At 46.0% G+C, this 57,671-nt stretch carries 51 protein-coding genes and 1 tRNA gene (2 of these 52 cut by a window edge); 26 read left to right on the forward strand and 26 right to left on the reverse strand.

What is annotated here, in order from left to right; translation table 11 throughout:
• Both BUB19_RS13955 and BUB19_RS13960 read right to left on the reverse strand, forming a co-directional pair.
• Window positions 1-173, reverse strand: the beginning of a protein-coding gene (locus BUB19_RS13955) for an aconitate hydratase (protein WP_073095187.1). It extends 2,092 nt beyond the left edge of the window; 173 of the gene's 2,265 nt are visible here — the first part of the coding sequence; it begins with the start codon at window positions 171-173; its stop codon lies beyond the left edge, outside the window.
• A gap of 121 nt (window positions 174-294) precedes the next feature.
• Window positions 295-1,356: an aldehyde dehydrogenase family protein gene (locus tag BUB19_RS13960; RefSeq protein WP_073095188.1), complete on the reverse strand. Its 1,062-nt coding sequence runs from the start codon at window positions 1,354-1,356 to the stop codon at window positions 295-297.
• A 42-nt stretch (window positions 1,357-1,398) separates the two neighbouring features.
• On the opposite strand from BUB19_RS13960, the gene BUB19_RS13965 reads away from it, so the two are divergent.
• The 6 genes from BUB19_RS13965 to cas6 all read left to right on the forward strand — a co-directional run bounded on the left by BUB19_RS13965 (window position 1,399) and on the right by cas6 (window position 5,766).
• Window positions 1,399-1,578 carry a hypothetical protein gene (locus BUB19_RS13965; protein ID WP_143156042.1) on the forward strand — a complete coding sequence of 60 codons (180 nt, stop codon included), beginning with the start codon at window positions 1,399-1,401 and terminating at the stop codon, window positions 1,576-1,578.
• Entirely contained in the window at window positions 1,566-1,913 is a 348-nt protein-coding gene (locus BUB19_RS13970; protein WP_073095190.1) for a 4Fe-4S binding protein, read from the forward strand. Before BUB19_RS13965 ends, BUB19_RS13970 begins: the two co-directional genes overlap by 13 nt.
• Before the next feature lie 172 nt (window positions 1,914-2,085).
• Complete coding sequence (locus tag BUB19_RS13975) at window positions 2,086-2,436, forward strand: DUF3276 family protein (protein ID WP_073095191.1); 351 nt, start codon at window positions 2,086-2,088, stop codon at window positions 2,434-2,436.
• A gap of 132 nt (window positions 2,437-2,568) precedes the next feature.
• Complete coding sequence (locus tag BUB19_RS13980) at window positions 2,569-3,660, forward strand: AI-2E family transporter (RefSeq protein ID WP_073095192.1); 1,092 nt, start codon at window positions 2,569-2,571, stop codon at window positions 3,658-3,660.
• A 5-nt stretch (window positions 3,661-3,665) separates the two neighbouring features.
• Complete coding sequence (ychF, locus tag BUB19_RS13985) at window positions 3,666-4,763, forward strand: redox-regulated ATPase YchF (protein ID WP_073095193.1); 1,098 nt, start codon at window positions 3,666-3,668, stop codon at window positions 4,761-4,763.
• Between the two features lie 109 nt (window positions 4,764-4,872).
• Window positions 4,873-5,766 (forward strand): CRISPR-associated endoribonuclease Cas6, encoded by an 894-nt coding sequence (gene cas6, locus BUB19_RS13990; RefSeq protein ID WP_073095194.1) that lies wholly within the window; start codon window positions 4,873-4,875, stop codon window positions 5,764-5,766.
• 45 nt (window positions 5,767-5,811) lie between these two features.
• On the opposite strand, the gene BUB19_RS13995 is transcribed toward cas6, so the two are convergent.
• From BUB19_RS13995 to BUB19_RS14035, 9 genes are all read right to left on the reverse strand, one after another.
• Window positions 5,812-7,101, reverse strand: a complete 1,290-nt coding sequence (locus tag BUB19_RS13995; RefSeq protein ID WP_245802854.1) for a type IX secretion system plug protein — start codon at window positions 7,099-7,101, stop codon at window positions 5,812-5,814.
• A 3-nt stretch (window positions 7,102-7,104) separates the two neighbouring features.
• Entirely contained in the window at window positions 7,105-9,033 is a 1,929-nt protein-coding gene (gene abc-f / locus BUB19_RS14000; RefSeq protein WP_073095196.1) for a ribosomal protection-like ABC-F family protein, read from the reverse strand.
• A 78-nt stretch (window positions 9,034-9,111) separates the two neighbouring features.
• A complete protein-coding gene (locus BUB19_RS14005; RefSeq protein ID WP_073095197.1) occupies window positions 9,112-10,005 on the reverse strand; it encodes an aldose 1-epimerase family protein in 894 nt (297 codons plus the stop codon).
• 93 nt (window positions 10,006-10,098) lie between these two features.
• Window positions 10,099-10,180, reverse strand: a tRNA-Leu gene (locus BUB19_RS14010).
• Between the two features lie 61 nt (window positions 10,181-10,241).
• The gene (locus BUB19_RS14015) at window positions 10,242-10,706 is read right to left on the reverse strand and encodes a GNAT family N-acetyltransferase (RefSeq protein ID WP_073095198.1); all 465 of its coding nucleotides are present in this window, start codon (window positions 10,704-10,706) and stop codon (window positions 10,242-10,244) included.
• Between the two features lie 52 nt (window positions 10,707-10,758).
• On the reverse strand, window positions 10,759-11,244 hold the full coding sequence (locus BUB19_RS14020) for a methylated-DNA--[protein]-cysteine S-methyltransferase (protein ID WP_073095199.1): 486 nt from the start codon (window positions 11,242-11,244) through the stop codon (window positions 10,759-10,761).
• A 573-nt stretch (window positions 11,245-11,817) separates the two neighbouring features.
• Window positions 11,818-12,870 (reverse strand): 2-oxoacid:ferredoxin oxidoreductase subunit beta, encoded by a 1,053-nt coding sequence (locus BUB19_RS14025; RefSeq protein ID WP_073095200.1) that lies wholly within the window; start codon window positions 12,868-12,870, stop codon window positions 11,818-11,820.
• Window positions 12,845-14,710: a 2-oxoacid:acceptor oxidoreductase subunit alpha gene (locus BUB19_RS14030; RefSeq protein ID WP_073095201.1), complete on the reverse strand. Its 1,866-nt coding sequence runs from the start codon at window positions 14,708-14,710 to the stop codon at window positions 12,845-12,847. Before BUB19_RS14030 ends, BUB19_RS14025 begins: the two co-directional genes overlap by 26 nt.
• Window positions 14,707-16,488, reverse strand: coding sequence for an FAD-dependent oxidoreductase (locus BUB19_RS14035; RefSeq protein ID WP_073095309.1), 1,782 nt, complete (start codon window positions 16,486-16,488; stop codon window positions 14,707-14,709). Before BUB19_RS14035 ends, BUB19_RS14030 begins: the two co-directional genes overlap by 4 nt.
• A gap of 287 nt (window positions 16,489-16,775) precedes the next feature.
• Between BUB19_RS14035 and BUB19_RS14040 the strand changes: the two genes are divergently transcribed.
• Entirely contained in the window at window positions 16,776-17,420 is a 645-nt protein-coding gene (locus BUB19_RS14040) for a SprT family zinc-dependent metalloprotease (protein WP_073095202.1), read from the forward strand.
• Here the strand turns inward: BUB19_RS14040 and rmuC are convergent.
• Genes rmuC through BUB19_RS14055 form a run of 3 tightly spaced genes read right to left on the reverse strand, consistent with a single transcriptional unit; the run spans window position 17,417 to window position 20,764 of the window.
• The gene (rmuC, locus tag BUB19_RS14045) at window positions 17,417-18,766 is read right to left on the reverse strand and encodes a DNA recombination protein RmuC (protein WP_073095203.1); all 1,350 of its coding nucleotides are present in this window, start codon (window positions 18,764-18,766) and stop codon (window positions 17,417-17,419) included. The two genes, BUB19_RS14040 and rmuC, sit on opposite strands and share 4 nt — an antisense overlap.
• 19 nt (window positions 18,767-18,785) lie before the next feature.
• A complete protein-coding gene (gene rlmB / locus BUB19_RS14050; RefSeq protein ID WP_073095204.1) occupies window positions 18,786-19,568 on the reverse strand; it encodes a 23S rRNA (guanosine(2251)-2'-O)-methyltransferase RlmB in 783 nt (260 codons plus the stop codon).
• Window positions 19,541-20,764, reverse strand: coding sequence for a GWxTD domain-containing protein (locus tag BUB19_RS14055; RefSeq protein ID WP_245802855.1), 1,224 nt, complete (start codon window positions 20,762-20,764; stop codon window positions 19,541-19,543). The genes rlmB and BUB19_RS14055 overlap by 28 nt, the downstream gene beginning before the upstream one ends.
• A 75-nt stretch (window positions 20,765-20,839) precedes the next feature.
• Here BUB19_RS14055 and BUB19_RS14060 point away from each other — a divergent pair, with 75 nt between their 5' ends.
• Window positions 20,840-21,619, forward strand: coding sequence for a class I SAM-dependent methyltransferase (locus BUB19_RS14060; protein ID WP_073095206.1), 780 nt, complete (start codon window positions 20,840-20,842; stop codon window positions 21,617-21,619).
• Between the two features lie 130 nt (window positions 21,620-21,749).
• On the opposite strand, the gene BUB19_RS14065 is transcribed toward BUB19_RS14060, so the two are convergent.
• A complete protein-coding gene (locus BUB19_RS14065; protein ID WP_073095207.1) occupies window positions 21,750-24,716 on the reverse strand; it encodes a glycosyltransferase family 117 protein in 2,967 nt (988 codons plus the stop codon).
• Window positions 24,717-25,097: 381 nt separating this feature from the next.
• On the opposite strand from BUB19_RS14065, the gene BUB19_RS14070 reads away from it, so the two are divergent.
• The 6 genes from BUB19_RS14070 to BUB19_RS14095 all read left to right on the forward strand — a co-directional run bounded on the left by BUB19_RS14070 (window position 25,098) and on the right by BUB19_RS14095 (window position 31,364).
• The gene (locus tag BUB19_RS14070; protein WP_073095208.1) at window positions 25,098-26,279 is read left to right on the forward strand and encodes an NAD(P)-dependent oxidoreductase; all 1,182 of its coding nucleotides are present in this window, start codon (window positions 25,098-25,100) and stop codon (window positions 26,277-26,279) included.
• 245 nt (window positions 26,280-26,524) lie between these two features.
• Complete coding sequence (locus BUB19_RS14075; protein WP_394333882.1) at window positions 26,525-27,685, forward strand: tetratricopeptide repeat protein; 1,161 nt, start codon at window positions 26,525-26,527, stop codon at window positions 27,683-27,685.
• 209 nt (window positions 27,686-27,894) lie between these two features.
• The gene (locus BUB19_RS14080; protein WP_073095209.1) at window positions 27,895-28,377 is read left to right on the forward strand and encodes an Lrp/AsnC family transcriptional regulator; all 483 of its coding nucleotides are present in this window, start codon (window positions 27,895-27,897) and stop codon (window positions 28,375-28,377) included.
• A 310-nt stretch (window positions 28,378-28,687) separates the two neighbouring features.
• Window positions 28,688-29,236, forward strand: a complete 549-nt coding sequence (locus tag BUB19_RS14085; RefSeq protein WP_073095210.1) for an NUDIX domain-containing protein — start codon at window positions 28,688-28,690, stop codon at window positions 29,234-29,236.
• A gap of 3 nt (window positions 29,237-29,239) precedes the next feature.
• Window positions 29,240-30,592: an MATE family efflux transporter gene (locus BUB19_RS14090; protein WP_073095211.1), complete on the forward strand. Its 1,353-nt coding sequence runs from the start codon at window positions 29,240-29,242 to the stop codon at window positions 30,590-30,592.
• Window positions 30,593-30,632: 40 nt separating this feature from the next.
• Window positions 30,633-31,364 (forward strand): SDR family NAD(P)-dependent oxidoreductase, encoded by a 732-nt coding sequence (locus BUB19_RS14095; protein WP_073095212.1) that lies wholly within the window; start codon window positions 30,633-30,635, stop codon window positions 31,362-31,364.
• Here BUB19_RS14095 and BUB19_RS14100 read toward each other — a convergent pair.
• The 6 genes from BUB19_RS14100 to sucD form a co-directional block, all read right to left on the reverse strand.
• Window positions 31,351-31,854: a SixA phosphatase family protein gene (locus tag BUB19_RS14100; protein ID WP_073095213.1), complete on the reverse strand. Its 504-nt coding sequence runs from the start codon at window positions 31,852-31,854 to the stop codon at window positions 31,351-31,353. The genes BUB19_RS14095 and BUB19_RS14100 overlap by 14 nt on opposite strands.
• Window positions 31,855-31,891: 37 nt before the next feature.
• Entirely contained in the window at window positions 31,892-33,355 is a 1,464-nt protein-coding gene (locus tag BUB19_RS14105; RefSeq protein ID WP_073095214.1) for a PhoPQ-activated pathogenicity-related family protein, read from the reverse strand.
• Window positions 33,356-33,403: 48 nt separating this feature from the next.
• Complete coding sequence (locus BUB19_RS14110) at window positions 33,404-34,897, reverse strand: c-type cytochrome domain-containing protein (RefSeq protein ID WP_143156043.1); 1,494 nt, start codon at window positions 34,895-34,897, stop codon at window positions 33,404-33,406.
• Window positions 34,898-34,969: 72 nt separating this feature from the next.
• Window positions 34,970-36,355, reverse strand: coding sequence for a DUF1552 domain-containing protein (locus BUB19_RS14115; RefSeq protein WP_073095215.1), 1,386 nt, complete (start codon window positions 36,353-36,355; stop codon window positions 34,970-34,972).
• Window positions 36,356-36,436: 81 nt separating this feature from the next.
• A complete protein-coding gene (locus tag BUB19_RS14120) occupies window positions 36,437-38,395 on the reverse strand; it encodes a DUF1592 domain-containing protein (protein ID WP_073095312.1) in 1,959 nt (652 codons plus the stop codon).
• 201 nt (window positions 38,396-38,596) lie between these two features.
• Window positions 38,597-39,478 carry a succinate--CoA ligase subunit alpha gene (gene sucD, locus BUB19_RS14125; RefSeq protein WP_073095216.1) on the reverse strand — a complete coding sequence of 294 codons (882 nt, stop codon included), beginning with the start codon at window positions 39,476-39,478 and terminating at the stop codon, window positions 38,597-38,599.
• 132 nt (window positions 39,479-39,610) lie between these two features.
• Between sucD and BUB19_RS14130 the strand changes: the two genes are divergently transcribed.
• The 5 genes from BUB19_RS14130 to BUB19_RS14150 all read left to right on the forward strand — a co-directional run bounded on the left by BUB19_RS14130 (window position 39,611) and on the right by BUB19_RS14150 (window position 46,680).
• Window positions 39,611-43,042, forward strand: a complete 3,432-nt coding sequence (locus tag BUB19_RS14130; RefSeq protein ID WP_073095217.1) for a sensor histidine kinase — start codon at window positions 39,611-39,613, stop codon at window positions 43,040-43,042.
• Window positions 43,043-43,081: 39 nt separating this feature from the next.
• Window positions 43,082-44,260, forward strand: a complete 1,179-nt coding sequence (locus BUB19_RS14135; RefSeq protein ID WP_073095218.1) for a hybrid sensor histidine kinase/response regulator — start codon at window positions 43,082-43,084, stop codon at window positions 44,258-44,260.
• Window positions 44,261-44,266: 6 nt separating this feature from the next.
• Window positions 44,267-44,905 (forward strand): ABC transporter ATP-binding protein, encoded by a 639-nt coding sequence (locus tag BUB19_RS14140; protein ID WP_073095219.1) that lies wholly within the window; start codon window positions 44,267-44,269, stop codon window positions 44,903-44,905.
• A complete protein-coding gene (locus BUB19_RS14145) occupies window positions 44,902-46,128 on the forward strand; it encodes an ABC transporter permease (protein ID WP_073095220.1) in 1,227 nt (408 codons plus the stop codon). The genes BUB19_RS14140 and BUB19_RS14145 overlap by 4 nt, the downstream gene beginning before the upstream one ends.
• Before the next feature lie 126 nt (window positions 46,129-46,254).
• Window positions 46,255-46,680 (forward strand): hypothetical protein, encoded by a 426-nt coding sequence (locus BUB19_RS14150; RefSeq protein ID WP_073095221.1) that lies wholly within the window; start codon window positions 46,255-46,257, stop codon window positions 46,678-46,680.
• Window positions 46,681-46,698: 18 nt separating this feature from the next.
• Here the strand turns inward: BUB19_RS14150 and BUB19_RS14155 are convergent, their stop codons facing one another.
• Entirely contained in the window at window positions 46,699-47,529 is an 831-nt protein-coding gene (locus BUB19_RS14155; protein ID WP_073095222.1) for an aminotransferase class IV, read from the reverse strand.
• Window positions 47,530-47,674: 145 nt separating this feature from the next.
• On the opposite strand from BUB19_RS14155, the gene BUB19_RS14160 reads away from it, so the two are divergent.
• A complete protein-coding gene (locus tag BUB19_RS14160) occupies window positions 47,675-48,109 on the forward strand; it encodes a hypothetical protein (RefSeq protein WP_143156044.1) in 435 nt (144 codons plus the stop codon).
• On the opposite strand, the gene BUB19_RS14165 is transcribed toward BUB19_RS14160, so the two are convergent.
• The 3 genes from BUB19_RS14165 to BUB19_RS14175 are packed head-to-tail and all read right to left on the reverse strand — an operon-like array spanning window position 48,089 to window position 49,771.
• Window positions 48,089-48,556 (reverse strand): c-type cytochrome, encoded by a 468-nt coding sequence (locus BUB19_RS14165; RefSeq protein ID WP_073095224.1) that lies wholly within the window; start codon window positions 48,554-48,556, stop codon window positions 48,089-48,091. The genes BUB19_RS14160 and BUB19_RS14165 overlap by 21 nt on opposite strands.
• A complete protein-coding gene (locus BUB19_RS14170) occupies window positions 48,537-49,205 on the reverse strand; it encodes an SCO family protein (RefSeq protein WP_073095225.1) in 669 nt (222 codons plus the stop codon). The genes BUB19_RS14165 and BUB19_RS14170 overlap by 20 nt, the downstream gene beginning before the upstream one ends.
• Before the next feature lie 29 nt (window positions 49,206-49,234).
• Window positions 49,235-49,771 carry a CopD family protein gene (locus BUB19_RS14175; protein ID WP_073095226.1) on the reverse strand — a complete coding sequence of 179 codons (537 nt, stop codon included), beginning with the start codon at window positions 49,769-49,771 and terminating at the stop codon, window positions 49,235-49,237.
• Window positions 49,772-49,822: 51 nt separating this feature from the next.
• Here BUB19_RS14175 and BUB19_RS14180 point away from each other — a divergent pair, with 51 nt between their 5' ends.
• The gene (locus BUB19_RS14180) at window positions 49,823-50,221 is read left to right on the forward strand and encodes a hypothetical protein (RefSeq protein WP_073095227.1); all 399 of its coding nucleotides are present in this window, start codon (window positions 49,823-49,825) and stop codon (window positions 50,219-50,221) included.
• A gap of 244 nt (window positions 50,222-50,465) precedes the next feature.
• On the opposite strand, the gene dnaA is transcribed toward BUB19_RS14180, so the two are convergent.
• Window positions 50,466-51,890, reverse strand: coding sequence for a chromosomal replication initiator protein DnaA (dnaA, locus tag BUB19_RS14185; protein WP_073095228.1), 1,425 nt, complete (start codon window positions 51,888-51,890; stop codon window positions 50,466-50,468).
• 508 nt (window positions 51,891-52,398) lie between these two features.
• On the opposite strand from dnaA, the gene BUB19_RS14195 reads away from it, so the two are divergent.
• The 5 genes from BUB19_RS14195 to BUB19_RS14220 all read left to right on the forward strand — a co-directional run.
• Window positions 52,399-54,273, forward strand: coding sequence for a TIGR00341 family protein (locus tag BUB19_RS14195; protein ID WP_073095230.1), 1,875 nt, complete (start codon window positions 52,399-52,401; stop codon window positions 54,271-54,273).
• 189 nt (window positions 54,274-54,462) lie between these two features.
• Entirely contained in the window at window positions 54,463-54,900 is a 438-nt protein-coding gene (locus BUB19_RS14200) for an OsmC family protein (protein ID WP_073095231.1), read from the forward strand.
• A 75-nt stretch (window positions 54,901-54,975) separates the two neighbouring features.
• Entirely contained in the window at window positions 54,976-55,539 is a 564-nt protein-coding gene (locus BUB19_RS14205; RefSeq protein WP_073095232.1) for a CPBP family intramembrane glutamic endopeptidase, read from the forward strand.
• 276 nt (window positions 55,540-55,815) lie between these two features.
• The gene (locus BUB19_RS14215) at window positions 55,816-56,802 is read left to right on the forward strand and encodes an MraY family glycosyltransferase (protein WP_073095234.1); all 987 of its coding nucleotides are present in this window, start codon (window positions 55,816-55,818) and stop codon (window positions 56,800-56,802) included.
• A gap of 196 nt (window positions 56,803-56,998) precedes the next feature.
• Window positions 56,999-57,671 carry the 5' portion of an aminotransferase class I/II-fold pyridoxal phosphate-dependent enzyme gene (locus BUB19_RS14220; RefSeq protein WP_073095235.1) on the forward strand. Its footprint extends 494 nt past the window's final position, so 673 of the gene's 1,167 nt are visible here — the first part of the coding sequence; it begins with the start codon at window positions 56,999-57,001; the stop codon falls past the right edge of the window.

Here is a 57,671-nt window from a genome sequence, read left to right on the forward strand (position 1 = left end):
TCTACATAGGAGATTCCCCTTTCATGCCTCTGGCTTGCTTCACCTTCGGAAAGGTGGGCATAGAGGATTTTTTCGGTGAGTGTGAGCGGCCTGCCTACCGCCTTCCTGGCTGCGGCTATACGCTCCGGAAAAGCAGCGTAAACCGACTTGATCATATCTATATCAAAAACCATCGATAATGAAGTTATACTGTTGATTGTAGAAAATTCAATGAAGCGGCAAAGATAAGAAAACAAGCCATTTTCCGGACCTTTTGCTGAATTTATATACTTATTTATACTGGATTTAAAAAAGTTAGCCGTGTTTTTGAGGGTCGGCGGCACGCTTGCGGATTTCCTTTTCAAGGTTTGATAAAAAGGCCATCGTATCTACTTTGTCGGCATAGTCATATACTTCCGGGCGCTGGGCTTTTCCCATAGGAATGCTACCTTCAAACCAGGCATTTCTGGATACCAGGCACTGTATTTTGTCTGCTGCTTCTGTCAATTGTTTTTCTAGTGCCTTCACATCGGAATAATATTCGTAGTAGACCACCGCAATGGGCGACACGAATTGCTGGCTTTCTTCCAGCAATAAATGTCCGTTATCCAGGTGGGCTGTCCTATTCACCAGCAGCTTAGACTTGTTGTATTCATAATTGTTCAGGTATTTGTGGTGTTCTATTACCTGATGTGCAGTATCCATTCCTTCCAGAAAAGCAATCAATGAAGACTCCCCGGGTACGTATATTTTGGAAACATTCCTGCAGCCCAGGCCAAAATATTGAAAAATGTCCTTTGCGAGCAAATCCCAGTCCTCAGGGCATTCCTGCCCATCCAAAATAGCAACTGCTGTTCGGTTTTTGCGGATAATATGGGGGTACCTCCCAAAGTAATAATCGAAATACCGGGCTGAATTATCACTGCCTGTGGCGATATAGGCATCCATTCCATTTAGCCTTTCTTCAAATGAAATGGTCTGTGCCCATGATTCAGAAACATCTCTGAGACGCGCTCTCAGCCAGGGGATCATCACATTGTCTGAGGAAGAAAGTTTGATTTTTGCATGGTGCCCGGAAAGCAATACACAAAGCAGATCATGAAAGCCTACTCCCGGGATATTTCCTGCCATGACGATGCCGATGTTCCTCGGCTCAGACATTGCATCGGATAAATCGTATTGTGACAACCAGGGCCTGATTTTTTCGGGATCAAGGTAATTGATGATCCCTTCCAATGCCAAAGCCGACTGATCTGGCGTAAACCAGCTATTCTGATGCCGCATGCGGTCAAATAAATTGAATTTTTCCGCTTCCGGGGTGTTAATGATGCATTGCTGCCAGTCGGATATAAGGTTTATTTTTTGGTTGAGATTCATAGGATGGATCCCTGCATAATGGAGGGCTGTTATATAAGTGAAATGAGCTCCAAAGATAAAAAAATGTCGTGGATTGAGGGTTTTATTTCTGGTAAAATAGTTAGCACAACAATTAATGTATGGATTTTATTTTACGCTAACTGGAATTATTTTACTTGTGAGATTGTATTTTGGTTAGTAGTTTTGCAAACAAACAAAAAAGAAGAAAAATGGCAATCATGATAACCGATGAGTGCATCAATTGTGGTGCATGTGAACCTGAATGTCCCAATACTGCCATTTATGAGGGCGGTATAGAGTGGACCTGGGGTGGAGGTACGGAACTCAAGGAAGTCACCCTGGAAGACGGAACAGTCGTGAGTGGAGATGAGAAACAGGAGCCGGTTTCCGATGAATTTTATTACATAGTAACGCAGAAATGTACAGAATGTACGGGATTTCATGAGGAACCACAGTGTGCGGCGGTCTGTCCGGTAGACTGCTGTGTTGACGATCCGGATCACAGGGAGTCTGAAGAAGAGTTGTTGGCCAAAAAGCAATTTCTGCATGGAGAATAGCCATATAGGTAGCTTTCGCCGTTTTTTATACTCATAAAACTGTCTTTTCCAATAGGTAATTTGAACAATATCCCAAATTTTCTAAAAAAAAACGTTCAATAACTTGAATTTGATGCTTGAATTGGTTTAACTTGGCATTAAATTCATTTTTAAAAAAATAAATGTTCGGATAGTGGAAAATAACAAAGATTACGAAAGAGATGAGATTTTCACCAAAAGGGTGAAGGCTGGAAAAAGGACCTATTTTTTTGACGTGAAAGCTACCCGGTCCAACGATTACTACCTGACCATCACGGAGAGCAAAAGGAAGATTAAAGATGATAACTTTATTTACGAGAAACATAAGATTTTCTTGTACAAAGAAGATTTCGCAAAATTCGTAGAAGCCCTTCAGGATGCTGTAGATCACGTAAAAAATGATTTGATGGCAGATTTTGACTTCTCACAGTTTGATACCGAGCCGGAACCTTCCGAATCTAATAATGATAATAACAAATTTGGAGAGGATCTGAAGTGGGATTGAGCGATCCGGAAGCCCTCGCTTTTGGCGAAAGCTGTAAAAATATATTGCGCTATGAATGTTAACGAATTGGGGAAATGTAGCTGAGTTGCTCAGGTGCATTTACCGGATTCGTTTTTTTGTTATTTTTGAAATATGTTCAAGGTAGTCCTCACAGCGATTATTTTTACCACACTTGTATTTTTGCTGGGTTGGTATTTTTCAGATATCAGCTTGTATTTCGTCTTTTCCATGGTTTTGGCTGCGGCACTTCGTCCACTGACGAATAAAATCAACAACCTGTATGTCTGGGGACAACACATTCCCCGGTCGATGGCCATTTTGCTGTCCTTTCTGGCAATCCTTTCGGTAGTCTTTTTATTGATACTGCTCTTTACACCCCTGCTCCGCTCGCAAATAGAACTGTTAAAGGATCTGGACATCAATTACCTGTATGACCAGATACAGCGACCCATAGACAACTTCGAAGCCATACTCATACAGTTGAACCTGATTGACAACGAACCCGGCTACCTGATCAACCTGGTACGCGAAAACCTGATCAGCAGCCTGAATGAAGTAAATTTTCAAGGATTCATCAACCGCGTAATTTCTGCTACCAGTAGCTTTTTTATCGGAATACTTGCAGTTGGTTTCATCACGTTTTTTCTGCTCCTTGAAAATGGACTGTTGCGCAGAAATCTGATGAATTTTATACCCAATAAGTACTTTGAATTGTCGGTTGCTACTTTTCACAAGGTCGAGCGATTGCTTTCCAACTACCTGCTGGGCTTATTGATCCAAATGTCGGTTATCTTTTCCATCGCTTCGATTGGGCTTACCATTGCCAATATAGAGTATGCCATGACCATTGCGGTATTTGCCGCAGTGGCAAATCTGATACCTTATGCCGGCCCAATACTGGGAGCTACCTTTGGTGTGCTGGTGGGACTTTCTACCGGAGAATTCAATGCGGCCAGTGAGATATATTTTTTCCTGATTAAGATTCTGGCGGTGTTTTCGATAGTTCAGTTGAGTGACAATGTGATATTGCAGCCTTTTATTTTTTCGAAATCGGTGAAAGCCCATCCGCTAGAAATATTTGTGATTATCTTTGTGGGTGCAAAAATTGCCGGGGTGCTGGGAATGATCTTTGCCATACCCGTTTATACCATTTTCAGGGTTTCGATTAAGGAATTGTACAAAGGGTATAAAGAATACAGAATATTTAAAATAGACAAGATTTAACATTCATGGGATTAAAATGTGGGATTGTTGGCTTGCCAAACGTAGGGAAGTCAACTTTATTCAACGCAATATCAAGTGCAAAAGCAGAAGCAGCAAATTTTCCTTTTTGTACCATAGAGCCTAATGTAGGCGTGGTAACGGTTCCGGACAACAGATTGCAGGTATTGGAAAGCCTGGTAAATCCGCAGAAGGTGGTTCCCACGGTTATAGAATTTGTAGACATCGCAGGTCTGGTGAAAGGCGCAAGCCGTGGGGAAGGCCTGGGGAATAAGTTTCTGGCAAATATTCGGGAAGTGGATGCCATTATCCATGTAATTCGCTGTTTTGAAGATCCCAATGTCGTTCATGTGGCTGGGTCGGTAGATCCGGTATTCGATAAGGAAGTCATTGATACGGAACTACAATTGAAGGATCTGGAATCTGTGGATAAGAAAATCCTGCGTTTGGAGAAAGTAGCCAAAAGTGGGGATGCCAAAGCCAGGAAGGCCATGGAAAGCCTTCAAAAATTCAGGGAGGCCCTGAAAGCTGGCCAGAATGCCAGGGCAGTAGATGCAGACGAAGATGACCTGGAAGCCATCAGGGATATTCATCTGCTGACCATAAAGCCTGTACTATATGTGGCCAATGTGGACGAGGAGAGCATCCAAACTGGCAACAAGCATGTAGATCAGCTCAAAATGGAGGTAGGGAAAGAGCATGCCGAAGTGATCATGCTATGCGCAGCGCTGGAGGCCCAGATCGCCGAGTTTGATGATGAAGAAGAGAAACAGATGTTTTTGGGTGAATATGGTCTGGAAGAGAGCGGCTTAAACCGTTTGATTGGAGCTGCGTATAAGTTACTGAATCTGATCACTTACTTCACTGCCGGAGTTCAGGAGGTGAGGGCATGGACCATCAGGAAAGGGTGGAAGGCACCAGCAGCAGCGGGAGTGATACATACTGATTTTGAAAAAGGATTTATCAAAGCAGAGGTGATCAAATTGAAGGATTACGAACAGTTCAAGACGGAAGCAATTTGCCGTGAAAACGGGAAAATTGCAGTTGAAGGTAAAGAATATGTAGTTTGTGACGGAGATATCATGCATTTTCGCTTCAATGTATAAACATATTGAAATATTATTGTTAAGTTTGTTGCAACTTATTTACCCATAAATTAGTTTATTCTGTAAATTGATGTATTTAATCATTGTTTAACTTTTCATTTTTAACGTCGTGAGAATTAGATTAATATTTTCCTTAAAAAACAAAGGTGCTTACTTACCTTTTCACCACCAGTACATCCTTGCTCAATTTCTTAAGGGCTTGATCGTAAAAGGTGGGCAAGAGGAGTTTTTTAACTACAATTACTTTAACTTCTCTGGTTTGAAAGGTCAAACCAAAGTAAGTAGGAGTGGGTTGCATTATTACTCCAGCTTAGTCACCCTCGTTGTATCCGCTCCGGATGAAGCCTTTATCGATTACTTGTTGGAACAGGTATTCAAAACCCCGAAAATTGAGTTGGGAAATCTGATTTTGTCCCCGGAGTACACCGAAAAAGAAATTGAACCGCCCCTGGAGACCTCCAACAAGTTCGTTTGTATTTCTCCGCTGGTATTGCTGACACCGACTTTTGATGATGAGTCTGGTAAGAGGTTTATCAATCCCGATACGGATGAGTTTTCAGATCTTCTGTATGAGTCAACTTTGACCAGAATGGAAAAATCGGGCTGGTATGACCAGGAGCAAATGGAATCATTCTACAAGTTTCAGGTAGTACCCGACATGAACTACGTCAACAAATTGCGGGAACAGCAGAAAAAGTTTGCGAGAATCTACTCCGTTTATGATATGGACGTGAAATATGAGGTTCGGGGCTATACACTTCCCTTCACCTTATATGCGGCAGGAGAGGTACAGGATTTTGTATTCAAATGTGGCCTTGGAGCATTTACCCACAAGGGTTTTGGCATGCTCGACCTGGCCAACAATATGCCGAGCCAGCGTACAGAACCCTATAAATTCAAGAGAGAAGGTTTTGTCCCTTACCGCTCACAATCCCATGAGCCGAGGAAAAATGACGAGCGGGCTGAGGGGAATAGCAGTAGCTCGGAAGAAGAAAATGATTGATTAAAAAAAAACCCGGTTAGACCCGGGTTTTTTTATGCTTTTTGCTCAAAACCGGCGCTTGTTCGGGTTGAGTATGGTATATCCGATCAATTCGTCGTAGCGGGAACCCATATCCCGGTAATAGAAAAACACTTCATATTCATTTTCTGTCTGGAAATGGTTACCTTCAAAAGGTTCCGGCTTCCAGCCCGAATCGCCGCGGACTGCATATTGGTAGTCGTACCAGCCTTGTTTTAAAAACAAGGTGGCCTGGTACCTTCCTGTGGCCTGGTCATACACCATTTTGGCATTCGGGTTTTTTCCCCAGTTGCTCAAAGCGCCTAATACGACCGGCGGGCTGGATAAGGGTGCAGATTCCAGATTAAAGGTTAGCAAAACATATTCACTTTCCAGTTCGTGGTTTTGCCGTTCTACGTTGAAAATTCCGTATTGGCCATTGATATCCAAATATTCCAGGTAGCTCTGTCCCTTCCGGGGTTGGTCTTCTCCCGCCTCCGCAAATACCACGTCCTCTTCCATGCGCACGGCAGCAATATTCCTTCCTCTCGTCCGGACGTACCGCAGGTCTACAAATCGGAATTCATTTCCGGCTTCGAATGTATTGCTGCCATCAAATAATTGATATTGAAGCTGTTTGAGATCTTCGCGGATATTGTTGTACTTCAACCCTACAATCGCATTGTCCCATCTTTGATTTTGCCGGATCACCAATGTGGTGCTGTTCAGGGGATCGATAAGTTCCCGGTTGCTGAAACTGACATTTACATTGATTTGCTGGGCGGTTCTCCGATCTTCATTTTTACTGGGTGGTACCACTGAAGCTCCTACCGCAAGTTGATTGTCATATACCATAAAGCGACGTGTAAATAATGTATTCGACTCATCCCGGCCACGATACACTTTGATGATGTAGTTTCCGCTGCGGCTCACACCTGGGATTTGAAAAGTATAGTGGATGTAGGGTACCCTGGTATTTATACTGTATTCGTAGTTATCTACATTGAATTCGTTGTATTGTTCCAGGTAATCTGCATCCCGCAATCCGGAGCGGGTCCAGTCCGCGTTGCAATGGATGATCTTGGCCGAATATCTGTCTGCTTCATAGGCAATATCATCAAACTGAAGCACCAGTGGTACAGGGCTCCTGAGGGCGATAACGGGTGAGCTCATCTGTGCCGAGAAGTCGCCTGAGGCAGGAAAGAGTTGTACCGTCTGAATATTTTCTTCAAAGACCTGGTCGCTATAAACCTTTTGTGCCTCTGATAGAAAAGGGAACACCAGCAGGTAAAGCAAAAAAGGGTGGGGGGTAAATTTCATGACGACGGAGTAGGTCATTTTTTATGATCCCTGAAGGCTTTCGATCTGTTCAGCCAGGGTTTCCCATTCTTTACTGAGTTTTTCCTCCTCCCGGCGCAGCCGGGCATAGGAGGCATTGAGCTCTTGCATATGGGCTTCGTTTTCATAAACGTCCGGGCTCGCCAATTGATTTTCCAGGTCCAGCTTTTTATTTTCCAGTCTTGTAATCTCCTCTTCAAGTTTTTCCAGGGCTTTCTCCTTTTCCCGCAAGGCTGACTTTATTGCAGGATCTTTGCCATTATTGCTGATCGTTTTTCCTGCAGGTGGCTGCGTTTCTTTTTTTGCAGGTGTTTCTGTTGGCTTTTCCGGTTTAGGAGTTTGTCTGGAGCGCCAGTACACGTACTCATCATAGGTGCCCGGGTATTCCTTGATCTGCTGATCTTCAATGTACCAGATCTTGTTGGCCACTCCCTGTATGAAAAGACGGTCGTGAGAAACCGTGACGAAAGTACCTTCATATTGCTGAAGAGCTTGGGTAAGGATATTGACCGATTGAATGTCAAGATGGTTGGTAGGTTCATCCAGTAACAGGAAATTGGCTTCAGAGATCAGTGTTTTGGCCAGTGCCACCCTGGACTTTTCACCTCCCGAAAGGACTTTTATTTTCTTGAAAACGTCTTCATTGGTAAAAAGAAAGCAGCCCAGTACATTCCGGAGTTCGGTCTCTGTTTTTTTACTTCCAGCCTGTGCCATTTCCTGGAGGATTTCGTTGTTGATATTCAGCGCTTCAAGCTGGTGCTGGGCAAAAAAGGACTTGATCACATTGTAGCCTTCTTCCCGCTCACCCTGTATGGGTTCGGAACCATCGATGATCCTCAATAAAGTAGATTTCCCTTTACCATTGGCCCCGATGAGGGCAATTTTGTCCCCCCTTTCGATGCGGGCATGGGCATTGCCCAGGATGTGCAGGTCTCCGAAGGATTTAGATACTCCGTCCAACACCACTACGTCCCGGCCGGATTTTTGGGTAAATTTAAATTTGAAGTTGACGGAAACCTCATCCCTTACTACCTCTGAGACCCTTTCCATCCGGTCCAGCGCTTTTACCCGCGACTGCACCTGATTGGACTTGGTAGCCTTGGCCCGGAAGCGCTCAATAAATCGTTCCGTTTGTTTGATCATCTGTTGTTGATTCTCATAGGCATTTTGCTGGATTTCTTCGCGGGCTACTTTCTCTTTTTTGTAAAACGCATAGTTTCCGGCATAGCTGGTCAGGTTTCCCTGGGAAACCTCCACGGTAGTCTCACTGCAATTGTTTAAAAATGTCTGGTCGTGAGACACCACTACCACCGCTCCTTCATAGGATTTGAGGTAGTTTTCTACCCACTGTATCGAGGGCAAATCCAGGTGGTTGGTGGGTTCGTCCAGCATGAGGAGCGACGGTTTTTCCAGCAGCAGCTTGGCCAGCATGACGCGCATTCTCCACCCTCCCGAAAAAGTTTTTAACGGCCGGCTCAGGTCTGCTGTCTGAAATCCAATTCCTTCCAGTACTTCCTCCGCTTTGGCCTTGATGGTATAGCCTTCATGGGCCTCAAATCTCTCCTGAAGGTGAGCCAGCTTTTCGATGACCTGGTCTGAATAGTCGGTCTCCATTTGTTTGAGCACAGCGTCAATCTCCTCCTGCAGGGCAAGGGTGTCTTTAAACGCTTCCAATGCCACATCCAAAATGCTGTCTTCCGACTGATAAGAAAGCAAGTCCTGATTCAGAAAGCCTATGGTACAGTCTTTCGCCTTCTGGATTTCCCCGGCACTGGGCTGTATGTCACCGTAAATAATTTTCAGTAAGGTGGATTTTCCTGACCCATTGATGCCCACCAGACCAATTTTGTCTTTGGGCTTGATGTGTAGGGATGCATTTTCATACAGGGGCCGCCCCCCGAGGTAATAAGAGAGATTATTGATGGATAACATGCCGCAAAATTAAGAAAACAAAGTGGTTTTTAGCAGGTTTGGAAAAAGGATTTCAACTGCCGCCTGCAATTTGGCGGTTTAACCCAGGAGTTCGACCTGATATGTTGCTGCATGAAAGCTACCGGGAGAAAGCCTAATGATTCCCAATTTGCTTTTAAGTTCTCCATCGTGATCCGTTGTATCAGCTATGCCATTCCAGGGTTCTATGCAAACAAACCCTGCATTATCCTCTTTAGTCCAGAGGCCAAGCCATCGAAAATCGGGAAATTGCATGGCATACCCTTTTCCGGTTTTTTTGCTGCGGATACGAAGGCCTGTAAACGATTGCACATCAAAAATCAGGGCGTCATGACGGAATAAATCATATCCCATCGGAAGCTTTCCCTGCTTTAGGTCAAGCTTCTTTCGCTTCCGGCCAATCAGGCCGTTTTCCAAGGCGTAAATGGGGAGGGAGGACAAGCTTTGCTTTCCGAAGTCCAACTCATAATCTTCAAATCGCTCCCGGTCGGGAAGTAGTGGACATCTAAAGCCAGGATGAGCACCTATGCTGAAAAATAGCTCCTGTCCGGCTGAGGGATTATTTACCCTGTAATCCACCTGCAGCCGGCTGTCGGAAAGCGTGTATCGGACGATCAGTTCAAAATCAAAAGGAAATCGTTTCAGGCTTTCCCTGTCAGCGTTCAAAACCAATGACAGATGTTGTTCAGAATGTTCCAGCAATTGGAAGCTACAGTCACGGGCAAAACCATGTTGATTCAACGAATAAGTCTGGCCGGCATGCTGGTAACTATCGTTTTTAAGTCTTCCTACGATGGGGAAAAGTACAGGCGCATGCCTGCCCCATACTGCAGGGTCAGCCTGCCAGAGATACTCAAGCCCCCGGTATTTAAGGGAAATACATTCAGCCCCCAGGCTGGAAATGCTGGCTTCTACTGATTCATTCTTTAACGTGTAAACGGCTGCTTCTGACATAAAGGATAAAAGTTAAGATTAAATGGCATACAGGTAAAATTGTGAAAAAGTAGATCAAAAAAAAACCTTTCCAGAAAAAAGGAAAGGTTAATGTGCGCACGAGAAGATTCGAACTTCCACACCCGAAGGCACCACCCCCTCAAGATGGCGTGTCTACCAGTTTCACCACGTGCGCAGTTTGGAGAGGCAAAAGTAGGTATATATTGGCATCAGTGCAAACAAAAATTGAGAGAAATTCAGTCAAACAAAAATTCCATCTTTATGTCACAACGCTGGTAGGTGCCGGGTTCCATGGGGATTTCCCTGAATCCTAATCTCCGGTACAAGGCAATGGCAGGAGCAAGGACGGAATTGCTGTAGAGCAGTACTTTCCCTGCACCCTGCCCTCTCGCCCAGTCAAGCGCAGCCTGTCCCAGCAGCCATCCGATGCCCTGTCCCTGAGCTTTGGACAATACCCCCATTTTGATCAGCTCAAATTGTTGCCCGCCCATATTTTTCATTCCTACGGTACCCACAATCTCTCCTTTCCACTCGGCAAAAAGCACTTGTCCGCCAGGATTGATCAGTGTTTCTACCGGGTGTTGCAACTGGGCGAAGTCAAAGGGCTCCATGGCAAAGAATCTTTCAATCCATTCCCGGTTGATGGAGAGAAAGTAAGGAGCGAGCCCCTCACTATAGGGTAAAATATTTACCTTTTCCATAGCCAAAAATAAACAAGTCTGGAAGTAAAATAAAGTCTTTGGAGACTAGAATTTAAAAACCAAGGTCAAATTGGTTGCCCGGTTTTCCTCTTGATTCGAGCTGTAGCAATTTGAGTTTTCGCCACAGTCCTCCGGCATATCCGGTAAGCTCCCCGGTACTGGCAATGATGCGGTGACAGGGGATAATTACCAGCAGAGGGTTGGTGCCAATAGCCGCCCCCACTGCCCGTACAGCAGTAGCTTTGGAAAGCTTCCTGGCAATATGCTGGTAGGAAACGGTATCGCCGAAAGGTACTTTGTTTACCTGCATCCACACCGATTTCTGAAACTCAGTTCCACCAATGCCTACGGGAATATCAAAAATTTTTAAATCGCCTTTGAAATACGCGTCCAACTGGGCCATGATATCCAAAAAGAAAGGACTCCCGGCACCAGACGAAGGCTGATCCTCCGTGAAACGACAAGACAACAGGAAATCGTCTTCGGCAATAAGCCGGATATTTCCCAGGGGGGACGCCATTACCATTGTTTCTTTCATATCCGCTACATCTTTAAAACCAAAACATGGTTTGACCTAACTGATTGGCAGTGAATCACTGCCATTGTTCTAAATGTGATAAGCTATGTTCAGCCCTTTTCAATAAAAATACATACGACTACCGGCTTTTGATAAGATTGGTACCGGTAAAAGGGTAAACGTTTTAACAGGTTTCGGCGGAAAATGTTGCCGGTATTTGTACCACCGATGGGCTATCGGTCGGATAAAGGTAGCGTTTATTTAGGTTTCTACCAACTGTCCGCAAACTGTACTATTAAATTGCATGATGTACGGACTTCCTGAATGAGGTCTGTGGCATCCAAAAAAGAAATGTAACAGAATCTGCCCAAAGCAGTTTAGGCTTCTTCTTTCTTCCAACTCCAAGGGTTTGTTTGAATCAGAAAGTCCTCAGACCAGTTGGGTTTGGGTTGAAAATCAGGTAAATACAGAATGTCAATAGCAGTGATATGAGATTTTTACCCTGATTATCAATTTCTTATGAGGTTATGTCCGGAAGGATCGTACCTTGCGGGTATTATCAGCGTGTTCCATCTTGTTCAGAGCTGGTTCTACCTATCGCAGGCTGGCATTGATGGCTTCCAGTGCTTTCTTTCCCGGACTTAATGTGGCTTCATCTAACGTATTGAAGGCTGTATCTGATGTGTCGAGAATATCATGCAGGTCTCCAAATTCGGTATTGATGTATAGCAGACCAGTGAGAATCTCATTTCTGGCCCTTGCCTGCTGCATGGCGTTAACAGCCGAGAGCCTGTCCTCCGGATTCCATTCCGGTGCAAGTTTGTGCAACCTCATGAGGGTACCGTCGTGTAGCGCCACAGATGTATCCGTGCCTGCTTCATATTGAGCCTGTATAGCCTTCCTTTCCGGTACAAAATCGAAGGTGCCTGTAGCCTGCATGTGTTCCCGTACGTAATCATAGGATTTGGTAGAGCCGGGGTTGTTGTTAAAAGTCACACAAGGAGACATGACATTGATAAATGCCAGCCCCTTGTGCTGTATGGCTGCTTTGATCAGGGGCACCAGTTGCTGTTTGTCTCCACTGAAACTCTGTGCGACAAAGGTAGCACCCAACTCTACGGCCAGGCTGGCCAGATCTACCGGTTGAAAGGGATTGATGTGTCCCGATTTGCTGGCCGATCCCACGTCTGCTGTGGCCGAGTCCTGCCCCTTGGTGAGACCATAGCAGCCATTGTTCATGACAATATAAACCATGTTCAGGTTTCTACGGATGGCGTGGACAAACTGACCCATACCTATGGAGGCCGTGTCTCCATCACCTGAAACACCAAAATAGACCATGTTTTTATTGGCCAGATTTGCACCGGTGGCTACCGAGGGCATGCGTCCATGCACGGAATTGAAACCATGCGAATTTCCAAGAAAGTAGGCCGGGGTTTTAGACGAGCAGCCGATGCCTGATATTTTAGCCACCAGGTGGGGCTCTATCGACAATTCGAAACAGGCCTGCACGATGGTGGCGCTGATGCTGTCATGGCCGCATCCTGCGCACAGGGTAGAAATGGTACCCTCATATTCTTTAAGGGTATACCCCAGTTTGTTCTTGGGTAGTTTCGGATGTCTAAATAAGGGTTTCAGATACGTCATGGGGCACCGTGTTTTTTTGCTTCAAATAATCGGAAATCTGTAATACAATCTGATCTGCAGTAATGGGCATGCCGTCGTAGTTCAGCACAGAGACCAGTTTCTCTGGATTCATTTGCATCTCATTTATGATCAGGCTGCGAAGCTGCCCGTCACGGTTTTGTTCGATGATGAATACCAATTTGTGGCTTCGGATAAAGTTTTCGGTTTCAGCGCTGAAGGGAAAAGATTTAATGCGAATCGCATCCAATCGGATTTCTTTTTCTTCCAGTAGGTCTTTTGCCTCCTCTGAGGAGTAGGTAGAGGTTCCAAAAAACAGCATTCCTATCTCACTTTGGTTCACTGTCTGATACAATTGTGGAGGTGGAACGATCTTTTTGGCCGTTTCCCATTTGACTTCCAGCCTGTCCATGTTGCGTTTGTAGGCCGCGCTGTCCTCTGTATAGACCGCATACTCGTCCCGGGAGGTACCTCTGGTGGTGAAGGCGCCTTTTGAAGGGTGAGTTCCCGGATAAGTGCGGTAGGGGATCCCATCCCCTTCGTTGTCCAGGTATCTGCCGTACCGGCCCATGGCGTCCAGATCTTCCCTGGTGAGCACCTTGCCCCGGTCATACTTTCGGTCATCTTCCCAACGGAACGGTTCGCTCATGTGGTCATTCATGCCCAGGTCCAGGTCTGTCATCAGTATAACTGGTGTTTGCAGCCGGTCGGCCAGGTCAAAGGCCTCGGCAGTGAGGCGGAAACATTCGTCTGGCGATGCCGGAAAAAGCAAGGGATGCCGGGTGTCCCCGTGAGAAGCATATGCGGCCAGGGTAATGTCCGACTGCTGGGTGCGCGTAGGCATGCCGGTACTGGGGCCGGCACGTTGAACATCTATCAGCACCGCAGGAACTTCGGCGAAATAGGCCAGCCCTATAAATTCATTCATCAACGAGACCCCGGGACCGCTGGTGGCAGTAAGCGCACGGGCGCCATTCCAGTTGGCGCCGATGACCATTCCCATGGCGGCCAGTTCATCCTCTGCCTGTACCACCGCATAATTGTGCTTGCCGGTTTCGGGATCGACCCGATAATTTGCAGCAAACTTTTCATAAGCCTCGGCTACCGAGGTAGAGGGTGTGATCGGATACCAGGCCATCACCGTAGCCCCACCATATACGGCACCCAGGCCACAGGCTGTATTTCCATCCACCAGGATTTTATCCCTGACAAGGTCCCGGCGTTCCAGGTAGAAATCAAGCGGGTAGTCAAAATGCTCCCTGACGTATTCCATGCCCAGTTTGAGTGCAGTTATATTGGGGGCAATCAATTTTTCCTTGCCCGCAAATTGTTCTTTGAGCAGGCTTTCCAGCACTGCAAACTCAATTTGCAGGAGTACGGAGAGGGCTCCTACGTAAATGATGTTTTTAAACAATTGGCGTTGCCTGGGATTACTGAAATTTTCATTGGCCAGTTCCATCATGGGGATGCCGAGATAATGGATGTTTTCCCGAATTAGGTCCGGCGCCAGTTTTTTGGTACTGTCGTAAACCAGGTAACCACCTTCCCGTACACTTTCGATGTCCTGTTTCATGCTCTGGGCATTTACAGCCACAAGCAGGTCTATGCCTTCCCTGCGGCCGAGGTAGCCTTTTTCGCTGACCCGCACTTCATACCAGGTCGGCAGTCCCTGGATATTTGATGGGAAGATATTTTTGGGCGTCACCGGTATGCCCATCCTGAAAATTGCTTTGGCAAAAAGAAAATTGGCACTGGCCGACCCGGTACCATTCACATTGGCAAAACGGGCGACGAAATTGTTTATCCGGGCTTTTGGGCGGGAAATGGCTTGTTGCGGACTCATAGGTTTTCTGCTTTGGTTACGCTGTAGAAAAATTGCTGCATGTCCCAGGCTGATGTAGGGCATCGCTCAGCGCAAAGTCCGCAGTGCAGACAGACATCTTCGTCTTTGACCATTACCCTGCCGGTTTTCAGATTTTCCGAAACCAGGATATCCTGAGATGTGTTCGTAGCCGGAACCAGTAACTTTTTCCGCAATTTAACTTCATCCTCCTCATTGGTGGTAAACGTGATGCATGAGGTAGGGCAAATGTCCATGCAGGCATCACATTCGATACAACGGTCTGCGGCGAAATCGGTTTGCACATCACAGTTGAGGCAGCGCTGGGCCTCTTTATATCCTGTAGGGGGGTCAAATCCCAGTTCCACCTCTCTTCTCCTGTCTAGCAGGGTTATGGATTTTTCTGCCTGCGGGACTACATAGCGCTGATCAATCGTCACAGGGCTGTCATAGCTCCATTCGTGAATTCCCATTTTTGTGCTGAAAAGCTTGGTATAGGGTGCGGGCCGCAGTCTGATATCTTTTCCCTGACAAAACAGGTGGATGGATACTGCTGCCTGGTGTCCATGGGCGACAGCAGTAATGACATTTTCCGGTCCGAATGCCGCATCACCTCCAAAAAATACCTTGGGATGGGTGGATTGAAAGGTTACTTTATCCACCTCAGGCATATCCCATTCATCAAATTTCAATCCCAAATCCCTTTCGATCCACGGGAAGCTGTTTTCCTGACCAATAGCGATCAAGACCTCATCTGCCTCAATGAATACGTCAGGCTCTCCCGTAGGAAGCAATTTTCTTTTGCCGGCATCATCATAAACAGCTTTAACCCGTTGAAATTTCATACCGGTGAGTTTTCCGTTTTCCACTTCAAAACTCAAAGGGACATGGTTGTCAAAGATTTCAATATCCTCGTGCATGGCGTCCTCTTTTTCCCAGGGGGAAGCCTTCATGTCTTTAAACGGGCTCCTGACCACCACCTTGACGCTTTCTCCGCCCAGTCTCCTGGAAGTTCGGCAACAATCCATAGCAGTGTTACCTCCTCCCAGTACAATGACCTTTTTGCCGATTTTGTCGATGTGTTCGAAGGCTACTCCTGCCAGCCATTCTATTCCGATATGAATGTGCGCATCTCCTTCCTTTCTTCCGGGCAATTTTGGCAAATCCCGGCCTCGGGGAGCACCGGTGCCTACAAAGACCGCATCATAATCTTTTTCCAGCACATCTTTAAGGCTTTCTACATAGGTCATAAATTGCGTATGGATGCCCAGGTCTAGAATGTAGCCTACTTCCTCATTGAGCACTTCTTCCGGGAGTCGAAATGCGGGGATCTGACTGCGCATCATGCCGCCCCCTGCGATCTGCTCGTCAAAAAGGTGGATTTCATAGCCCAGTGGCGCCAGGTCCCGGGCTACAGACAGAGAGGCAGGGCCTCCCCCTATAAGCGCAATTTTTTTACCATTGGAAGGGAATGGGGCCTGTGGCATCAGAGATTGCACGTCTCCTTTATTATCCGCGGCCACTCGTTTTAACCGGCAGATGGCCACCGGTTCTTCCTCTACGCGGCCTCTGCGGCATGCTGGCTCACAAGGTCGGTCACAGGTTCTGCCCAGAACCCCTGGAAAAACATTTGACTCCCAGTTGATCATGTAAGCTTCGGTGTATTTTTCTGCTGCAATTTTGCGGATATACTCCGGTACAGGAGTATGTGCGGGACAGGCGTATTGACAATCTACCACCTTGTGGTAATACTCCGGGTTGCGGGTATCGGTAGGTTTCATGGTATCTTGGGTTTTATTGCCCTTCACGTTTGGGCAGTTTTTGATATTGCAGAATAATTTTATAAAATAATGTCAGCTATGCAAAGATTTGTTTAAATAATTTTTTTAATTGCTTTAAACGGCCCTATTGACGGCGTAATTTTTTTCCCGTTTAATTGGTCCCAGCTTTATTCGGGTCCTTCTTTTGAGTGTTTGGCCCGGATTGCCTGAAATGGCCCATAATAATATCTCCGAATTTTTTACCGGTCCATTAAATAAGCTATTTTTGGCAGTTCAAGGATCAGCGCATGAACCGTACGGAATGGAGTAAACTATTGGATGCAAGGGTGCCGGAAAAGGCCATTCCCTATTGCTATTCTCTGTGGGAAGAGGAACCCTTTCAGTTTGAGATCACCCGCTCCAGGATCTCCAAATTGGGAGATTTCCGGTACAGAAGAGGGCATGAAATTCAGAAGATCACCATCAACCACGATTTAAACCCCTATCAGTTTCTGATCACCTTCGTACATGAAGTAGCCCACCACCGGGTTTTCAGCCAATACAGCGGAAAAGGGATTAAGCCCCATGGAGCAGAATGGAAGCGCACCTTTCGCTTTTTAATGGCTCCGCTATTGCACAATCAGGTTTTTCCCATGGATGTGTTGGTTCCGCTTCGCTTGTACATAAACAATCCCAAGGCAAGCACTGGGGCGGATTATTTTTTGATGAAAGAACTCAAAAAGTATGACATTCCAGCAGGTGCTGATCCTGCTGTACTGCTGGGAGACCTGAAGCCCGGAGCTCATTTCGACCTGAGATCCAGGGTTTTTGAAAAGCTGGAGACCAGGAGATCCCGGGTATTGTGCAGGGAAGTAGCTACCGGCAGAAACTATTTGATTTCCAGGCACGCCGAAGTAGTCGAGAAAGACAAGCAGGGGGATGTTCCTTTTTAATTTTTTCCCGAATCAGAAATTTTCTGGCGTGCATTTATGCCCAGAGCTCTGAGTTTTTCGGCCTGGGAAAGCAGATTTCCCCGTCCCGTTTTGAGCTGTTTGATGGCAGTCTGGTAGCTTTCCCGGGATTTTTCCATGTGCCTGCCGATATCTTCAAGATTTCCCAGGAAGGAAGCAAATTTATCGTACATGCGTCCGCCTCTATCCGCAATCTCTGCTGCGTTTCTGGACTGGTCATCGCGAATCCAGAGATCTTTGATCATTTTCAGGGCAGCGATAAGGTTGCTACTGCTGATCAGCAAAACTCGTTTTTTGTAGGCATATTCCCAAATGTTCCCATCTTCCTGAAGCGCAGCGATATAGGCTGCCTCCAACGGTACAAACATGATTACAAAGTCCAGGGCTTTGGCATAGGCCTCATACTGCTTGGCCGATAGCTGGTCAATATGGGTTTTGATGGCTTTCAGGTGTGTATTTAGCGCATTTTTTCGGATTTCCGTATCGGTACTGCTGCTGTACTTCTCATAGGCCATCAGCGATACCTTGGCATCAATGATCACCTTTTTGTCGTCCGGATAATGGATGATCACATCGGGCTGCATTTTTTTTCCGTCCTGCCCGAGAAGGGGTTGGCCTGAATCGTCCTTCAAAAATTCCTGTATGCTGTAATGCCGGCCTCGCTCCAATCCGGAATGCTGCAGTATGGTTTCCAGGATAGCTTCTCCCCAGTTGCCGCGGAATTTGGCATTTCCTTTCAGGGCATTGGTTAGGTTTCTGGCTTCCTCGCTGATCTGTTGGTTGAGATTGGCCAGTTCTTTTACCTTTTTTTCCAGTGAAAACCGCTCCCGGGCCTCCAGAGAATACGTTTCCTGGACCTGCTTTCTAAACGCCGCCAGATCTTTTTCTAAGGGATCTAGTACTCTGGACATATTTTCCTGGTTTTGCCGGGTAAATTTCAGGGACTTTTCCTCCAGAATCTTATTGGCCAGCAACTCAAACTCCTGCCGGAATCTTACTCCCATCTTTTCGAGTTCTTTTTCCTGGAAATTTAACTTTTCATTCAGGTGCTCCAATTGTGATTCCAACCTTGTTTTTTCTACAGCGAGGCGATACTTGTCCTGCTCTAAAGTTTTGATAGTACCGATATGGGCCTCGTTTTGCCGCAGTTGACGGTCCAGATCCTGACGCAGGAGCAGTCTGCTCTCCTGAAGGCCATCCCGTTCCAGGATCAATTCCCGCAGCTTTTCCTGAAGTACTGCCCTGTCGCGGAACCCACGGTAGCCTGCCAGGGCCAATCCTGCCAGGGCTACCACCATAAAAATCAGCATCAGCGTTTCTAATCCCATAGGTATTATTGTCGGTCTTTCAGGCAGGTTTGTTTCTCTGCCGGATGGCTTCATAGATGACGATGCCGGTAGCTACCGACACGTTCAGGCTTTCTATCTGCCCCAGCACAGGAATTTTGACAAATTCGTCACACAGTTCCATCAGCTCCTCGGATATACCATCCTCTTCCGATCCGACCAGCAGCACAGTGGGTAGGGAAAAATCCGCCGTATACATGTCACGGTGGGTTTTTTCCGTTACACCTACCACATTAAGACCGGATTTTTTCAGGTCTTTTAATGCATAGTACAGATTCTTTTCCCGGCTGACAGGCAGGAAGTTTAAGGCACCTGCAGAGGTCTTTACTGCATCAGAATTGATTTGGGCACTGCTTTTTTCGGGAATGACGATGGCATGTACGCCGGCTACTTCGGCCGTTCGTGCAATAGCTCCAAAATTACGCACGTCCGTCACCCGGTCCAGCATCAGAATGAGCGGGGCTACACCCCTGGAATAGCAAGCGTCCACCACATTGTCCAGAGAAGCATAGGCAATCGCCGAAATGTAAGCGACCACCCCCTGGTGGTTTTTTCGCGTGATCCGGTTCAGTTTGCTCTCCGGAACTTTGGTAACCGGGATTTTTTTCTCCCGCGCCATCCCAAGCAATTCCCTTAACAATTCACCTTTTAATTCCTTGTTGACCAGAATCTTGTCGATTTGCTGGTCGGCGTTTAGCGCCTCCATAATAGGCCTGATCCCAAATAGGTAGTCTTTTTGGTGCTCGTCTCTGTCGATCAGAAAACCATCCTTCCGTTTCTCCATGCGGTAATGTTTTTGAACCAGATGGGTTGATAGGCCCTGGACCGGTTCAATGTGTAATAATTAGGGGTTAGAATATTTTTTATTCGGGCAAAGGTAAAAGTAATTTTTGAATTCGAGTCCTGGGAAAGGTAGACCCAGGTTTCCTTGTCCTTATCAAAGTACACTTCCTGAGGAGGACCCATCACGATATAGACCATGCCGCGGTCTGTAGCCCAGCCTTCCTTGAAATCAGTAAATAGGATATTGGCAAACTCTACCTGTCTGAAATATTCTTTGATCAGGCTTTTTGCTATTTCCTCGTCACGCGTCATTCTGATCCAGTATTCATCCAAAGCTAATTTTTTGTTTTCTGCTGCGAGCAATGTTTCGTGCTCCTTTCTGGTAGAAATATAGGTCACCATCTGGATCATTTCTTCCCAGGTGGCCACCCTGGGAAAGGTTTGGCTGGCAGTTTTGATCATCATCCCTACCGACGAACTGGTGTCTGCCTGGATAAAATAATATCCAGCTTTCTTGAAGGGTACAGGCACATTGACGAGAAAACTTCCTTCATCGACAATTTCCGTTTCCCTGGGTACCTCGGGTGTTTTGGTCTCCATGGGTGGCAGCGGCAGGGGAAATTCGCCGGGATAATAATAATGATGCAGATTGACCCCGCGGTTACTTTTAAATAACAGAGACTCGTCGACATTTAAAAAATTCTGATCAAAGGGTATATCATTGCCATAATAGGCTCCGAAACCCGGTTGCCCGCTGACAAATGGGCTGATCAGGTCTGCATGGAAAACATATTCGTCCTGCTGGCGGGTATCCAGCGCCCTGAAGACTACATAGGCTTCCTCCTGGTCTACCGGGATGTCTACGGTTTCTTCAAAATAGAAATGTCTGTCTGTATCCGCCTTCAGCAGGTCACGGTCCAGCGCGATCAGTTGCTCGTCTTCGATATTCTGCTGGAAACTGCTTACGATAGTGTAGCTAAAAAGGTAGTTGTCAAAGTCGGGGTCCTCTTCGATCTTTTCGGCCACCATTTGAAGGGTAAAGGTCCGTTCGCCGGTTTTGATCGGTATCACTTTCAGGGATATCCTGGAGTACCTGGAATATCTCAGGTTTTGATTGAGACTTTGAAGATTATTCTGTGCATGAACCGAAAGCGACAAAAAGCAAAACACGGCCAGGCAACCCAATATTTTTTTCATGTGCAACGACTTTATTTTTTCCATAGTTGGTTTTAAAAATTAACCTTAATTTTGTTGAAAATAATAAAATTTTGAATGGCTACCTATACAACGGAAATTACTTCCGATAAGTTGATCAGCGATAACCCTATTCATCAACGCCTACTGAAGGCCTACATTGTCGCAAAAGAGTATGTTTTCGGTGATTTACTCGAGATCGGATGTGGTGAAGGTCGGGGAGTAGAGGTGCTTGGTCCCCAGATCGATCACTATCATGGTATAGACAAAATAGGGGATATACTGGAAAGACTCAGACAAAAGCATCCTGAATATGTTTTTGATCAGGTCGTTTTGCCACCCATGCCTGGACTGAAAGACAATGCTTATGATGTGGTGGTCAGCTTTCAGGTGATTGAGCATATACAGGATGACTTGTTGTATTTACGGGAAATTTACAGGGTTTTGAAACCGGGAGGATTCGCCCTCATATCCACACCCAATATCCGCTTTTCGCTTTCCAGAAATCCCTGGCACATCCGGGAGTATACACCCGAACAGCTTCGTGAACGCTGCAGCAGGGTTTTTGACAAAGTAGAAACCAAAGGTATAGGTGGAAATGATAAAGTGTGGCGTTACCATGAGGCAAATAAAATGTCTGTAGAAAAAATCACAAAATGGGATTTCCTCAATTTGCAATTCCGCCTTCCCGCCGGCCTGCTGAAAATCCCCTATGAAATTTTAAACCGCGTCAATCGCAACAAGCTGCACCGCACACAGGGAAAAGAAGTGGAAGATATTCAGCACAAAGACTACCCTTTACTGGAGGATCCGCAGCAGGCACTGGATCTATTTTATGTATTGCACAAAAAAACCTGAGGTTACTGGAATTATGATTACAATCCCCGGTGGCTTTGAATGCTATGTCAGACACCGCTAACAGCAGCGGAATGATCCGAATTTATCTTATAAAGATAAGCCGGTTTACTTTTTCCGCCGGCCTGGCGGTTTATCGTCGCTGCAGCCTTTGGCCCATACTACCAAAGAGTCTTTCAAATTCGCCTTGCAATTGATCGGCTTTGTCCTCAAACCCCTGCTCTCTTAACAAAGGAATGAAATAGCGCAGCATTTCCATCGAAATGGATGCTTCCCTATCCATGGCACGCCCGGTTTCCTCATAAAATTCCAGCATTTCTACAGATCGTACAGACATTTCATCAACGATATGCATGGCCTCATCGTCCATGCCAAGTTCGAAAAGTAGCGGCACTGCCTGTCCACTTGCCAGATCATAGGGTATGGCCCCGTGAGGAAACTTTTCCAGACTCAGCCGCATGATGTCTTCAGCTCTTTGCAAATCTCCTTCGTCTATAAGTGCAATGGTAAGACTGTTCAATACGCTACGGTGATTGGAAGTAAACCTTCTGAACTCATCGTCAAAATAATTGTCCGGATCATTCATGCCTCTGAACGCAAAGTTTTCCGTGACATTGGTATAGGCAAGATCTGTATTGATCAATTCCTCCTGGTTATCGGGTTTTTGAATAGGGAGTAGCCGGTAGGTGAGGCCTTCCATTACCACATGGTCACTGATGTCAAATCCTATTGTGGCCAATGAAGTATTGTTGAAATAAATGGGCCGTTCCCAATTGTTGGTGGCGATCAGGTCGAGCAGCATCAGGTTACCTTTGGTGACATAGTTTCCTTTTAATCTGATATTGATGTCAGGTATCCTCAGGTCCCGAAACTGTTCCGGCACGATATTCAGATTTTCAATTTTTTCCTGATCTATGGACATGGTGAGGGTTCTGGAAGGTACGGTATTGATACTACCAGACCGGCTGGAAGATAGTTTGAGAAGCTCACTGTCACTTTTGAGTAATGTAAGATAGTCGGGAAGAGAAAGGCTATTCAGCCTGTCTGTAACATATAATACGTCATTGGTACCTTTCTTGAAGTTATCGTATTGCAGGCTAAAATCCAGGGCTGCCGATTCATTGACCGGCCGGGTCATCTGCTTGACATACCAGTCGGTATCAAAATAACTCAGTACGATAACCCGTACATCCGTCCTGAAGCCTTCCACTTCCTGAACATACCACAAAGGAAAGGTATCATTGTCTCCTCCTGTAAATAAAATGGCATTGGGTGCGCAGGAGGCTAGAAAATTCCTTGCAGCATCGACCGAGAAATAGCGGTTTGAGCGGTCATGGTCATTCCAGTTTTCGCCGGCCATGAGCAGGGGTACGGGCAATGCAATCAAGGTAGCGAATAGCCCTGTCAGCACCATCCCCTTCTTCATCCGGCCCAACTGCCTGCTGATGGCCATTACACTAAAGCCTATCCAAATAGCAAAAGCATAAAAAGAACCTACGTAAATATAATCCCGTTCACGAGGTTCTACCGGAGGAGAATTCAGATACAACACCAGAACGACTCCCATCATCAAAAAGAGCATCAGCGTGAGCCAGAAAGATTTGGGGTCGTGTTTCGCCTGAAAAAAGATGCCTATCAGCCCCAGAATCAGCGGCAACATCAGGTAATTGTTGTGCCCTTTGTTGTTTTTAATGTATTCGGGAAAGTCGGTACTGAAAGTAGTCCATAGACTTAAAAAGGGCGCATCGCTGAAATCACTTTCACGTCCACTGAAATTCCACATAAAATACCGCCAGTACATGTGACCAAGCTGGTGGTCAAGCATGAAATAGATATTGTCAAAGAAGGTCGGGTCTTCACCGTCCCTAAGGCCCAGTTTGGATTGGTAGATCTGTTGGTGTCTTGGCTGCGTAGAATAAACTCTGGGCAGTATGGTCGTTTTTTCAGGATCGTAGACATTTTCCAGTTGGTAGTCCACGATTTCATATTTTTCCTCTCCCTTTGCGTATATTGGAGCACCTTCAACCTGATCTACTACTTCTGCCGTAAAATATTGCCCGTGCATGAGGGGGCGGTATCCATATTGCTCTCTTTTAAGGTAACTGACGAAGCTGATGATATCTTTTGGGTCATTTTCGTTGATCACAGGTTCGGCATTGGCCCGGATGACGATGAGTGCATAGGACCCATAGCCGATGAGAATGAAAGTGAGACAGACCAGCACGGTATTCAGAACCACTTTCCTTTGCTTTTGGGAGTAAATCAGCGCATAGATCAGGCCACCCAGAAAAATGGCCGAAAAACACACGATGCCTGCACCGAAAGGAAGGCCGAGGCTGTTGACAAAAAATATTTCCATAGTGCCGGCAATGCTCGGCAGGCCGGGGATGATGATATTATTAATGATGACCAATGCTACGCCACCCAGGAGAAAAGCGATAAGCCCTCCTTTAATATTGTGGTTTTTGTACTTTTTAAAATAGACCACCAATGCCAGAGCTGGCAGGGTGACCAGGTTTAACAGGTGAACCCCAATAGAAAGGCCAACGAGGTAAGCAATGAAAATCATGTATTGATTTTCTGCCCGCGGATCTTTGATGACGTCCCATTTGAGAAAAGCCCAAATGACGATGGCTGTAAAAAAAGACGACATGGCATAGACTTCTGCTTCCACAGCAGAAAACCAGAAACTATCCGAAAAGGTGTAGGCGAGTGCACCGATAAGCCCGGCTCCCATCAATTCAAAGGTTTGTGCTTTCGTCGGTTCAGCATCACCCAGGGAGAGCAATTTCCGGCCAAGCAGGGTTATGGTCCAGAACAGGAACAAAATGGTAAAAGCTGAAAACAGGGCACTCCCGGCATTCATCCAATAGGCTATGGAAAGGGGATCCCCAAAAGAGAAAAAGCTAAACATGCGGTAGATCAACAAAAAAAGCGGTGCCCCCGGAGGGTGAGGTACCTGTAGTTTGTAGGCTACGGCAATAAATTCTCCGGGATCCCAGAAGCTGGCAGTTTCTTCAATGGTAAGTAAATAGGTAACGAACGCAATTAAAAAGGCGGTCCAACCCATCATGTTGTTCAACCTGGCATATTTTGGCATGAGATCGGATTATTTTTGAAAAGCGAAATTAAAAAAATTATCAGGAATTATGGTTGAATTAACTTTTTTTAAGCCTTCATCACAGCCTTTTGCCAGCAGGATTCCATTATCCCATCAGCCTGAACGGGATTATTTATTTTTTTTAAAATAATTCTCTTCCGAAGAAAATATTAAAAAATTCCATTTGTAGAAATATTGTAAAATAAAATTGACTAATCAAACGGAAAAATACCGGAGGAAGGGGATTATAGCCTATTCTGTTGGGTACAGGAAAATGCTATTTTAAAATATTTTTTATGTATTTTAAATACAATAAAATGGTTTTTAGATTTTTTTATCTATCTTTACATCGTCTTAACAAAACAGCTCAACATTTTTAATATGAAATCAACAAACGGCAAAAAACTAAGGATCGGTATAGTAGGTACCGGTGGTATCGGCAGAGGGCTGGCAAAATTGATAGCCAGACGGCCTGACATGGTCATTTCCCACATTCTGACCCGAAGAAAAGGTAGCATTGAAGATCTTGGCGTAAGTCAGGATTATCTGACTACCGAACCCGAAAAGTTGTTTGACTCTTCGGATTTAATTGTGGTAAGTACTGGTGATGCGATTTATTCTACCAAAGTGATTGACAAGGCATTCGAATATGGTCTGCCGGTGGTCACGATGGATGCAGACACGCAGGTAGTTACCGGGTCCTGGTTGTCCCGTAGAGGGGTGATTACCGAGGCCAATGGAGATCAGCCGGGCTGTCTGGCTGCCCTGAATAAGGAAATTGTCCAGATGGGATTTGATCCGCTGGTCTATGGAAATATCAAGGGGTTTCTGAACAAGAACCCTTCACTGGAAGACATGTTGTTCTGGGCCCAGAAACAGGGTTATAGTCTGAGTTCGGTGACATCCTTTACTGACGGCACCAAGTTGCAGATAGAGCAGGCCTTGATCGCTAACGGGTTGGGGCTCGATATTGTCCAGCAAGGTTTGGTTGGCTACGAAACTTCTGATTTTGAAAAGGGGGCCTTTGCGCTGGCAGAAATTGCCAAAGGAGAAAACAAGGTTATCAGCGATTATATCATTTCCAGGGAATCGCCTCCCGGTGTGTTTATCGCAGCTACCCATCAGGAGGATCTTGCTGCCGAACTGAAAACCTACAAAATGGGGGATGGACCATTCTACTTGTTATATAAGCCCATGCATCTCTGCTTTTTTGAGATCCCGAACAGCATTTTGAACCTGGTAAATCATGGCGAGATATTATTGGACAATGGAAAAGTGCCCACTGTAAGTGTAGGAGCGATAGCCAAAAAAGACCTTTCACAGGGCTCGGTCATTGATAAGGGTATTGGTGGGATGGAAGTAAGGGGAGAAGCATTGAGAATTGAAGATAGCATGAACCATGTGCCGATAGGCTTGCTCAGTAATGCGGAGCTGAAGAGAAATATTGAACAAGGAGAATTGATCACTTTTGACGATATCCACATACCGGATTCCCTGGCATTGACCGCCTGGAAAAGCACGATAACAGACCTCTCCCCTAAAAAGGAGTCGGTAAGAAGGTAAGCTGTTAATTTTTTTATCTTATTGCTGTTTACAGATCCATTGGCCGGAGCTGCATTTCATGTGGTTTTGGTCTAATGGGTCTGTTTTTTAGTTAATTGCGCAAATGCAATAAAATATTAAATTTCACACCGCGTTAGAAATTAATTGTAGAACAATGTTGTTTGTTTTTCGTGGAATAATTTTGATCTGACGAATAATTGAATTTGAAAAATAGAACGATAATATTTCTGATTGCCTGCTGGGTATTGTTTGTTCCCGTCGCGAAAACCCTGGCGCAGATGGAGGCCGTGACGCAAATTGGAGAGACGGAAAGTAAATATTTACTGCTGGACAAGGGACTTCAATTTCGCATCACTGACGCGGTCAATAGCATGTACAATTTTGATTTTGAAAATGCTGAACGCGGGTTTCAGGTCATGCGGTACACCTATCCGGATCATCCGCTGCCGTACTTTCTCATGGGGCTTAGTCAATGGTGGAAGATAGCTGTTGCTACAGAGAATGAATCTCACGATGCTCTTTTTCTTCGGTATATGGACATCACCATTGAAAAGGCGGAGGCCATATTAGACCGCGAGCCGGACAATAAGGAGGCAGCTTTTTTTCTTGCCGGAGCCTATGGGTTTCAGGGTCGTCTTCATAGTGAAAGAAAGAATTGGACCAGTGCGGCTTTTGCGGGGAAAAACGCACTGAATTACATGGAAATGAGTAGGGGAGAGGAAGAATTGAATCCAGAGTTACTCCTGGGCGATGCCCTGTTCAATTATTTCTCGGTCTGGATACCGGAAAATTATCCCATGCTCCGGCCTGTGATGTTGTTTTTTCCCAGGGGCGATCAACAACTGGGGCTACAACAGCTTCAGGAGGTGGCAGAAAATTCTTTTTACGCCAGGGTGGAGGCCCAATATTTTCTTTTCAGGCTCTACGCCTCTGAGGAGAAAAAGCCATTTAAGGCTTTGGAAATTACCTCCTATTTACACGAAAAGTATCCCAATAACCCATATTTTCACCGGTTTTTTGCCCGGCAATTGTATGCAGTAGGCAGGGGAAAGGAAGCCATGGAAGTTTCTCTGGAAATTCTCCGCCGGATCGAGGAGGGCTGGACCGGATATGAGGCCAATAGCGGTCGGTATGCCTCTTTTTTTGCTGCTCAATATCTCGATAGGATGGGACAGTATGAAGGGGCCAAAAAACATTACATGCAAACGGTAGCCTTCGGAGAGGAACTGGAGTCTCAGGAAAGCGGCTACTACCTTTTTGCGCTTTTACAGCTAGGTAAAATCAATTTAGGACAAGGCAACCGCGCTGAAGCACGGCGATATTTTGAGTCGGTGAAAAATCATGCCAAAAGAAAGCACCCGGCCCATAAGGAGGCCAGAACTTTTTTAAAAGAGAATAAACTTTGATAGCCACTAAACTGTTATTGAAGGCTTTATTCAGCAGGAAGTGTATCTTTTCTCAGTATCTACAAAAAATAAGAGCAATTATTTTAATTAATTTGACAAATTTGTAACAATATTTCGCCCACGCCTGCGTTTTTTTCGTAAATGTCTTTAAAATAAATATAAATTAGATTACCTTTGTACCACATATAATTCGGTAAATTCTTTACAGTATGGATAATAGCATAAAAGTGAAATTTGACAAAATCGACCGTAAAATTTTAGAAATCCTTCAGGCGAATGCAAAAATTACCAATGCACAGCTTTCAAAAGATATAGGTTTGTCTCCTGCACCAACTCTGGAAAGGGTCAAGAAATTGGAGCAATCAGGCATCATCAAAAGCTATCACGCCAAATTGGATCCCGAAAAAATAGGTTTGGGTGTGAGTACATTCGTCCTTGTCGGTCTGATTGGACACAACAAATCCAATATAGATGCATTCATGAAGGAAATCGACCAGATTCCCGAAGTGATCGAATGCCATCACATCACAGGAACCGGAGATTTTATCCTGAAGATCATTTCCAAGGATATCAATTCCTATCAAAAACTGATGTTGGAAAAAGTCAGCGAAATTAAAGAAGTAGATTCCATGCAGTCTATGGTTATTCTCTCTACCTTCAAAGATAGCAAAGTACTGCCCATTCCGGCATAAACACATCGATTCAATTCAATTCCTTTGAAGGGTGGCTTGATGTCACCCTTTTTTTATGAGGCAATCGAATCCGCGGCTTTCGCGTAACATAGCTTGTATCCGGGAAAGGTTTGTTGGCATAATGGATTTTTACTAATCAAAATTGGCCTGCTACACCCTTGCTCTGGTACAGCTGTTACAAGGCAGGTAGCAGGCCGGTGATACATTGAATGAAGATGATCAACTCCGCCAGATCCTTCCTGAAGATCAGTACAACCATGTCACCATAAGGTCTGAGAGAATAGGACCAAATTGAAACCATTGAAAAAACATGAAAAATCCCTGGACGAAACTTTCAGAAAAAGAGGTGTATGACAATCCCTGGATAAGGGTAGAAGAACATCAGGTGATCAGTCCCAGGCAAACAAAGGGCATTTATGGGAAAGTTTGTTTTAAAAACATGGCCATAGGTATCGTTCCGCTGGACGATGAACGGCATACCTGGCTGGTGGGGCAGTACCGCTATACGCTGGACGAGTATTCCTGGGAGATACCAATGGGGGGAGGGCCGCAGGGACTGAGCGCTCTGGAAAGTGCCAGGCGGGAACTCAAAGAGGAAACAGGCCTGTCGGCAAAGAAGTGGACCGAAATCATGAAAATCCACACCTCAAATTCTGTCACCGATGAAGTGGGTTATGTGTATGTCGCAGAGGACCTGCAAGCCGGGCAGCCCGAATTTGACGATACGGAGGATCTGCAGATCTGGCGCCTTCCGTTCAGCGAGGCGCTGGAAATGGTGATGGCCGGCCGGATTACAGACGCGATCAGCATTGCAGCCATTTTAAAAACTGCAGCTATTTTGAAAGACCTACAGCCCTGAGGCATGGATTGGAAAGGATTTAACGCAGATTTCAATTTTACTTTCAGGCTGGCCTGTCCGGTGATGCTGAGTCAACTGGGGCAGGTGATGGTGGGTGTGGCAGACAATGTTATGGTAGGCCGGCTAGGCGCCACTCCTCTGGCTGCCGCATCACTCGCCAACAGCATATTTTTCCTGATCCTTATGTTTGGAATCGGGATTTCCATGGCCGTAACGCCTATGGTAGCTGCAGCAGATGGTGAAGGTAAAAAGGGGAAAATCGGACGCCTGCTGGGCCATGGATTTGTCATTAACGGTGCCTCCGGATTCGTGCTGTTTCTCCTTGTACTCGGGCTTTCTCAGGGATTGAAGTGGTTAAATCAACCGGAAGAAGTGGTGAGACTTGCAATTCCCTACCTGCTGATCATTACCTTTTCTCTGGTACCCTTCATGTTTTTTCAGACCTATAAGCAGTTCATTGAGGGACTTTCCCAAACCCGGCAAGCCATGTACATCACTGTTGCTTTTAATTTGTTTAATATTATATTAAACTGGCTGCTGATTTACGGCAATTGGGGATTTCCGGAGCTGGGATTAAATGGAGCCGGATGGGCCACTCTGATCGCACGGATCCTGATGGCATGGGCGATTTATCTTTACGTTACCCGCTCGAAGCGGTATGCAAAATTTTTGCGTAGTTTTAGCTTTAAAACCATTCGCCTATCCATTTTGAAAAAAATGCTTCGCATAGGAGTGCCCACGGGCTTACAATTTGTATTTGAAGTGGGGGCCTTCAGCACTGCAGCAATCATGATGGGCTGGATCGGTGTCAATGCGCTTGCTGCACACCAGATCGCAATTAACCTCGCTTCTATCAGCTACATGATGGCCTCCGGTCTTTCTGCAGCCGCAATGGTAAGGGTGGGCAATCAGTTGGGTAAAAGAGACATTTCCAAACTAAGAGCCGTTGGCTTTTCGATTTTTGCCATGGTGGCTGTTTTTATGCTTTTCTTCGCCCTCGTATTTTTGCTAAGCAGAAATTATTTGCCGCTACTATATATTGACGACCGGCAGGTAGTAGAAATGGCAGCCAGTCTCCTGGTGGTCGCTGCCTTTTTTCAGCTTTCTGACGGCCTCCAGGTGGTGGGACTGGGCGCTCTGCGTGGCCTATCGGACGTTAAAGTGCCCACCCTGGTAACGCTGGTGGCCTACTGGGTGATCGGTCTTCCCCTTGGCTATTTTCTGGCTTTCATGCTCGGTTGGCAGGAGATGGGAATATGGATTGGCTTGCTGACCGGTTTGACATTGACGGCTATCATGTTGATTTATAGATTTCATGCCTTAAGTTTGCACTTGCACCAGGTATCGAAGCGATAACGGGCCCACCTATTGTATGGTCCTTAATTATAGATTTGCTATGAATTACAAAAACTGTTACATCATCACAGGAGCCAGTAAAGGCCTCGGAAAGGCCCTGACCGATCTGCTCCGCTCTGACAAAGACAATCTGGTGATCGGAATCGCCAGATCCTCACTGAAATCGCAGGGGAATTTTACCGGCCTGAGTATGGATCTGAGCGATACCAGAGGGCTAATCGAACGGATGGACCAGATATTGCCGGAGGGCCCCTTCGACAAGGTGGTTTTGGTAAATAATGCAGGTTGGATCGGAGAAATCGCCCATACCGGGCACCTTTCCCCGGAATCCATCCAGACGATTTATCAGGTAAATGTGATTGCACCGGCAATCTTAATGAACGCGTTTATGCGTCAGTATGATGGATATAATGGAGAAAGAATAATTGTCAATGTCAGTTCGGGTGCGGCAAGAAAAATTACTGATGGGTGGTCTGGCTATAGTGCATCCAAGGCAGCGCTAAATCAAATGACGGCCGTTGCGCAGCATGAGGCGGATTTAAAAAACAGGGGATTTCGCCTGTTTGCGCTTTCACCGGGTATCATTGATACACCTATGCAGGAAGCCATACGGTCGGCACCTGAAGAAGGCTTCAGCAGCCTTGCCAAATTTAAATCTTTCAAATCAGAGGGAGCACTCAGTACCCCGGAGGAAATCGCCAAAAAAGTAGCTTATCTGATTGCAAATCCCGGGCACTTTACCGGCGTATTGCAAGACGTCAGAGAATTTTAGGTGATTGGTTTTTTGGAAAGTCATAGAACCAGAACGAGGCATTTTCCGGGGAAATAGCTGTCCACTGGTCGGTGGTAAAAGTGAAACCAAATACGGCAGCGGTGGGTAGACTATCCAGCGGTTCGCCCAGGTAGTTGATCAGGTCTGTAAAGCCCGGATTATGGCCAAAGATAAAAAGGCTTTTGACCCGATTGTCCTGCTTGCGAAGCAATTGCAGGATTTCCCGAACCGAGGCATGATAAAGTTCGGGTGTCTTTTCAAACCACACATCCTCCTTGCTGAATTCATCCTGGTAAATCTCTGCCGTCTGTAAGGCCCGTTTTGCATTAGAGGAGACGATTTTGTTGGGAAAGATATGGTTGGTTTTCAGTCTTTTGGCCATGACCGGGGCATCCCTTAACCCCCTTTGGGCCAGTGGTCTTTCCCGGTCACTTAACCAGGGCTGGTCCCAGGACGATTTGGCATGCCTGCAGATCAGTAATTTTTTCATTTTTTTGTCTTTCTGCTTTCACACTAGAGGAATAATTTCAGTCCTTGGGGCTTCCTTGGGGCGTTTCGGGAACAAAAGGTGGATGAGGATAGGTTTCTGGGAGGACTTTTATCCCGCTGGTAAACTTCAGGGGGCTTTCACCTGAATAGGTCAGCTCCACGAAGTGTCCGCGCCAGCCCTTTTCAGGCGCTTCGATGGGGATGGTGTAATTACCGTCAGGAGATACCGGCAGGTTGCTGGCCGTCCAGGCGGGGCCCAATTCGTCGATTCTAAAATCCCGACCCGACTCGTTGGTAGCTGTCCAAAGCTTAATGGATACAGGTGGGTTTTCCGGGTCAACGCGAAGATTGATGACTTCCTCTGAAATTTCCCATTGATAGTCCGGTCGTTTCTTTTTCCCGATAATATGGTCATAAAAGCCCAGTAGAATCTTTGCGGCATCGGTATTGTCCAGGGAGTGCCCCGTGTTGGGAATATATGCCAGGTGTTTTTCTCCTGGGAGCTCATCCCAGTAAAACTTCCAACTGTCGGGAAGAAAAAACTGATCACCGGAAGCATTGATAAGCAATTTTGGTATTTCAGCGTAGACCTCCAGAAAATTATAGGGTTCAACAATTTGGGTCAGGCGGTCGAATTCCCGGCTGTCCATCCAGTTAAAAATTCCCTCCCGGGAGTAATCGTCTACAGCCGGAGCCCAGAAACCGTAAGTTTGCCAATGGTGCCGGAAAGATGGCGTGAGATTCAACATGTCAATGACCAGGGGAGCCATGCCTACTACACGATCATCTACCGCTGCGGTTGTCCAGGTGGTCCAGCCTCGTTTGGAAGCACCCGCCACAACATATTTTTCCAATGTAATGTCCAGTTCCTTTTTGCTAAATGCCACTACTGCATCCATTGCCGATACCACTGCCTTCGTCATGGGAAACCGTGCCAGCCAGATGGCAGCATCGTCCGTTGCGCCCCGCTCCAGAAATTCTCTCCATCCGTAGGCAATCAAGCCATCTTCAGTTCTTCTTTTCAGGCTGTCACCTACATATCTCAGTGGCTGATAAGGGATATTGTGCACTTTAATGGCTGGAGACCCGGTAGCCTGCGCAGCTTGCAAGATCAGCTCATCTGGTTTTTCCGGCATTTTAGACCCGCTGCTACCGCCCGAGATCATCAGCAGGGAGGTATCGTGTTGCAGGCTATCCGGAATGACAAAGGAGACCCAGTGCCACCAGGTCGTAGAATCGACCTCGGCCCCGGTAAGCCATTTTTGGGAAACCATTTTCAGCACATAGTAGGAATATCCCCGTCCTTTGGAGGAATGAACCAGCTCATAGTCAAATACATCTTGCCTTTCAGCTACATATGCTCTTAGCAAGTCCAGTCCCCTGACTGATGAGCGGGTGTTCTCATTTGTTTCAGCCGGATTGCATTGAGAGAAAAAAAAGAGTCCAAGCATACACAGCAGGTGTAGCCTGTTCGAAAGAAGGTGGAAGGGGTTGTGGCGCATAATCGTTCGTTTACAATAACATTACCGGTGGATAAAGAAAAAGGACCATCAATAATAGGGACCCTCTTCCATAATGACTGCGATATCAGGTTTGTGTTTCCGAAAAGCTTCGACAATTTCCTGTTTCAATGGGGTCCCAAAGAGATATACCTTTTTTAGATTTTGATAAGACAGGAGATGCAGCAGATGCGCATCTTCCAACGGAGTAAACGACAGGTTTAATGTTTCCAGGTGTGGAAGATCTTTTAGATAGGGCAGGCCTTCTCCGGTGAGGGCAGTTTTCTGCAACACCAGCTCTCTAAGCTCGGTCATTTTTCCCAGATAAAACAGATCGTCATCTACAATATCAGTGGAGGCAAGGGAAACTTTAGAAAAGTACGGAAAGTATGCCGTATATGCCTTCAATTGCTCCGTGCCAAAGGGAGCTGGAGGGAATTTCATTTTCAGGCCAAAGTACTTGTTATTCATTTGCTTGTCCGGCGCAATTGATACACCTTGCCCTGTTGCAATCGTCTCCAACGCTTGCTGTGCTGCCTCAAACGCAGCCTTATCTTCCAGTATTTTGTATTGGGCGCGTAGTATCGCCGGCATCATTTGTTCCAGACTGGCTTGCATATTTGCATCGTCCACCTCTCCTTTTTTTACCTGAGGATCGGCGCCATTGGCTATCCATAAGGCCAGAAGTTCATGCTCCTCTGCAGTTAGCCCCGGCTTGCCCTCGGGCGGCATGCGGTCATCATGTCCCTCAGGAAGTCTGACCCGGACCATCAATTCACTTTCATCGGGATTGCCGGGTACCACGGCCTGCTTGCCACTTTTACCCTCAGACAGCAGGGCCTCATAGCTGTCCAGAAGCAGATCTCCTTTGGATTTGTTTTCATTATGGCAATTGACGCACTTGGATTCCAGGACTGTGGCCACAATATCTGCGTACAGCAGCATTTCTTCCGGATCTTTTTGTTCTATTTCAGCGGGAAAGATCCCCGCCAACGGTTCGGAGAGGTAATCTTCTCCATGGGTCAGGGATCCACCCATGTGGCTGGTATAGGCCAGTGATAAATTGGTCAGCGCCAGAAAGGAAAAAAAAACCGGTCCATTTGCCTTGTTTTTACTCTTTGCCCATTCGTATAGTAGGAAACAGACCGTAATAGCTCCTCCGGTAAGCAGGGCGCCGTAAAAGTGATTTCTGGCCAGGGCGCCGGAGTAGGCATCAGAAATATACAGCAGGTATCCCGCCAGTATAGCTACCAGCGTGAAAAATACGGTACTGCCAAATAAGGATCTGATGATTATGGGTTTTTCGAATAGTGGATTGAGTCTCCCCAGAAGAACGAATGCAGTGGTGAGTAGGATAAGTACTATGGGGAAATGCAGGATTAACGGATGAAAGCGACCAAGAAAAACAAGCACGGCACTTTGCGTGGCAGTCTCAGCTGGCAGGAGCAACAATGTCAGATAAACGGCGATAGGCAGGGATAGCAAGCCTGTTTTAGCAAATTTGCTTCGTCTCCGTGCCTGGCTGGGGGGATTGTATTCGTGCATAAATTTCCTGATAGCAGGAAGGATCATTCCTGAAAATAAGTGCTAAGAAAATAAGTAAGAAAACGGCAATACTCAATTCATGATCGGATGCAATACTCCGGTACTATCCGCAAAATGATCTATTTCTATTCCCGCTGTCTGCATCCAGGAGGTGTACAGGTTGGCCAGTGGTGTATTTTCTTCAAAAATAAGGTTTTGACCGGATTTAATTTTACCGCCACCGTGGCCTCCCAGGATGACAGGCAGATCTCGGGGGGAGTGCCTGTTGCCATCCCTAAGCCCTGATGCAAACATGACCAATGAATTGTCCAGCAGCGTGCCGTCACCCTCTTTGATAGATTTCAATTTATCCAGGAAGTAGGCATATTGTTCCAGATGCCACTTGGTAATTCGGTCATATTGCTCCATTTTATCGGGGTGGTTCATATGGTGTGAGATGGAATGGTGGGCACCATTGACCCCGTCCAGAAAGGAAAAATTTCTGTTGCTTACCGAATTGCCAAACATAAAGGTAGCCACCCTGCTGGCATCGCTCCAGAGCGCCAGCGCCATGATGTCAAACATCAGCCTGGTTTTTTCTGTGACATCTACCCCTGCATACACCTCTACATACTCATCGATATTTTGATTTACCCGCACAAGTTCCTTTTGAATATCCGGGGTGATTTTACTTGCAAAATCCTTGATATTGGATTGGTTGTTGATTCTTTTTTCTATAGACCGTATTGATTCCAGGTATTCTTCCAGTTTGTCCTGGTCGGATCGACCGAGGTTATTTTTGAGTGTCTTCGCATCTGAAAGTACAGCGTCCAGGATGCTGCTCTTGTGCGGGTTTTCTACTGCTTGCCTGCCAGGTACAAAGGATTTGAAAAGCCTGTCGAAGGCCAGCCGGGGGTCAATTTCCTTAGACAGCGGGGTAGTTGGGTTTTTCCAGGAGATACTGCTGGCGTACAGGCGGGTAAATCCCACATTGATGTCCACTCCGGTCTGGATTCGATCCAGGCCATATTCCAGAGAAGGAAAAAGGGTTTGATTTTTATAGTGGTTGGCAAGCAACTGATCTACTGAGATGCCACCGCTATTGATATTATCACCAGCTGTTTTTTGAATCGGCATGCAGGTAAGCAGATTTGCCGTTTTCGCATAATGCCCGTCTGCTCCCTGGAAAATGGCATTTTTGTTCATCAGTTGACCGAGCACCAGAATATCATCCTTCAAATGGCTCAGGGGAGCCAGCGTTGGCGAAAGCTGAAAGTTTCTGCCGCTACCTTCGGGCGTCCAGCGCCCGGGATGCACACCATTGGGCATAAACATAAAAGCAGACCGAAGGGGAAAGCCGTCTTTGCTGTAATTGTTCAGACTGAGGGGGGAGGCCATGGCTTCCAAAAATGGAAGTGCGATGGCAGCACCAACTCCCTTTAACATTTTTCTTCTCGAAATTTGCCACTTTTTATTCATGGATACTATCGTTTTTCTGATACCATTGGCATGCTGCGTTTGTCGTTGCGCAACCGGTCAAACCAGTGATCTTCAGCTAATTTAATCTATTTCATTAACTTTTTTCTGAAAATCTTTTATTTTCATACGGAAAGGATAACTTTTTACCAGCTCAGCGATGAATAAATCCGGGTTAAAGTCATTTTCCATTAGCACATCAGACAGCTCTCTGACGGCCATTTCGTCGGTGAAGGTAATGCTCCGCCCAATAGCGAAGGAAAGCGACTTTTGAGAAATATTTCTGGCAAATTTCTCTTTTTCTTCCAGTAGCAAGCGCTTCAATTCTGCTGGTCCTTCAAACGTTTCTCCAGTGGCCAGCACACCTGAAGGGTCTATGGGGACATTTCCATAGCTTTCTCTCCATTTGCCATCAGCCCCGAAGTTTTCCAGACCAAGTCCAAGAGGATCCATTTTTTCGTGGCAGGATTGGCAGGCTGGATCCGAACGGTGCCGTTCCAGCAGTGCCTTTAGTCCGAGGTCTTTGTGCAAGCCTTCGTCTTCCGGTAGCTCGGCCACATCCGGTGGCGGAGGTGGGGGAGAGGTACCCAGAATTTCTTCCAATACCCACTTGCCCCTCAATACAGGGCTGGTGCGCGTGGGAAGGGAGGTCACTGCCTGTACACTTCCCATGCCCAGTAGCCCACCTCTTACAGGTGTGGCAAGGGCTACCTTTCTGAAATCCTCGCCTTCTACCCCGTCTATTCCATAATAACCCGCTAATTCTTCATTCAAAAAGGAATAATTACTTGAAATCAGATCGAGAAAATTCTTCCTTTCGGTAAGCACATGGTGGAAGAAAGCGGTGGTTTCCCGGAACATGGCTTCCCTGATGTCCTGGGTGAACTGGGGAAACCGGGCCAGTTCAGCCAATGGAGCATTGGGGTCTTTCAGTTTGTTGATTCCCAGCCATTGGCTGACGAACGACTCAGAAAACCGAAGCGATTTTGGGTCTTCCAGCATCCTGCTGACCTGCTGCTCCAGCACGCCTTCGTCCTGAAGCTTTCCCTGAACGGCCAGTTGGAACAACTCATCGTCGGGCATGCTGCACCACAAGAAAAAGGACAGCCTGCTGGCGAGTTCAAAATCGCTTAACGGGACCGGGTCATTGACCACTGGCTCCTCTTCCATTTTGTACAGAAAGGAAGGGGAAATCAAAATGGCTTTAAATACTTCGGCCACAGACTTGTTAAACCGTTGAGGATTGGGATCATCGGGCATGCTTTGGTATACTTTTTCAAAGAGCGCCATAAAGTTTTCCTTTTCCTCCACCTTGATCAATCTCCTGAAGGCCTTACCCGCAAAGGGGTAAATCACCGATTCTGCTGCAGCTTCAGGAGGATTTATGGGTTTGAAATCTGCACTAAATTTTGGCAGGAGCCAATTCAGAAAGCGTTGCCAGAGCTTTTGGTGGTATTGGATGGGTACCAGCTGCTGCCATTTTTCCGGATCTGCGTAGAGCTTCGTTACAATTTCTTCGGCGGCATCATAATACCTCTCCATCTTGAGCGGGGTAAAAAACAAGGAGCCTCCCTGATTGTCAAAACCACCACCGCCCGAACCGTCCGCAGGAAATCGGTTTGCGGCGTCATAGGAGATGCCGGTGAGGTCAAGCACGGTATAATGGTATTCTGTATGGCTTAATCTCCGGATGATAACTTTCCCGGGGGTCTTTTTTTCCAGCGACTTGATCAGGATGCCATTGATGCCATCGACCAATACATGGTAGTCTTCCTCGTTCAGGGAGGGTTTGTTAGAGGGCGGCATTTCCTTGGTCCTGACCATGTCTACTACTTTGAGCCAAAGTTGACCTTCTTTGATGATCCGGCCTTCTTCTTCGTAGCGTTCCAGGTTTACACCGCCCTTGGGATTGCCCACATTGTGGCAGTTATAACAATGTTTCCGGAGTACAGGGATGATGTCCTGGGTATAGTCGAGGGTCTCCTGTGCCATCGTCGGATGGAGTGCAAATAAAGAAAAAAGGAGGAAGATACATGCTTTCATCGCAGGCATACAGGTTATTTGGTGTTATTCTGTCAGAAGGAATGAAAGTAAAAGAAAAATTTCGGCTTTTGCAATAGCCTTTTGATGGATGGTGATCGGGATGCCCAAATGCGAGGCTGGGGGTACAACAAAAAAAGGAAACCCTTAGGTCTCCTTTCTCGTGTGAATTTATTTTACCCAATCGGCGGGGTTGTTTTTTTTTCAGGCATCCACGCCGAGCGCTTTGGCCATGACTTCTCCGATTTCGGCGGGAGACTCTGCTACATAGATGCCATTTTCTTTCATGATACGCATTTTCGCGATAGCGGTATCATCCTTACCACCAATGATGGCGCCTGCATGGCCCATGCGACGGCCTGCCGGTGCAGTCTGCCCGGCAATAAAACCAACTACAGGCTTTTTATTTCCGTTTTCCTTGATCCATTTTGCCGCTTCAGCTTCGTAATTTCCGCCGATTTCACCGATCATGACGATGGCATCTGTCTCCGGATCCTCCATCAGCATTTGCACCGCCTCCCTGGTAGAAGTCCCGATGATGGGGTCACCACCGATGCCTATAGCAGTAGAAACACCCAGTCCAGCTTTGGTGATCTGGTCTGCCGCTTCATATGTAAGCGTTCCGGATTTGGACACCACACCTACTCTGCCGGGCTTGAACACAAACCCAGGCATGATGCCTACTTTTGCTTCGCCAGGAGTGATGACACCAGGGCAATTCGGACCGATCAATGTGGCTCCTTTTTGTTTGACGAAGGGTTTGGCCTTCATCATGTCCTTTACGGGTATACCTTCAGTTATGGTAATGATGGTCTTAATCCCGGCATCTGCTGCCTCCATGATGGCATCCGCTGCAAACGCCGGAGGTACAAAAATAATGGTGGTGTCCGCACCTTTGGACTTGACGGCATCTTCTACAGTATTGAATACAGGCTTCCCAAGGTGGGTGGTACCTCCTTTACCCGGCGTAACGCCACCCACTACATTGGTGCCGTACTCTATCATCTGCTGGGCATGAAATGATCCCTCGGTGCCGGTAAAACCCTGAACAATTACTTTAGAATGTTTATTTACCATTACGCTCATATATCTATAGTACATTAATTTCGCTACAAAAATAGAAGATAAAGAGCGATCACAAAAAGAAATGGCAAACAATATCAATTTAATTTAGAGTATTGATAACTTTTTATATTTTTAGGATCAGTTTGACACACCATGAGAAGAACATTCCTTTTATTTTTTCTATTGCTGTTCCAGGCTCTGGCCTGGGGTCAAACGTTCAAATTCAATAAACAAATCAAGGGCTTCGGCCGAATTCCCAACCAGATTTATTCTATTGACCAGGATGAGCGGGGGTTTGTTTGGGTGGCCAGCAACAGAGGGGTGCAATATTCCGACGGGATCGCCTCTCTGCAATTGCCAGATAGTATCAAAGCAGCCTTTTCTACGCAACAGAAGATCCGTGTCGATGATGATGGTATGGTATGGGTTTATCAGACAGCAGGACAGCCAATGCTTTACCATTTCAATATGAAGTCCTGGCAGAAAGCCAATACCCTGCTGTCTGTGGTGGATACTGCAGCTGTTTTTGACGAAATCCACTTCTTTCCGCTGGGTAAATCAGAGAATAAGCAGCTGTTTATGGTGCTGCCAAACCAGATTATCTACCAGAAGCATCCCTCCAAGGTGCCGGTAAACATAACTACCGATGGCCTGGGCGAGTATTATTCTCATTTTGTGTCAGACACCGACACCCTGTTTTTGTTTCAGGAGGGGGTGTATCAATTGAAAAATGATGAACTTCGGCCCAAATCCCTTTCGATACAGCAGAATATCATGGATCCACTGGTGCAGATGGTTTATGCAGCCGAAGCAGACAGCTATTTTTTCCTGACCGAAAATGCCGTTTACGAAGGAGACCACTCGGGAAACCTGATTGATACAGTCAGGGCAGACTTCCGGCAGGAATCTATAGGACCTGAGGATTCGTATGACCTGTTTTTCAGGTTTGGCAAACTTTATTTCTATTTTAATTCCCATTTGTTTCAATACAACCTGCAGACCAGGCGCGTTTTTGAACTTTCCGTCTATGATGATTTGAGAACCAATCAGATCAATACTGCGCTGGTAGACAGGGAGGGGATCATCTGGCTGGGTACCTTCCGTGGTCTGGCCAATTTGGCCAGTACGCGGTTTCAGAATTTTGACCAGAGCACAGGAATGGCGAGGTCCGACATATCCGCTACCATAAAGTTTGACCGGCGGAAATATCTGGCAGGTTTTGAAAACGGAATTCAGGTTTGGAATGGGGCCAGGGTGGTGAAAACCTACTTCTTCAATGAGGATGAATTGCCTACCAGGCGGGACAGGGTCCTGAATTTCAGTCAGGACAAAAATGGCAATGTCTGGTTTTCTGCCTATGAAAACGGCCTGGGATTTTTTGATGCCAACACCTATTCATATTCCTTATTTCCGCTTCCAGACAGTGAATTTGTAAGCTATGTCTGGGCCAATGGAGAGGAATTGCTTGTAGCGGGAAAGGAAAAAATCTACAGGGCCGTGCTGCCTGCGCCAGGAAGGAAACCACAAATGCATCCCGTAGACGTTGGATTTCCAGAAGACGAAGATATCGGGTTTATCCGAAAAATTGGAAAACTGAAGAATGGAGACTGGATCGTTTTGGTAGCGGGAAGTCCCGTCTCTACCACAGAGGTAAAAGCATACGAAGGGCTGATCAAAGTGCAGGGCTACGATTTTCTCGAGAAAAATGATACAATATTTCTGGGTACCGAAAAAGGGTATTTTTCCTATTCAGATGGGAAGTTGGTTCCGGCAGAGTTATTGGGTCAGTCCATAACTCACCCTGTCTATGCCATCCTTCAGGACGAAAATGGATTCGTCTGGCTGGGAACCGATTCGGGAGTTATCCTACATGAAAGGGACCGGCTTCGCGTTTTTGATGAAAACACGGGTTTGTTGGGCAATGATGTGGCACGGGGAGCACTGGTACAGGCAGATCGGGGAAGGGTTTTTATCGGTACTCAGAATGGCGTTTCGGTATACCATCCGGAGGAGGATCAGAATTTCCCCACCAGTCCCCTGGTAAGTCTGGACCGGGTGGCGGTGCTGGATGCAGAGCCGGTAGATACAGATTTTCTCACCGTCCCCTATCAATTAAACAATATTGTGTGCTCATTTAGTGCTGCGAGCTTTCTCAATTCACCCAGTTTACTGGTTTATTACAAGCTGGAGGGTTTTCATTCCGACTGGCAGAAAGTAGAAAATCCCAGGAGCAGTGATCTCTATTTCAACAATTTACCTCCCGGAACCTACCGGCTGGCCATGAAGGCTTCTCTGGCAGGATATCCAGATTCGGAAACGGTGTATTCTACCGAGTTTCAAATTGATTACCCTTTTTATTTCCAACTCTGGTTCATCCTATTGGTGATTTTATTTTTAATAGCCCTGGGGATTGGGATCAATTCCTTTTACAGACAGGCAAAACACCAGGGGGTGTTGAAGAACTCACTCAACGAAAAAACCATAGAGATCGCAAATAGGGAAGACCGGTTTCGCAATGTATGGAACAGTTCACAAGATGGCTTGTTGCTCTCGGTAATGGGAGGACAGGTATTGGCAGCCAATCCCAATTTGTGCAAAATGGCTTCTGTATCTGAAAAATCACTGCAAACCTATGGTTTGGGACATCTCTTTGCTGACCCTGATTATTATATTACCATTCGTAATCAGATCAAAGGAGATTTACAAAATATTGATGCGAGTGGGTATACCTGCGAATTAAGCATGCCATTTCGTTCGGGTATATTGGAGGTAGAGTTATACATCACGAGAATGAAGGAAGACTACCATGGTAAGCCACTTTTTCTGAATGTATTCAGGGATATCTCCAGTAAGAAAGCTTACGAGCAGGGTTTGAAACTGGCCAAGGAAAAGGCAGAAGAGGTGAGCCAATTGAAAAGTAGCATCATTTCAAACATGAGCCATGAGATCAGAACACCGCTGAATGGTATTCTGGGTAGTACGGAACAATTGATTCAAAACAGAACTGGCGATGAGGAATTACAGGGTCATCTGGAGATCATCAGGGAAAGTGGGGAACGCCTGCTTCACACCATGACCAGCATACTGGACCTGTCACTTATTGAGTCTGATCGGGTAGATCTCTTTTTAGAAGACACCAACATCAATGATTTTATTTCAAAAATATTGCTCAACCATAAATCTATCGGAATAAAAAAAGGTATCTTGGTGTCAACAAAATTTGCTACCAGGCCATTTATAGCAAAAGTAGAAAGACGATGTTTGGAAATAATTGTAAACAATATCGTAGGAAACTCCATAAAATATTCTGAGAAAGGAATGATCCAAATTTGGGTAGAGAAAGTGGGAAGTAATTTGAATTTGCAGGTTCAGGACCAGGGGGTGGGTATCAGTCAGGAATACCTGGTTAAATTGTTTTATCCCTTTGAGCAGGAAAGTAGAGGTTTTAGCCGTAAATTTGAGGGTTCCGGAATCGGTCTGGCCATCACCAGACATTTGGTGGACCGGCTGGGTGGGCATATAGAGGTAGAAAGTGAAAAGGGAAAAGGGACACTGGTAAAAATATCCCTCCCCTTAGAACAGTAAGCCCACATGGAGATCCGAGATATTAATAATTTTGTAAGTATGTTCTCTTTAAAAATACTAATTACCGAAGACGATACCGTATCGGCACTTTTACTAAAAAAAGCCCTGGAGAAAAATCACCATCAGATCATTGGCATGGCCGATTCCGGAGAGATGGCTTTGGAGATCCTGGAAAATACCCGTGCTGACATCGTCATGATGGATATCAACCTGTCTGGCAAGTTGGACGGTATTAAAACTACCGAAATTATCAATGAAAAATACAACATTCCGGTCGTTTATCTCACAGCAAGCTCCGATTCGGAAACCTTGCAGAAAGTAGCAGTAACCAACCCAAGCGCCTATGTAATCAAACCCTTCAACATCAGAGAGCTCAATATGGTTATCGAACTGGCCATATTCAAAGATAAGAAGGAAAAAGAGCTTCAAAGCCTCAATAATGAGCTTGAGGAGAAGGTAAAGAAACGTACCGCCGATCTGAACGAAGCCAATAAGGAATTACAAAAGGCCCTGGAAAAAGAAAGGGAACTGAGTGAGTTGAAGTCCAGGATCGTACAGAATGTGTCGCATGGGTTCAAAACTCCACTCACCTCAATATTAAGTTCTGCGCAGTTACTGAAAATGTATGCGGAGAAGGACCATCCTTTCAAAGTAAAAATTGTCAAACACGCAACAAAAATCGAAAATTCTGTTAGAAACCTGAACAGTCTTCTGACCAGCGTGTTATTTTTTGGAAAAGCTGACGCCGATAAGATGAATTACAAACCGGTACGCATCTATACCTCAGCATTTCTCAATGAAGTGGTAGACATGGTAAAGGCCGGTATAGACAATAATGTGAAGATCCATACCTCTTTCGAAAAGCTACCCAAAATGATTACCTCGGACATGGATCTGCTTTATCAGATCCTGGAAAACTTGCTTTCTAATGCCGTAAAATACTCAAAAGACGGCGGAAAAGTGCTTTTTCACGTCACCCATGAAGACGATACACTCAAACTTTCCATTAAAGATGAGGGAATCGGCATTTCAGAGCCTGAACAGTCACAATTATTTGATCGCTTTTTCAGGGCAAAAAATGTGGGACTGAGAGAGGGGTCTGGCCTGGGGTTATCGATTGTTAAAAAGTGTATTGAAGTGATTGGAGGCAAAATATCATTCACCAGTAAAGTCAATAAAGGGACGGAGTTTCATCTCGAAATACCCGCAAAAAAATAAATATTAATGATTGCAACCAAGTCGATTCAATTTGCCTATGAGGGAGTTCCGGCCTTCGAATTGCCGGATCTGGAAATCGGGGCAGGAGAATCTCTGCTGGTGCTGGGCAAATCCGGCAGCGGAAAAACGACATTTTTGAATATCATGGCTGGCCTGCTCGCTCCCAAAGCAGGTGAAGTTTTGGTAAACGGAACTTCACTTTACGCACTACGCGGCCATAGATTGGATAAGTTTAGGGGTAAGAACATCGGGATCGTTTTCCAGAAACCTCATATTCTCAGTCCACTTACCGTTGGTGAAAATGTTGCCTTGCCTCAATTTTTCAGCAAAAAATCTGTTTCCCGCGATGTCGACCGAATGCTCGATGAACTGGGGATAATGGATAAAAAAAATAAGCGCATCGATACCCTGAGTGAAGGTGAAGCGCAGCGTGTCTCTATTGCCAGAGCCCTGGTCAATGATCCCAAAGTAATACTGGCAGATGAACCAACAGCCAGCCTGGATGATGACAATGCGGGGATCGTCGTACACCTGCTTAAAAGCCAGGCAATGAGACTCGGCGCAGCACTGCTCATCGTCACGCATGACCATCGCATCAAAAGTGAAATCGACCAAAGCATAACCTTAAAGCGCAAGGACCTATGAGTATGTTAAAGCTGAGCTGGAAATACCTGCTGGCCAAGCCCTGGAATACTGCTTTAAATATACTTCTGCTGGCACTTGGTTTGTCTATTATCACCGTGCTCATCCTGATTCAGGATCAATTTCAAAACAAAATGAACCGGGATGCAGCCGGTATTGATCTGGTAATTGGCGCCAAGGGTAGCCCCTTGCAGTTGGTACTTTCTGCTGTATACCATATAGATTTCCCTACCGGTAATATTCCCCTGGATGAAGCCAGAGCCATGTCGCGAAACCGGCTCATAAAAAAAGCCATTCCGCTGGCATTGGGTGATAACTATGAGGGATTCAGGATAGTGGGTACCAACCTCGATTACCTGGACCTGTATGAAACAGACTTTTCCAGTGGAGATGCATGGAAACAAGCATTTGAAGTGGTGCTGGGTAGTGAAGTCGCAGAAAAGACCGGCTTCGGTGTTGGTGATACTTTTGTAGGTTCTCACGGTATTGCAGCGGCCAGCCACGAGCACGATGAGCATCCCTATCAGGTAGTTGGTATTTTGTCACCTACGGATAGGGTAGTGGACCAGCTAATTCTTACTAGTGTAGAATCTGTTTGGTATGCGCATGATGAAGCACATGATCACGACAAGATGGAACAGGAAGTAGCTAAAACCGGGTTTCCGGAAGCAACGGAGGACGAGGGCAGAGAACTTACCACACTTCTGATCCAGTACAGAAACCCCATCGCTGCGGTGCAACTGCCCCGCCTGGTCAATAGCAGAAGTTCCATGCAGGCAGCCTCACCTTCTTTTGAAATATCCAGGCTTTTTGAGTTGCTGGGAGTAGGAATTTCGCTGGTACAGGGCCTGGCGCTTATCATCGTTTTGATTGCAGGTTTGGGCATATTTATCGCATTGTATAATTCCCTCAAGGAGCGGAAATATGACCTTGCTGTGATGCGGGCAATAGGCGCATCGAAAGAGCAGTTGTTTATCCTGATCATTCTGGAAGGTATTCTGCTTACTTTTCTAGGGGCGGTTGCAGGATTAGGTATAGGGCACTTTTTTCTGTACATTCTGGTTATGCTCAATGAACAGGGTGCGCTCTCAGGCCTGAGAGCAGATGTTTTCCTGAATCAGGAATGGTGGATTCTTGCCTATGCGCTTGTCGTAGGTGTAGTGGCCTCACTGATACCAGCTTGGAACGCCTATCGGGCAGACATTGCAAACCAGTTGACCAAATGAAATATACAGCATTTTCATCCGGTACGCAGGAGGTCGAAGGGTTACACCTTTATTCGGACAGAAATTGATTGCCGGGTACCTGCCACAAAGCAGACCCTACAGTTTATTAAACAAAGAAGCACGAATATGAAATACTTGATAGTATTGTTTAGTCTAATTTCTTTATCTGCCCGGGGGCAGGAAGCCAGTGTTTGGAAAGATTTATCCAATGTCACCTATGAGATCGGGGAAGATGAGTTTGGGGAATTGTACCTGCCGGTTTTTGACGAAAAAATTAAAAAACTGCAGGGGAAGGAAATTACTGCTGAGGGCTACATCATTCCCTTTGAGGGCATGTTCAAGCCGGAACACATTATTCTCTCCTCGCTGCCGCTGGCGGAGTGCTTTTTCTGCGGCTCCGGTGGCCCCGAGACGGTCATGGAAGTTATGCTGAGAGATCCCATCAAGTATACTTCCAAAAAGGTACAGGTGAAAGGCAAACTTGAGCTCAATGCCAGGGACCCGGAAAAGCTGATGTATATCCTGAAGGATGCCACGATGGTATCACCCTGAAGCGGCCTATTGTCGCTCTTAATTTACTGATCCCGCAGATTCTTTTTCCATATCCAGGAAAGCCGCCATCAGTTCTTTGGTTACCGGTCCCGGATGGCCATTGCCAATCTGCACATTGTCTATATCGGTGATGGGAAGGATTCTCTTGGTCGTAGAACTAATAAATATTTCATCTGCACCCATCAGATCATCCAGGTTAAAGTCCGACAGTCCCACTCCGCCTGCCAGTTTCATGACCTTGTTTCGGGTGATGCCCCACAGGATATCCCGCTGCGGCGTATATATCTGGCCATGTTTGACAAGGAAAATATTGCTTCTGGAGCTTTCAGATACCCTGTCTTTGTAATGATAGACCACATCTTCTGCTCCCTGCGCTTTCCAGTCCAGGCTCAGCCAGCAGGGATAGGTATAGTTCGTTGTTTTGATAGCCGGCAATGGGCGTACGTATTCTACGCTTAGCAGCTTTACACCCTTTTCATACTTCTCCCGGGATGGCAGCATTAAGGGTTCGCAAAAGATAAAAAGTTTTCCGCGTGCGGGGAGGAAATGGTTGTCAGATAGCCCACCGGTCAATACCATTCTTACACCTCCGTCCTGATGATCGTTTTTTTCGATCAGTGTATACACAATATCCCTCAGTTCCTGAAGGCTGTAGTCCAGGGGCAGACCGGCCTTTTCTGCCGATTGGGTAAATCGTTCCAGGTATTCTTCAAGAAAAAGCGGATGCCTGCCCACCGTCCTGAAGAAATCAAAAATTGCATATCCCCGGATCAGTCCAATATCCAGCGGATGGATGCTGGCTTCATTACTGTTCGTTATTTTGTTTTCGGCAAAGCAGTAAGGTTTCATTTATTACCTAAATTATATAAATTTTAATTTTTTTGCTCTAATACTGATTTTACAATGAAATAATAGTAGAATATATTTTTATATAAGGTTAAAATTTTTCAAATTTGCTATCGATTTCTGTTTAACCGATCACCCCAACCCAATCTTGACATCAGCCATGAAATTACAATGTTTTGCAGTATCGATGCTATTTTTCACCCTTTTATTTTCTTGCCAGACGGAAAAAGATAAAAATGAGGCTTTAAAGCAACAGGTTATTGCTGTTCATGATGAAGTTATGCCTGAGATTGGTGAGTTAAAGACCCAAAAGGAAAGGTTGCTGGAAAAAGCTAATGCGCTGGAAGGAAATGAAGAAACTGCCGTCTACCGGGAGGAATTAAATGCAGCAGCAGATTCCTGTGAGTCAGCCTATGACGCCATGTTCGTCTGGATGCGTCAATTTAAAAGTGAGTATACCGAAATGACTGAGGAAGAAACACAGACCTATTTGCAGGGTCAACTCCAGATGGTCGAAAAAGTGAAAGCCGATATACTTTCCGCATTGAGTACAGCAGAGGAATTATTGCAACGGGATGTTTGAAGCGTTTTCCAGAACTGTATTGACCCTTTCAGCAGGTACAAGTCCTTTTTTGTTTCCCCAGACATTGTAGATATAAGTGCTGATCTGGGCGATCTCCAGGTTTGTAAGCTGAGGATAACCCGGCATGGGCTGATCATAGCTGGTGCCATTGACGATAATTTCTCCCGAGATACCCATTTTGATCAGGCGGATGGTGCGGTCGATATCATCAAGCATGTAATCTGCTTTTTTTAATGGTGGAATCAGACGTGCCAGCCCGCTTCCGTCTTCCTGATGACAATTGCTGCAATATTGCAGGTATAACTGCTGACCCTGGATCGCATACTGTTTGGTTTTCAGGTCTTCAATTTCGTTGATGCCCGGGCCTTCCGTCCCTTCCCCGGGGCTGCAGGAGATGGTTACCAGCAGCCATAGTAGTATCGGAATTTTACTCAGTCCCCGGGACATTGTTAGCCAGTAATTTGGGGATGTCATTGATCAATTGATCTACCTGCGTGGCTTTCGTGCCATCGTACACACCTCGTATCCTGCCCTGCCGGTCGATTAGGAGAAAGGCACCGGTATGCAGGAAACCTCCTGGTTCGGTTTTATCAGTCATGGCAGTGGTCAGATAGGAAGTTTGACCGATTTCAAATATTTTTTCCTGGTCTCCGGTAAGAAAATTCCAGGTACTTGCGTTTTCTATACCAAGCCTGGCGGCGTAATCCTTCAATAGCGCCACAGTATCATATTCCGGATCAATCGTATGGCTGAGTATTTTAAAGTCAGGCTGGTCGTTAAATGCCTCGTATACCCGAAGCATTTCTTTTTTCATTATCGGACAGATGGTAGGGCAGGAGGTGAAAAAAAAGTCTGCCACGTACACCTTTCCCTCCACGTGTTTACGGGTAATGGTGTCGCCCTCCTGATTGATGAATTCAAAGTTGGCGATGGTATGGTAGACTGTATCTCCTTTCACCATTCCAGAATCCGTATGATCCGCTACATGGCGGTGGCCCAAAATGGGAAGGCTGTCGTTCGATTTTTCCTTGTTTTGACAGGCAGTCCAGCAAAGAATGAATATCGCTGGAATAATGAACCGCAGGTTAGTTTTCATATCTAAAATAGTACACAGCCCTGGTTACATTAGTTCCTTTCCCGTATACTTTTGTACCATTTGGTTGCCAGCATCAATGCCATTGCCAGCATCACCAGTCCCAGCATTCCCCATACCATATTGAGCAGGTTTTTTAAAACGATCAGAAATACGATCGCAAATAATAACAAGGTAGCTACCTCATTCCACATTCTCAGTTTTGCGCTGCTCCACTTTGCTATACCCTGCTGCAGGGCCTTATAGATATAGTGGCACCGGATATGGTAGGCATAGAGCAGAATCACAAAGCCCAGTTTGGCATGCATAAAGGGCAACTGCAGGTAGGCAGGACGGTACAGCAATACCCAGATCCCAAACACCAGTGTCAATACAGCAGATGGCCATGTAATGATAGTCCATAATCTCCTTGCCATCAGGTCAAGCTGAGGTTTCAGGATGGCCCTTTCCGCCTCAGGCCGATCCATGGCTTCGGTCTGGTAAATAAACAGCCGAACGATGTAAAACAAGCCTGCAAACCAGGTAACGACGAAAATTATATGCAGGGCTTTGATGTATTCGAATGCCATTATCAGAATTTTGGGCTAAATTAAGGCTTTAACATTTGTAAACGTTCCAAAATGAAAACAAATTATTTGTTTTACCTGATAGCCGCTGCAGTGGCAATATTGGCGGCCGTGATGGTATACGATAGTCTCAGCCAGCCAGGTATATCAGAGCTGCAAGGAGAATACCGTGAACTGGAGACCTACAGAAATGAAAATAATACCGGACCAGTGGTCCGGATATATGCTGTTTATGCCAAAGACAGTTTATGGGGAGACATGCGTGCCTATGGAGATTTTATGCCCCATACCAAGTATGGAAACACCCGGGTTTTCTTTTTTGCCGAGGAATTGGAAAATATACGTCTTTCTCCCGAGCCGCCGCATTTCGACCCTCAATTCAGAAAAGTCTGCCTGGCCAGGTATGAAAAATCTGCCATGGGGCAAGTTAGCTTTGAGCGGTATCCTTTTTAAAAATCCCTAAGCGATTTTGCCGGAAAATGATACAATCCGCAGGCATATGGACGGATTACTAAAAATTAAGTAGGATGTTATACCAATCAGACATGGTCCTGTTTGCCATTATGATGTATTCAGCGCGTCAACTGGTAACAAAAAAGAAAAAAAGTCTGGGTAATGCTGGGAAATTGTAGGTTTAAAATGTCGGTGAATTTGAAAATCAGAGCTATCCTGGTCCGTCCCTTTCTGCTAAAATCCATTAATATGACCTGATCTTAAATTGTTTCTTCTGTTCCTGTATGGCATTTCTGAAATTGGTGTCTGTCTCCATGAGGTCATTTACAGATTGTACGGCATGTATCACTGTGCTGTGATCCCTTCCTCCAAAATGGTACCCTATCGATTTGAGAGAGTGATTGGTAAATTCCTTACTGAAATACATGGCTACCTGTCTGGCGATCACGATCTCTTTTTTTCTGGTTTTGGCTTTCAGCTCTTCTACCTTGATACCATAGTATTCAGAACAGGATTGCTGTATGTACTCAATACTGACTTCTGTTTCTATGTCCTTCACGATATTTTTCATGATGGTCTTTGCCAGGTCAAGGCTTATTTCCACACGATTTAAGGAGGCATGGGCGATCAGAGAAATCATCACTCCCTCCAGTTCCCTGACATTGGTGTCTACGGTGTAGGCCAGATATTCGATTACATTATTGGGGATGGTAATGCCCTCAGATTGCATTTTTTTCCGGATTATGGCAATCCGGGTTTCAAAGTCCGGCATTTGCAAATCAGCTGTCAGCCCCCACTTGAAGCGGGAGAGCAGTCTTTCCTCCAGGCCCATCAGATCCTTGGGTGCACAGTCCGAAGTCATGACGATTTGCTTTTTGTTCTGATGCAGGTGATTGAAAATGTGGAAAAACATCTCCTGGGTACGACCCTTGCCGGCTAGGAACTGTATGTCATCGATGATCAGCACATCGACCTGCATGTAGAAATTGGTGAATGACTTGATATTGCCATCCTTGATGCTGTCCATAAACTGGTTGACAAACTTCTCCGAGGAAACATAAAGGACAAATTTATCCTCCGGGCCGTTTTTTATCTCGTTTCCGATAGCCTGGACCAGATGGGTTTTGCCAAGCCCTACTCCTCCATAAACCATCAGCGGGTTAAAAGAAGTAATGCCGGGCTTGTTGGCTACTGCAAATCCCGCAGAACGCGCAAGGCGATTGCAGTCTCCTTCTATAAAGGAGCTGAAAGTATAATTGGAACTGAGATTGGATTGCAGGGTGGTTTCTTCATCCAGACTTGAAAGGTCGAAAGGATTGTGGCTTCCTGCCAGGACCTCTTTTTTCTTTTTGGCTGCCGGACTGCTTACCCCCTGCGGAAAGCTGACCATATAGGGCTGGTTATGGGAGTTGCCTTTATCTACTACTACGGCATATTCCAACCGCCCATTGGCACCAATTACTGTTTTGATGGCCAGTTTGAGGACATCTACATAATTGTCTTCCAACCATTCATAAAAAAACTGACTGGGAACCTGAATGGTCAGCACGGAGCCGTCTATTCGGGCGGGTGTAATGGGCTTAAACCAGGTAGAAAAACTTTGTTCATTAACGTGTTTTTCGATTACCCGCAAACATTCAGTCCATATAGCCGTCGCTTCTGAATTCATTGAATTTCATTTAACCGAAAGTGGAAAAAACTTGAATACTCCTTAACAGGGGGAAACAAAATTGTGGAAAAATATCTTAAATAAAAAATGCATTTTTACTTGACTTTTTTACTTTATGGGAAAGCAGTTTGTTCAGCGGCTTTTTATTTTTTTTATATTTGAAAAGTGAAAAAACTCCTTTGTTTTACACCTGTCCCATGATGAACGGTTTTTTTGCTTCTGAACCGTTTTACGTTTACTTTTGGAAAAGATCTCTGGATCAGGTTACCTCTCTACAATTCTTTTCGCAATGGCAAATTCAAACCCGCCTACAAACAAAACCGGTTTCAGGCTGGCAGCAGTCCGGTAACGCCTGTTCTCAAGACCAATAAAAAACAGCAAAGCGGAAAAGATTGCTTGGAGAAGAGCATTGTATAAATAGGCAAAGAATGCTGTCCTAATCCATAAATAACTCGATCCCAGGTAGCAGAAGGAATAAGATACAATCAAAAGAAACAATGATACACCAATGAAAAGCATTGTCTTGTTGTACGACCCCGAGGCAGAAGAACGGGTGACAGAAACCATTGTGCCCAGACTGGGGGCCGATTTGAAGCTCAAGCTGGCCTTCAATACAACATTGTCAGTAGACCTGGGAAAGGAGGATTTCGTTGTCACCTACCTGTCGGACGAACAATTGAAGGAGTTGCTGCCCATAGCGCTGGAACATGAATGGCGCATTGCCCTTTTGCCACATCCGGAGCTGGTACATGGCCGGCAGGGTTTTGGTGTAGACAATGATCTGGAGGACTGCCTGGATCAGGTGCTGGAGGCGGAAGATACGCGCAATGTAGACCTGCTTACACTAAATGACCGGCCTGTATTCAATACCGTGGTAATAGGAGAGTCGCTGAGCCTGATGAGCAGTACCGTAGCAAAAAATGGATGGGAGAGATTCTGGAAAAAATTCCGGTATTTTTTCAGGCTATTTGGGATGGTGAAATCTCACCGTTATATCCTCCAGGCTGAAGACAAGGAAGAGCTGGATACCGCAGCCATCGGAATGGTGATCGTGCAGCATGGCAAAAGCAACCTGCTCAGCCGAAAGGTGCTGGAGGACTCCTACATCAATGATGGGAAAATGCATGCCATGATCCTGGCCCCTAAGAGCATTTCCGGCTTGTTATGGTTTGCGCTGGATAGTTTTTTCAGGAAAAAAGGAAAGACCAGTCTTCCCCCCTTTGCGGCGCATATCAAAACGGCGGCCCTGTCGATTTGCAGCGACGATGCCATTGAATATGCCCAGGACGGAAAGTTGCTGACGGCCAAAAAACTGGACCTGAAGGTAAGTCCCAAAGCACTGAAAATGCTCCCTGGCAGGCACCTGGACATGGAAGGGAATGTTTCCGAGGAAGATGTTTTCAGGGTAAAAGTATTGCCCAGGGGCGAAGTAAGGGATGAATTGCTGAAAAGAAAATTGCCGCTGATCCATCATGCCTCGACTGAAGAGTTCAAGGAGTTGTTTTCCAGCCTGCGCTCCAGTTCCCGTACGAGCAACAGCTATCTGGTATTGATGGTTTTGTCGACCTTTATTGCCACGCTGGGGCTGTTTGGTAACTCTTCCCCAGTCATCATAGGTGCAATGATCCTGGCGCCACTGATGGCCCCCATCATTTCGCTGTCCATGGGCGTACTGCGGCAGGACAAAAAGTTGATCCTCGGCAGTGCTCAAGCCATTGGTTGGGGCATGCTGTTGGGCTACCTGTGCGCCATGTTGATCACCTGGCTGACTCCCCTCAATATCTCCAACGAGGAAATCATGGCCCGGGTGCGACCAAACCTGTTGGATTTGGGGATCGCCGTTGGATCTGGTATAGCGGGTGCCTACGCCAGTGCCAAGGAGGAAATTGCCAAAACGCTTGCTGGGGTGGCCATCGCTGTAGCTCTGGTGCCTCCGCTGGCGGTGTCGGGCATCGGTCTGGGATGGATGGAATGGAGTATTTTTCAGGGAGCTTTGCTTTTGCTGCTGACCAACCTTGCAGGAATGGTCATGGCGGCAGCATTGACATTCTTATTGCTGGGTTTTAGCCCCTTTCGCCTCGCCAGAAAAGGTATCGCCTATTCCCTGATCGTCGTGGGAGTCATCAGTTTACCGCTGTTTTTTGGCTTTATGGATATGGTAAGGGAAAAAGATGTGATCTCTACACTGGATGGGTATCAGGTAAATGGAACCGTATTGCGGGACATTACGGTGAGAGGGATAAATCCGGTCAGGCTCACTGTAAAAATAGTCGGTGAAGGCAATATGAATGAGGCCAGGTTAAAGTCAATTAAAGCCGAAATTGAACAAATTCTGGGAGAAGAAGTAGAGCTTGAAGTCACCCTCGCAGTAAAGGTGTTTTGACGATTAACTCCAGAATACCGGTAACAGCTTTTCTCTCCCTGCCATTCGAAACTGCTTGAACAAATAGCATAAGGGCCTGGTTGATTTCTTGTAAACACACAGGCTTTAGCAAGCAGGCTTAGTTATTTTGCCAGATTATTGATATCTTGAATAAGTTTTAATCGATTAACCCATCAACAGAAAATTAACATGAAAAGAAAAGCAACAGCAATCTGGAAAGGAACAGGATTGGAAGGTAGTGGTACGCTGTCATCTCCCAGCGGTTTTTTTGACAAGTCTCCCTACAGCGCCAAGACCCGATTTGAAAACGAGGACGGCAGCAAGGGAACCAACCCCGAGGAAATGATTGCCGCCGCGCATGCCGGCTGTTTCAATATGGCACTCAGCTTTCAAATTGCGGGTAAGGATCTTAAAGCAGACGAATTGGACACCACCGCTACCGTTACGCTCGAAAAAGAGGAGGGTGGATTTTCTATTACTGGAATTGTATTGGACCTGAAAGGTAAGGTTTCTGGCATGGACGAGGCGCAGTTTACAGAACTTGCCGAAGCAGCCAAAGAAAACTGTCCTGTAAGCAAGGCGTTGGCCTCAGTTCCCATTACGCTGAATATTAGCTTCTCTTCCTGAGGTGGGAGAAGTTGATCATTATATTAAAAGTGTCGGAAGATCATTTCCGGCACTTTTTTAATTTTATTTCCACCTATGCATCAGAAAATGTGGATTTTGGGCTGGATAACCCTCCTGGGTTTTGGACTGGCCGGTTTGGCATTAGTGTATTTTTTTCAGGAACAGCAGCTCGCAGCACTCTGGGCAGGGAATTGGTCCTTTTCTGCACAACTTCTGGCAGGCGCGATGACGGGCTTTCTGGGGGCGCAATTGTCCAGGTGGCTGATTTTACGGCCGTTTTTTAGACAGGAGAGGGTCAGGTATCACAAGCTGATCAATCAGTGGAACTGGTCTGCGCGAGGTATAGTTTTCATTTCCTTTTGTGCCGGGCTGGGGGAGGAAATGTTTTTTCGTGCCGGGCTGCAACCCTTGCTGGGTTTGTGGCCCACAGCCGTAGTTTTTGTATTGATTCATGGTTATTTGAATCCCTTCAACTGGCGGATTAGTGTTTACGGTTTGCTTATGGTAGGCCTTATCGGAATTTTTGGGCATTTGTACGAGCAGGCTGGTATTTTATCAGCCATAACCGCACATGCTGTTTTTGATGCGGTACTTCTGTTTTGGATCACCTCAGGAAGGCTGAGACCAGGGAGCAATTGAGTAGGCATGTGTTTGCGCCCGCAGGAGGCCCAATCCCGCACAGCTGCCCCTCGGGATTTTCAATCCGATAAACGATTGGGAGAAGGCTACTAGGAGTTTTTAACTGTTGATGCTTCCGTCCGCAGGATTACAAATCCTGCATGCATTATCTGGGCTCGGAATTGCAAACTCCGAACTGTGTGCTCCCTGGAATTTGGATCCCCGCTGATTGTCCGCGACTCCATCCTTTTAATTACATAAAAAAAAGCTACCTTTGCACTGCTCTTTTTTAGATCCATGTACTACCAATACCCGCTTATTTTCGTTTTTTTCGTTGGAGCTTTGCTCCTTTACTTTCGACTGGCAAGTATTTTTGGCATCGTTGACAAACCTAACGAGCGTTCATCGCATACCCGCAGTACCATTCGTGGTGGGGGAATTGTCTTTGTACTTTCGGTAGTTCTGGCCTGGCTACTGGGGGCTGCCTCCTGGCAATTGGCCCTTGCCATTCTGCTGGTAGGAGGAGTCAGTATGTGGGACGATATCCGTCCACTCCATCAGTTGCCCCGTATTTCAGCGCATTTCCTGGCCACCGCATTGCTGCTGCTGGATCTTGGAAATGGGGCGAGCCTTGGGCTTTGGGTACCGCTCATCTTTTTCATGTTGATAGGCTGGACCAACCTATTCAATTTTATGGATGGGATCAACGGGATTACAGTACTCTATGCTCTGGTCAGCCTGGGTAGTTTTGCGCTGGTTCCGGAAATGGAGGCAGATCGTCATTTAATAATCTTTCTGAGTCTTTCCTGTCTGGCATTTGCCTGGTTCAATGTGCGGAAGAAGGCCTGGTGTTTTGCCGGAGATGTGGGGTCTGTCAGCCTGGCCATGGTGCTCGGCTACCTGATGATACGGTTGATCATTCTGACGGGCAATCCGGCCTACCTTTTTTTCTTTACACTATATGGCCTTGACGCGGTAATTACTTTGATTCTCCGCTTCTTCCGCGGGGAAAACATCTTTTTACCCCACCGCAGCCACCTGTACCAATATCTGGCCAACGAGGCCGGGCTGCCTCATGTTGTGGTAGCCGTGGCGTATGCCGGGCTGCAGTTGCTGATTAACGGGACATGGATGTATTTTATTGGATTGGACACCTTTCGATGGCTCCCTTCGGTGCTATTCATGCTGGCGGTAATTTTGGCATTTTTGCTGATCCGAAACCAGCTTATCAAAAAAATTGCAAAAAAAAATAAAAAAAATATTTCCAAAGGCTCAACAGGTTAAACCCGGCGTTCCGATTTTAGTTATCAGGAAAATGCACCAAACCTATAATAAAAAGTACTTGATTTTTTTGACGAAAAAATTATCTGATTTTGGTAATTTAAAAGCACAGCTCATCGCTTTCTATGGATTTCATATAATTTAAATTTAATAGAATTGTTACTATCTTTAGTCAGTTTTACCTGACTAATGCGTAAGAATGGAGAAACACACAGAAAGGATTCACCTGTCTTTTCCGGAATTTCAGGGGAATGAATTGTCGCACGTGATGGCGGCTATGGATGAGGGGAAAATTTCGACACATGGTGAATTCATAGAGGCTTTTGAACAACGCCTGGCCGGTTTGTTTCAGGCAGAGCATGTGGTGGCCATCAATTCTGGTACCTCAGCAATACACCTGGCGCTTCACTTACTCGGCGTTGGTCATGGAGATGAGGTCCTCTGTCAAAGTTTTACATTTATCGCCTCGACCAATCCCATTGTTTATCAGGGTGCCAATCCGGTACTGGTAGACAGCGAAAGAGATACCTGGAATATGTGTCCGGATATACTGGAAGAAACGATCAAAAAACGCCTTGCCATCGGCAAACGCCCCAAAGCAATTCTGGTGGTCAATCTCTTCGGAATGCCGGCTAAATGGGGTCGGATTCGGGAAATTAGTCAAAAATATCAGATACCGGTGATAGAGGATGCGGCAGAGGCCGTGGGTTCGGCTATAAGAGGACAACATGCCGGTACTTTCGGTGATCTGGGTATTTTTTCATTTAATGGCAATAAGATTATCACAACAGGAAGTGGTGGGGCATTGCTTACTGACAACAGATTTATGGCCAAGAAGGCATCTTATCTTTCCACCCAGGCGAAGCTTGATT

Origin of the sequence: Cyclobacterium lianum, from assembly GCF_900143075.1 — a bacterium.
Taxonomy (GTDB): Bacteria; Bacteroidota; Bacteroidia; order Cytophagales; family Cyclobacteriaceae; genus Cyclobacterium; species Cyclobacterium lianum.

What these genes read in the sequence shown, in the direction of transcription:
- BUB19_RS13960 (WP_073095188.1), bottom strand. Translation starts at nt 1,356, where the DNA reads ATGAATCTCAACCAAAAAATAAACCTTATATCCGACTGGCAGCAATGC.
- BUB19_RS13965 (WP_143156042.1), top strand. Translation starts at nt 1,399, where the DNA reads ATGAGCTCCAAAGATAAAAAAATGTCGTGGATTGAGGGTTTTATTTCT.
- BUB19_RS13970 (WP_073095190.1), top strand. Translation starts at nt 1,566, where the DNA reads ATGGCAATCATGATAACCGATGAGTGCATCAATTGTGGTGCATGTGAA.
- BUB19_RS13980 (WP_073095192.1), top strand. Translation starts at nt 2,569, where the DNA reads ATGTTCAAGGTAGTCCTCACAGCGATTATTTTTACCACACTTGTATTT.
- ychF (WP_073095193.1), top strand. Translation starts at nt 3,666, where the DNA reads ATGGGATTAAAATGTGGGATTGTTGGCTTGCCAAACGTAGGGAAGTCA.
- BUB19_RS13995 (WP_245802854.1), bottom strand. Translation starts at nt 7,101, where the DNA reads ATGACCTACTCCGTCGTCATGAAATTTACCCCCCACCCTTTTTTGCTT.
- abc-f (WP_073095196.1), bottom strand. Translation starts at nt 9,033, where the DNA reads ATGTTATCCATCAATAATCTCTCTTATTACCTCGGGGGGCGGCCCCTG.
- BUB19_RS14005 (WP_073095197.1), bottom strand. Translation starts at nt 10,005, where the DNA reads ATGTCAGAAGCAGCCGTTTACACGTTAAAGAATGAATCAGTAGAAGCC.
- BUB19_RS14015 (WP_073095198.1), bottom strand. Translation starts at nt 10,706, where the DNA reads ATGGAAAAGGTAAATATTTTACCCTATAGTGAGGGGCTCGCTCCTTAC.
- BUB19_RS14020 (WP_073095199.1), bottom strand. Translation starts at nt 11,244, where the DNA reads ATGAAAGAAACAATGGTAATGGCGTCCCCCCTGGGAAATATCCGGCTT.
- BUB19_RS14025 (WP_073095200.1), bottom strand. Translation starts at nt 12,870, where the DNA reads ATGACGTATCTGAAACCCTTATTTAGACATCCGAAACTACCCAAGAAC.
- BUB19_RS14030 (WP_073095201.1), bottom strand. Translation starts at nt 14,710, where the DNA reads ATGAGTCCGCAACAAGCCATTTCCCGCCCAAAAGCCCGGATAAACAAT.
- BUB19_RS14035 (WP_073095309.1), bottom strand. Translation starts at nt 16,488, where the DNA reads ATGAAACCTACCGATACCCGCAACCCGGAGTATTACCACAAGGTGGTA.
- BUB19_RS14040 (WP_073095202.1), top strand. Translation starts at nt 16,776, where the DNA reads ATGAACCGTACGGAATGGAGTAAACTATTGGATGCAAGGGTGCCGGAA.
- rmuC (WP_073095203.1), bottom strand. Translation starts at nt 18,766, where the DNA reads ATGGGATTAGAAACGCTGATGCTGATTTTTATGGTGGTAGCCCTGGCA.
- rlmB (WP_073095204.1), bottom strand. Translation starts at nt 19,568, where the DNA reads ATGGAGAAACGGAAGGATGGTTTTCTGATCGACAGAGACGAGCACCAA.
- BUB19_RS14055 (WP_245802855.1), bottom strand. Translation starts at nt 20,764, where the DNA reads ATGAAAAAAATATTGGGTTGCCTGGCCGTGTTTTGCTTTTTGTCGCTT.
- BUB19_RS14060 (WP_073095206.1), top strand. Translation starts at nt 20,840, where the DNA reads ATGGCTACCTATACAACGGAAATTACTTCCGATAAGTTGATCAGCGAT.
- BUB19_RS14065 (WP_073095207.1), bottom strand. Translation starts at nt 24,716, where the DNA reads ATGCCAAAATATGCCAGGTTGAACAACATGATGGGTTGGACCGCCTTT.
- BUB19_RS14070 (WP_073095208.1), top strand. Translation starts at nt 25,098, where the DNA reads ATGAAATCAACAAACGGCAAAAAACTAAGGATCGGTATAGTAGGTACC.
- BUB19_RS14080 (WP_073095209.1), top strand. Translation starts at nt 27,895, where the DNA reads ATGGATAATAGCATAAAAGTGAAATTTGACAAAATCGACCGTAAAATT.
- BUB19_RS14085 (WP_073095210.1), top strand. Translation starts at nt 28,688, where the DNA reads ATGAAAAATCCCTGGACGAAACTTTCAGAAAAAGAGGTGTATGACAAT.
- BUB19_RS14090 (WP_073095211.1), top strand. Translation starts at nt 29,240, where the DNA reads ATGGATTGGAAAGGATTTAACGCAGATTTCAATTTTACTTTCAGGCTG.
- BUB19_RS14095 (WP_073095212.1), top strand. Translation starts at nt 30,633, where the DNA reads ATGAATTACAAAAACTGTTACATCATCACAGGAGCCAGTAAAGGCCTC.
- BUB19_RS14100 (WP_073095213.1), bottom strand. Translation starts at nt 31,854, where the DNA reads ATGAAAAAATTACTGATCTGCAGGCATGCCAAATCGTCCTGGGACCAG.
- BUB19_RS14105 (WP_073095214.1), bottom strand. Translation starts at nt 33,355, where the DNA reads ATGCGCCACAACCCCTTCCACCTTCTTTCGAACAGGCTACACCTGCTG.
- BUB19_RS14110 (WP_143156043.1), bottom strand. Translation starts at nt 34,897, where the DNA reads ATGCACGAATACAATCCCCCCAGCCAGGCACGGAGACGAAGCAAATTT.
- BUB19_RS14115 (WP_073095215.1), bottom strand. Translation starts at nt 36,355, where the DNA reads ATGAATAAAAAGTGGCAAATTTCGAGAAGAAAAATGTTAAAGGGAGTT.
- BUB19_RS14120 (WP_073095312.1), bottom strand. Translation starts at nt 38,395, where the DNA reads ATGAAAGCATGTATCTTCCTCCTTTTTTCTTTATTTGCACTCCATCCG.
- sucD (WP_073095216.1), bottom strand. Translation starts at nt 39,478, where the DNA reads ATGAGCGTAATGGTAAATAAACATTCTAAAGTAATTGTTCAGGGTTTT.
- BUB19_RS14130 (WP_073095217.1), top strand. Translation starts at nt 39,611, where the DNA reads ATGAGAAGAACATTCCTTTTATTTTTTCTATTGCTGTTCCAGGCTCTG.
- BUB19_RS14135 (WP_073095218.1), top strand. Translation starts at nt 43,082, where the DNA reads ATGTTCTCTTTAAAAATACTAATTACCGAAGACGATACCGTATCGGCA.
- BUB19_RS14140 (WP_073095219.1), top strand. Translation starts at nt 44,267, where the DNA reads ATGATTGCAACCAAGTCGATTCAATTTGCCTATGAGGGAGTTCCGGCC.
- BUB19_RS14145 (WP_073095220.1), top strand. Translation starts at nt 44,902, where the DNA reads ATGAGTATGTTAAAGCTGAGCTGGAAATACCTGCTGGCCAAGCCCTGG.
- BUB19_RS14150 (WP_073095221.1), top strand. Translation starts at nt 46,255, where the DNA reads ATGAAATACTTGATAGTATTGTTTAGTCTAATTTCTTTATCTGCCCGG.
- BUB19_RS14155 (WP_073095222.1), bottom strand. Translation starts at nt 47,529, where the DNA reads ATGAAACCTTACTGCTTTGCCGAAAACAAAATAACGAACAGTAATGAA.
- BUB19_RS14165 (WP_073095224.1), bottom strand. Translation starts at nt 48,556, where the DNA reads ATGTCCCGGGGACTGAGTAAAATTCCGATACTACTATGGCTGCTGGTA.
- BUB19_RS14170 (WP_073095225.1), bottom strand. Translation starts at nt 49,205, where the DNA reads ATGAAAACTAACCTGCGGTTCATTATTCCAGCGATATTCATTCTTTGC.
- BUB19_RS14175 (WP_073095226.1), bottom strand. Translation starts at nt 49,771, where the DNA reads ATGGCATTCGAATACATCAAAGCCCTGCATATAATTTTCGTCGTTACC.
- BUB19_RS14180 (WP_073095227.1), top strand. Translation starts at nt 49,823, where the DNA reads ATGAAAACAAATTATTTGTTTTACCTGATAGCCGCTGCAGTGGCAATA.
- dnaA (WP_073095228.1), bottom strand. Translation starts at nt 51,890, where the DNA reads ATGAATTCAGAAGCGACGGCTATATGGACTGAATGTTTGCGGGTAATC.
- BUB19_RS14195 (WP_073095230.1), top strand. Translation starts at nt 52,399, where the DNA reads ATGAAAAGCATTGTCTTGTTGTACGACCCCGAGGCAGAAGAACGGGTG.
- BUB19_RS14200 (WP_073095231.1), top strand. Translation starts at nt 54,463, where the DNA reads ATGAAAAGAAAAGCAACAGCAATCTGGAAAGGAACAGGATTGGAAGGT.
- BUB19_RS14205 (WP_073095232.1), top strand. Translation starts at nt 54,976, where the DNA reads ATGCATCAGAAAATGTGGATTTTGGGCTGGATAACCCTCCTGGGTTTT.
- BUB19_RS14215 (WP_073095234.1), top strand. Translation starts at nt 55,816, where the DNA reads ATGTACTACCAATACCCGCTTATTTTCGTTTTTTTCGTTGGAGCTTTG.